The organism is Petrotoga sp. HWHPT.55.6.3, from assembly GCF_002895495.1.
In the GTDB taxonomy this organism is placed as follows: Bacteria; Thermotogota; Thermotogae; order Petrotogales; family Petrotogaceae; genus Petrotoga; species Petrotoga mobilis.
Genome location: NZ_AZRJ01000009.1, coordinates 1 through 57,671, shown reverse-complemented (window position 1 = coordinate 57,671; position 57,671 = coordinate 1). Strand labels below are relative to the sequence as shown.

58 protein-coding genes and 1 riboswitch (1 of these 59 running past the window's edge) are annotated in these 57,671 nt (G+C 34.1%); of the genes, 29 read left to right on the top strand and 29 right to left on the bottom strand.

Annotation, left to right across the window (positions count from 1 at the left end):
- Both X926_RS03510 and fsa read left to right on the top strand, forming a co-directional pair.
- Positions 1–515, top strand: partial view of a Crp/Fnr family transcriptional regulator gene (locus X926_RS03510; protein WP_103065024.1) — the 3' portion only. 148 nt of this gene lie to the left of the window's left edge; 515 of the gene's 663 nt are visible here — the last part of the coding sequence; its start codon lies off the left edge, out of view; the stop codon is at positions 513–515.
- A 50-nt stretch (positions 516–565) separates the two neighbouring features.
- Positions 566–1,231, top strand: coding sequence for a fructose-6-phosphate aldolase (gene fsa / locus X926_RS03505; protein ID WP_012208980.1), 666 nt, complete (start codon positions 566–568; stop codon positions 1,229–1,231).
- A 1-nt stretch (position 1,232) separates the two neighbouring features.
- Here the strand turns inward: fsa and X926_RS03500 are convergent, their stop codons facing one another.
- The 6 genes from X926_RS03500 to X926_RS03475 form a co-directional block, all read right to left on the bottom strand.
- Positions 1,233–1,850, bottom strand: a complete 618-nt coding sequence (locus X926_RS03500; protein WP_012208979.1) for a phosphatase PAP2 family protein — start codon at positions 1,848–1,850, stop codon at positions 1,233–1,235.
- A gap of 21 nt (positions 1,851–1,871) precedes the next feature.
- Positions 1,872–3,050, bottom strand: coding sequence for a DUF401 family protein (locus tag X926_RS03495; RefSeq protein WP_369973672.1), 1,179 nt, complete (start codon positions 3,048–3,050; stop codon positions 1,872–1,874).
- 118 nt (positions 3,051–3,168) lie between these two features.
- Positions 3,169–4,791 (bottom strand): chaperonin GroEL, encoded by a 1,623-nt coding sequence (gene groL / locus X926_RS03490; protein WP_012208977.1) that lies wholly within the window; start codon positions 4,789–4,791, stop codon positions 3,169–3,171.
- A 23-nt stretch (positions 4,792–4,814) separates the two neighbouring features.
- Entirely contained in the window at positions 4,815–5,084 is a 270-nt protein-coding gene (groES, locus tag X926_RS03485) for a co-chaperone GroES (RefSeq protein WP_012208976.1), read from the bottom strand.
- 422 nt (positions 5,085–5,506) lie between these two features.
- Positions 5,507–6,775 carry an RNA-guided endonuclease IscB gene (iscB, locus tag X926_RS03480; protein WP_103065023.1) on the bottom strand — a complete coding sequence of 423 codons (1,269 nt, stop codon included), beginning with the start codon at positions 6,773–6,775 and terminating at the stop codon, positions 5,507–5,509.
- Between the two features lie 255 nt (positions 6,776–7,030).
- Positions 7,031–7,228 (bottom strand): hypothetical protein, encoded by a 198-nt coding sequence (locus X926_RS03475; protein WP_103065022.1) that lies wholly within the window; start codon positions 7,226–7,228, stop codon positions 7,031–7,033.
- A gap of 161 nt (positions 7,229–7,389) precedes the next feature.
- Between X926_RS03475 and X926_RS03470 the strand changes: the two genes are divergently transcribed.
- The 10 genes from X926_RS03470 to X926_RS03425 all read left to right on the top strand — a co-directional run bounded on the left by X926_RS03470 (position 7,390) and on the right by X926_RS03425 (position 18,547).
- On the top strand, positions 7,390–8,325 hold the full coding sequence (locus X926_RS03470) for an aldo/keto reductase (protein ID WP_012208974.1): 936 nt from the start codon (positions 7,390–7,392) through the stop codon (positions 8,323–8,325).
- 10 nt (positions 8,326–8,335) lie between these two features.
- Positions 8,336–9,295 (top strand): carbohydrate kinase, encoded by a 960-nt coding sequence (locus tag X926_RS03465; RefSeq protein ID WP_012208973.1) that lies wholly within the window; start codon positions 8,336–8,338, stop codon positions 9,293–9,295.
- A 427-nt stretch (positions 9,296–9,722) separates the two neighbouring features.
- The gene (locus X926_RS03460) at positions 9,723–11,018 is read left to right on the top strand and encodes a homoserine dehydrogenase (protein WP_103065021.1); all 1,296 of its coding nucleotides are present in this window, start codon (positions 9,723–9,725) and stop codon (positions 11,016–11,018) included.
- Positions 11,005–12,069, top strand: a complete 1,065-nt coding sequence (thrC, locus tag X926_RS03455) for a threonine synthase (protein ID WP_012208971.1) — start codon at positions 11,005–11,007, stop codon at positions 12,067–12,069. The genes X926_RS03460 and thrC overlap by 14 nt, the downstream gene beginning before the upstream one ends.
- Before the next feature lie 565 nt (positions 12,070–12,634).
- Positions 12,635–13,054: an NAD(P)H-dependent oxidoreductase subunit E gene (locus X926_RS03450; protein ID WP_041534079.1), complete on the top strand. Its 420-nt coding sequence runs from the start codon at positions 12,635–12,637 to the stop codon at positions 13,052–13,054.
- 11 nt (positions 13,055–13,065) lie between these two features.
- Positions 13,066–14,280, top strand: coding sequence for an NADH-quinone oxidoreductase subunit F (locus X926_RS03445; protein ID WP_103065020.1), 1,215 nt, complete (start codon positions 13,066–13,068; stop codon positions 14,278–14,280).
- The gene (locus X926_RS03440; RefSeq protein WP_012208968.1) at positions 14,277–15,986 is read left to right on the top strand and encodes an NADH-dependent [FeFe] hydrogenase, group A6; all 1,710 of its coding nucleotides are present in this window, start codon (positions 14,277–14,279) and stop codon (positions 15,984–15,986) included. Before X926_RS03445 ends, X926_RS03440 begins: the two co-directional genes overlap by 4 nt.
- Before the next feature lie 205 nt (positions 15,987–16,191).
- Positions 16,192–17,118: an ABC transporter substrate-binding protein gene (locus X926_RS03435; protein ID WP_103065019.1), complete on the top strand. Its 927-nt coding sequence runs from the start codon at positions 16,192–16,194 to the stop codon at positions 17,116–17,118.
- Positions 17,115–17,849, top strand: coding sequence for an ABC transporter permease (locus X926_RS03430; protein WP_103065018.1), 735 nt, complete (start codon positions 17,115–17,117; stop codon positions 17,847–17,849). Before X926_RS03435 ends, X926_RS03430 begins: the two co-directional genes overlap by 4 nt.
- On the top strand, positions 17,834–18,547 hold the full coding sequence (locus X926_RS03425) for an ABC transporter ATP-binding protein (protein WP_103065017.1): 714 nt from the start codon (positions 17,834–17,836) through the stop codon (positions 18,545–18,547). The genes X926_RS03430 and X926_RS03425 overlap by 16 nt, the downstream gene beginning before the upstream one ends.
- Positions 18,548–18,621: 74 nt before the next feature.
- Here X926_RS03425 and X926_RS03420 read toward each other — a convergent pair whose 3' ends face one another.
- The 6 genes from X926_RS03420 to X926_RS03395 form a co-directional block, all read right to left on the bottom strand.
- Positions 18,622–19,077, bottom strand: a complete 456-nt coding sequence (locus tag X926_RS03420; protein WP_255408797.1) for an RNase H family protein — start codon at positions 19,075–19,077, stop codon at positions 18,622–18,624.
- Between the two features lie 13 nt (positions 19,078–19,090).
- Positions 19,091–19,351 (bottom strand): DUF3783 domain-containing protein, encoded by a 261-nt coding sequence (locus X926_RS03415; protein WP_103065015.1) that lies wholly within the window; start codon positions 19,349–19,351, stop codon positions 19,091–19,093.
- Positions 19,352–19,444: 93 nt separating this feature from the next.
- Positions 19,445–20,962 (bottom strand): hypothetical protein, encoded by a 1,518-nt coding sequence (locus X926_RS03410; RefSeq protein ID WP_103065014.1) that lies wholly within the window; start codon positions 20,960–20,962, stop codon positions 19,445–19,447.
- Positions 20,959–21,936: a glucosyl-3-phosphoglycerate synthase gene (locus X926_RS03405; RefSeq protein WP_103065013.1), complete on the bottom strand. Its 978-nt coding sequence runs from the start codon at positions 21,934–21,936 to the stop codon at positions 20,959–20,961. The genes X926_RS03410 and X926_RS03405 overlap by 4 nt, the downstream gene beginning before the upstream one ends.
- A 19-nt stretch (positions 21,937–21,955) precedes the next feature.
- Positions 21,956–23,098 (bottom strand): hypothetical protein, encoded by a 1,143-nt coding sequence (locus tag X926_RS03400; RefSeq protein WP_103065012.1) that lies wholly within the window; start codon positions 23,096–23,098, stop codon positions 21,956–21,958.
- 217 nt (positions 23,099–23,315) lie between these two features.
- Positions 23,316–24,008, bottom strand: a complete 693-nt coding sequence (locus tag X926_RS03395; protein WP_103065011.1) for a DUF554 domain-containing protein — start codon at positions 24,006–24,008, stop codon at positions 23,316–23,318.
- A gap of 275 nt (positions 24,009–24,283) precedes the next feature.
- On the opposite strand from X926_RS03395, the gene X926_RS03390 reads away from it, so the two are divergent.
- The 5 genes from X926_RS03390 to X926_RS03370 all read left to right on the top strand — a co-directional run bounded on the left by X926_RS03390 (position 24,284) and on the right by X926_RS03370 (position 30,153).
- Positions 24,284–25,828, top strand: coding sequence for an alpha-amylase (locus tag X926_RS03390; RefSeq protein ID WP_103065010.1), 1,545 nt, complete (start codon positions 24,284–24,286; stop codon positions 25,826–25,828).
- Between the two features lie 49 nt (positions 25,829–25,877).
- Entirely contained in the window at positions 25,878–26,660 is a 783-nt protein-coding gene (locus tag X926_RS03385) for a hypothetical protein (protein WP_103065009.1), read from the top strand.
- 68 nt (positions 26,661–26,728) lie between these two features.
- Positions 26,729–27,448, top strand: a complete 720-nt coding sequence (locus X926_RS03380; protein WP_103065008.1) for a hypothetical protein — start codon at positions 26,729–26,731, stop codon at positions 27,446–27,448.
- Between the two features lie 10 nt (positions 27,449–27,458).
- Entirely contained in the window at positions 27,459–28,841 is a 1,383-nt protein-coding gene (locus X926_RS03375) for a hypothetical protein (RefSeq protein WP_103065007.1), read from the top strand.
- Between the two features lie 28 nt (positions 28,842–28,869).
- Positions 28,870–30,153, top strand: a complete 1,284-nt coding sequence (locus X926_RS03370) for a glycogen-binding domain-containing protein (RefSeq protein ID WP_103065006.1) — start codon at positions 28,870–28,872, stop codon at positions 30,151–30,153.
- An 81-nt stretch (positions 30,154–30,234) separates the two neighbouring features.
- Here X926_RS03370 and pgl read toward each other — a convergent pair whose 3' ends face one another.
- Both pgl and zwf read right to left on the bottom strand, forming a co-directional pair.
- The gene (pgl, locus tag X926_RS03365) at positions 30,235–30,933 is read right to left on the bottom strand and encodes a 6-phosphogluconolactonase (protein WP_103065005.1); all 699 of its coding nucleotides are present in this window, start codon (positions 30,931–30,933) and stop codon (positions 30,235–30,237) included.
- Positions 30,914–32,476, bottom strand: a complete 1,563-nt coding sequence (gene zwf / locus X926_RS03360; RefSeq protein WP_103065004.1) for a glucose-6-phosphate dehydrogenase — start codon at positions 32,474–32,476, stop codon at positions 30,914–30,916. Before zwf ends, pgl begins: the two co-directional genes overlap by 20 nt.
- Before the next feature lie 392 nt (positions 32,477–32,868).
- Here zwf and X926_RS03355 point away from each other — a divergent pair, with 392 nt between their 5' ends.
- The 4 genes from X926_RS03355 to X926_RS03340 all read left to right on the top strand — a co-directional run bounded on the left by X926_RS03355 (position 32,869) and on the right by X926_RS03340 (position 36,841).
- Positions 32,869–34,068, top strand: coding sequence for an FprA family A-type flavoprotein (locus X926_RS03355; RefSeq protein WP_103065003.1), 1,200 nt, complete (start codon positions 32,869–32,871; stop codon positions 34,066–34,068).
- Positions 34,069–34,116: 48 nt separating this feature from the next.
- Positions 34,117–34,228, top strand: a riboswitch (SAM riboswitch).
- A gap of 113 nt (positions 34,229–34,341) precedes the next feature.
- Positions 34,342–35,169, top strand: a complete 828-nt coding sequence (locus X926_RS03350) for a MetQ/NlpA family ABC transporter substrate-binding protein (protein ID WP_103065002.1) — start codon at positions 34,342–34,344, stop codon at positions 35,167–35,169.
- A gap of 34 nt (positions 35,170–35,203) precedes the next feature.
- A complete protein-coding gene (locus tag X926_RS03345; protein WP_103065001.1) occupies positions 35,204–36,202 on the top strand; it encodes a methionine ABC transporter ATP-binding protein in 999 nt (332 codons plus the stop codon).
- Positions 36,203–36,841: a methionine ABC transporter permease gene (locus tag X926_RS03340; protein WP_103065000.1), complete on the top strand. Its 639-nt coding sequence runs from the start codon at positions 36,203–36,205 to the stop codon at positions 36,839–36,841.
- Positions 36,842–36,881: 40 nt separating this feature from the next.
- Here X926_RS03340 and X926_RS03335 read toward each other — a convergent pair whose 3' ends face one another.
- The 4 genes from X926_RS03335 to X926_RS03320 are packed head-to-tail and all read right to left on the bottom strand — an operon-like array spanning position 36,882 to position 40,244.
- Positions 36,882–37,775 (bottom strand): glycine betaine ABC transporter substrate-binding protein, encoded by an 894-nt coding sequence (locus X926_RS03335; protein WP_233186674.1) that lies wholly within the window; start codon positions 37,773–37,775, stop codon positions 36,882–36,884.
- A 20-nt stretch (positions 37,776–37,795) separates the two neighbouring features.
- Positions 37,796–38,446, bottom strand: coding sequence for an ABC transporter permease (locus X926_RS03330; protein WP_103064999.1), 651 nt, complete (start codon positions 38,444–38,446; stop codon positions 37,796–37,798).
- Positions 38,447–38,456: 10 nt separating this feature from the next.
- Positions 38,457–39,560, bottom strand: coding sequence for a betaine/proline/choline family ABC transporter ATP-binding protein (locus X926_RS03325; protein ID WP_103064998.1), 1,104 nt, complete (start codon positions 39,558–39,560; stop codon positions 38,457–38,459).
- 27 nt (positions 39,561–39,587) lie between these two features.
- On the bottom strand, positions 39,588–40,244 hold the full coding sequence (locus X926_RS03320; protein WP_103064997.1) for an ABC transporter permease: 657 nt from the start codon (positions 40,242–40,244) through the stop codon (positions 39,588–39,590).
- Positions 40,245–40,535: 291 nt separating this feature from the next.
- Between X926_RS03320 and X926_RS03315 the strand changes: the two genes are divergently transcribed.
- Together X926_RS03315 and X926_RS03310 are read left to right on the top strand one after the other, a co-directional pair.
- A complete protein-coding gene (locus tag X926_RS03315; RefSeq protein WP_158245186.1) occupies positions 40,536–40,853 on the top strand; it encodes a helix-turn-helix domain-containing protein in 318 nt (105 codons plus the stop codon).
- Between the two features lie 67 nt (positions 40,854–40,920).
- Complete coding sequence (locus X926_RS03310) at positions 40,921–41,370, top strand: hypothetical protein (protein ID WP_103064995.1); 450 nt, start codon at positions 40,921–40,923, stop codon at positions 41,368–41,370.
- On the opposite strand, the gene mgsA is transcribed toward X926_RS03310, so the two are convergent.
- From mgsA to minC, 5 genes are all read right to left on the bottom strand, one after another.
- Complete coding sequence (gene mgsA / locus X926_RS03305) at positions 41,367–41,747, bottom strand: methylglyoxal synthase (protein ID WP_012208942.1); 381 nt, start codon at positions 41,745–41,747, stop codon at positions 41,367–41,369. The genes X926_RS03310 and mgsA overlap by 4 nt on opposite strands.
- Positions 41,748–41,779: 32 nt before the next feature.
- Positions 41,780–42,784: a M42 family metallopeptidase gene (locus X926_RS03300; RefSeq protein WP_103064994.1), complete on the bottom strand. Its 1,005-nt coding sequence runs from the start codon at positions 42,782–42,784 to the stop codon at positions 41,780–41,782.
- Positions 42,785–42,801: 17 nt separating this feature from the next.
- Positions 42,802–43,824, bottom strand: a complete 1,023-nt coding sequence (locus tag X926_RS03295; RefSeq protein ID WP_103064993.1) for a M42 family metallopeptidase — start codon at positions 43,822–43,824, stop codon at positions 42,802–42,804.
- Positions 43,821–44,861 carry a M28 family peptidase gene (locus tag X926_RS03290; RefSeq protein WP_103064992.1) on the bottom strand — a complete coding sequence of 347 codons (1,041 nt, stop codon included), beginning with the start codon at positions 44,859–44,861 and terminating at the stop codon, positions 43,821–43,823. The genes X926_RS03295 and X926_RS03290 overlap by 4 nt, the downstream gene beginning before the upstream one ends.
- 89 nt (positions 44,862–44,950) lie before the next feature.
- Entirely contained in the window at positions 44,951–45,553 is a 603-nt protein-coding gene (gene minC / locus X926_RS03285; RefSeq protein WP_012208938.1) for a septum site-determining protein MinC, read from the bottom strand.
- 244 nt (positions 45,554–45,797) lie between these two features.
- Here minC and yajC point away from each other — a divergent pair, with 244 nt between their 5' ends.
- The 3 genes from yajC to secF are packed head-to-tail and all read left to right on the top strand — an operon-like array spanning position 45,798 to position 48,586.
- Complete coding sequence (gene yajC, locus X926_RS03280; RefSeq protein ID WP_103064991.1) at positions 45,798–46,223, top strand: preprotein translocase subunit YajC; 426 nt, start codon at positions 45,798–45,800, stop codon at positions 46,221–46,223.
- Positions 46,224–46,259: 36 nt separating this feature from the next.
- Positions 46,260–47,678, top strand: a complete 1,419-nt coding sequence (gene secD, locus X926_RS03275; RefSeq protein WP_103064990.1) for a protein translocase subunit SecD — start codon at positions 46,260–46,262, stop codon at positions 47,676–47,678.
- On the top strand, positions 47,678–48,586 hold the full coding sequence (gene secF, locus X926_RS03270; RefSeq protein ID WP_012208935.1) for a protein translocase subunit SecF: 909 nt from the start codon (positions 47,678–47,680) through the stop codon (positions 48,584–48,586). The genes secD and secF overlap by 1 nt, the downstream gene beginning before the upstream one ends.
- Positions 48,587–48,632: 46 nt before the next feature.
- On the opposite strand, the gene X926_RS03265 is transcribed toward secF, so the two are convergent.
- Complete coding sequence (locus X926_RS03265; protein ID WP_041534077.1) at positions 48,633–51,023, bottom strand: WD40 repeat domain-containing protein; 2,391 nt, start codon at positions 51,021–51,023, stop codon at positions 48,633–48,635.
- 177 nt (positions 51,024–51,200) lie between these two features.
- Between X926_RS03265 and X926_RS03260 the strand changes: the two genes are divergently transcribed.
- On the top strand, positions 51,201–52,310 hold the full coding sequence (locus tag X926_RS03260; protein WP_103064989.1) for an alanyl-tRNA editing protein: 1,110 nt from the start codon (positions 51,201–51,203) through the stop codon (positions 52,308–52,310).
- A gap of 34 nt (positions 52,311–52,344) precedes the next feature.
- Here X926_RS03260 and X926_RS03255 read toward each other — a convergent pair whose 3' ends face one another.
- Positions 52,345–53,028, bottom strand: a complete 684-nt coding sequence (locus tag X926_RS03255; RefSeq protein ID WP_158245185.1) for a thioredoxin fold domain-containing protein — start codon at positions 53,026–53,028, stop codon at positions 52,345–52,347.
- A 16-nt stretch (positions 53,029–53,044) separates the two neighbouring features.
- Positions 53,045–53,728, bottom strand: a complete 684-nt coding sequence (locus X926_RS03250) for a cytochrome c biogenesis CcdA family protein (RefSeq protein WP_103064987.1) — start codon at positions 53,726–53,728, stop codon at positions 53,045–53,047.
- 366 nt (positions 53,729–54,094) lie between these two features.
- Between X926_RS03250 and X926_RS03245 the strand changes: the two genes are divergently transcribed.
- Positions 54,095–54,337, top strand: coding sequence for an SHOCT domain-containing protein (locus X926_RS03245; protein ID WP_199171167.1), 243 nt, complete (start codon positions 54,095–54,097; stop codon positions 54,335–54,337).
- An 85-nt stretch (positions 54,338–54,422) separates the two neighbouring features.
- Positions 54,423–54,650 (top strand): SHOCT domain-containing protein, encoded by a 228-nt coding sequence (locus tag X926_RS03240; RefSeq protein WP_103064985.1) that lies wholly within the window; start codon positions 54,423–54,425, stop codon positions 54,648–54,650.
- Positions 54,651–54,744: 94 nt separating this feature from the next.
- Here the strand turns inward: X926_RS03240 and X926_RS03235 are convergent, their stop codons facing one another.
- From X926_RS03235 to X926_RS03225, 3 genes are read right to left on the bottom strand one after another with little or no spacing between them, the layout of a single operon-like run.
- Entirely contained in the window at positions 54,745–55,629 is an 885-nt protein-coding gene (locus tag X926_RS03235; protein WP_103064984.1) for a glycosidase, read from the bottom strand.
- Between the two features lie 40 nt (positions 55,630–55,669).
- Positions 55,670–56,500, bottom strand: a complete 831-nt coding sequence (locus X926_RS03230) for a carbohydrate ABC transporter permease (RefSeq protein WP_103064983.1) — start codon at positions 56,498–56,500, stop codon at positions 55,670–55,672.
- The gene (locus tag X926_RS03225; RefSeq protein ID WP_103064982.1) at positions 56,497–57,381 is read right to left on the bottom strand and encodes a carbohydrate ABC transporter permease; all 885 of its coding nucleotides are present in this window, start codon (positions 57,379–57,381) and stop codon (positions 56,497–56,499) included. Before X926_RS03225 ends, X926_RS03230 begins: the two co-directional genes overlap by 4 nt.
- Between the last annotated feature and the right edge of the window lie 290 nt (positions 57,382–57,671).

Sequence of the window (57,671 nt, the reverse complement as noted above, 5' to 3'; positions counted from 1 at the left end):
AAAAATTAATGATCTTAATCGAAGGAGAAGTTATCAAAGAAATGGTTGATTTTAATGGGAAAATTTTAGAAGTAGAAAGGATGAAATCTCCGGATATTTTAGCTTCTGCCTTGTTATTTTCAAAAGATAATTTCCTACCTGTCGATGTTTTAGCGGTTAAAGATGTTGCTATACTTTATATTGAAAAAGAAGATTTAATAAGATTATTTCAAAGTAACAATGTTCTTTTACTTTCATTTCTTGAAGATATAGGCGAAAAGTTTCAGTTCGTAACTGCAAAATTACGGGTAAACTCTTTTCATACAATAAGAGAAAAAATCACAATGTATCTTTTAAACCTTTACAATCAGCAAAATAAATCCAACGAGTTAACTATACCTCTAACTTTAGAAGAGTTAGCCAACTTATTCGGTGTAACAAGGCCTTCTTTATCGAGGGCATTTTCGCAGATGCAAAAAGAAGGTTTATTCGTTAAAAATGGGGACAAAATAATCTTAAGGAAATTGAAGACTTGATTATGCTATAATTGTTATGACAAAAATCATAGTAGGGAGGGAATTTAGAAATGGAGATCTTTTTAGACACCGCAAATATAGAGGAAATTAGAAAAGGTGTAGCTTGGGGAATAGTTGACGGTGTGACAACGAATCCAACGTTGGTTTCAAAAGAGAATGCAGTATTTGAAGAAAGAATCAAGGAAATTTGTGAAACTGTAGAAGGGCCAGTAAGTGCCGAAGTGGTATCCACAGATTACGAAGGAATGGTAAAAGAAGCCAGAGAAATAGCAAATTTAAGTGAATTTGTGGTTGTTAAAATACCTTTGATTCCCGATGGAATAAAAGCGATAAAAACTTTATCCAAAGAAGGTATAAAGACCAACGCGACTTTAGTTTTTAGCCCTTTACAAGCTCTTCTTGCAGCCAAGGCAGGAGCTACATACGTGAGTCCTTTCATCGGTAGAATGGATGACATAGGAAACACTGGAATGGATATAGTAGAAGAAATTGAAGTTATCTTCAGCAATTACGGATATGAAACTAAAATTATCGTGGCTAGTGTTAGACATCCTCAGCATGTTTTAGAAGCAGGTTTGATTGGAGCAGATGTTGTTACTATGCCCTTTGAAGTGCTTGAGAAAATGTTCAAACATCCCATGACGGATATAGGTCTTGAAAGATTTTTGAATGATTGGAAGAAGTATCAGGATTATCTAAAAAGCAAAAATAATTAATTTAAAAATAATAGACGTAAGATGCCGTATAATACCCCAGGAAAGAACCAGCTACTACGTCTGAGAGCCAATGCACATCTTCATAGATGCGAGAAAGCGATATACTTGTTGGTATAATATAAATCCACCAAGTGTACTCTTTCGCATATGGGGTGTATACAGACCAGGCAATGGCGGAATGTCCTGAAGGAAAAGAAGTATAAGTCGCCCCTTGAGTGAGGGGAGCGAATGGCTTAAATGAAAATGAACCATCTTCAGCATATGGCCTTTCTCTACCAACGACAATTTTTGTTAGCAAGGTTATTCCTCCACTAATAACGGAAGATATAATAGCATCTTCAGATACTTTTTTTAGCCTGTAATCGTTTGTAAGATAACCAACTGTGTATCCCACCACTGGTGTTGCAACAAGAAAGTAATAATCATATGTAGTTAAAAAATTGGAAATTATATCTAAATAAGAATTAGTATTATGCTGAACTAGGTTTCTGCTTAAATCATCTAAATTGAGAGTGAACTTAGACGTGGGGGTACTCTGTTTAGTTACAGTATCTTCAGCGGTAATTATGCTTGAAAAAACAAGAATCACTATTAAGAAAAGTATAAAACGTTTTCTCATGTGAATTCCTCCACCCTTTGATTAGAAGATGAAAAATAGCATTACTACAATATAACCCATTATAGCACAAAAAATGGGAATTATTATTTTTTTTATAACACTAAACATATCGACTTCAAAATATTTTGATGTAAGTAAAAGACAGAGATGTACAGGTGATAGAAGAACCCCCAATACAGAGAAAAAATATGTGGTAATTGCAACCGGTACCAAAGAAATAACTCCCGCTTCAACGAACGACAAAGCTATCGGCATTGTAACCGCAAAACCTGCTTGAGTTATTCCAGTTATCAATCCTATAATAATCGGAGAGATCATTATTATCCACCATGGACTTACTCCCCAAGTAGTTAGATTTTCTACAAAATCGTTGGATAAATTTGACACAGTTACAAAATTTTTGTACCAAAAAACGAACAATAGCAACAACACCGTTTCCCATCTTATATTTAGAAGATCTTTGTAGTTTTTATGATAAAAGGTATATATTAAAGATACCGCTAAAACAACAAGCCAACCAGGTAAAGAAGCAATTACCCCGATGATTATAATTAATATGGGAAGAATCGATTCAAAAAGTTCTTTCCATAATTTTTTGTCTTTTTTTAAACTGATTTTACCGTTTTTGAAGTATATCCAACCTCCGATAATTGCAAATAATCCTATAGGAAGTTGTATTAACAATAATTTTGTTAAACTTATCCCCGTAAGAGCGCTTTCTAAAATTAAAGCAGGATACAGTATCCAAAAGAACTCCATACTATGCCTGAACCAATAGTTCATTGCCGTAGCTTCGACCCTATTAATATTGCTTTCTTCGGCTATATCTTTAACCATTGGTGCAGTGAACATTGCCCCTCCTGGCATGGGGAGTAACCCCAGTAACATAGGCATCAATCCGACAGCCTGCCTTGAATTGAATAATGTTCTTATGTTTTTGGCGAATTTTTGTGAGTTTCCACTTGCCTTCATAGTATCTGATAGTAGATATATTCCAAAGATAACAACTATCACTTCGTAAAAATCGCTTTGTGTAATAGTTTCTAGGAAACTACTACCAATATAATTCAAATTCAAAGAAACTAGCGCAGTTACAATTGTTGCAACAAGAATAGCCCAATGGACTTTTTTTATCAATTTTATAGATATCACCATACTAATCAAACCTGATAATATGGAAACTACAGCCAAATTTTTCACCTCGTTTTTTGTTAGTGAAACTTACTATTTTATTATACCATAAAAAAACGTGCCATATTCAATGGCACGCCTATATCCTTGAACCCCTTTCAGGGCGTTTTTTTACTACTGTCTAAATTTAGTACATATCTGGTGTTGCTGGCATTTCTGGACCTTTTTCTTCTTTTGGTTCTTCCGCTACCAAAACTTCCGTTGTTAGAAGCATGGAAGCAATCGATGCAGCATTTTGAAGTGCACTTCTTGTAACCTTAGTTGGATCAATTATTCCAGATTCAAACATATTTACATATCTTTCTTTCAAAACATCATATCCATATTTTGAATCATCTTTTTCAATTATTTTTTCAATAATTATAGCAGGTTCTAAACCGGCATTTCTGATTATCTGTTTTACAGGAGCGTCTAAAGATTTTGCTACTAATTGTGCGCCTATTTTCTCATCTCCTGATAATGTGTTTGCGAATTCCTCAACAGCTTTCTTTGCTCTGAGTAACGTTACTCCTCCACCTGCAACGATCCCTTCTTCTACAGCTGCTCTTGTTGCAGATAAAGCATCTTCTATTCTATGCTTCTTTTCCTTCAACTCAGTTTCTGTAGCCGCTCCAGCTTTAATTACTGCAACTCCACCAGATAATTTTGCTAATCTCTCTTGTAATGTCTCTTTCTCGTAATCAGAACTTGTATTTTCAATTTGAGCTTTTATCTGTGCTATTCTTTCTTTTATTGCTGTAGGTTCACCTTTTCCTCCAACAATGATAGTATCTTCTTTTGCGACTCTTACCAAATCAGCTTGACCAAGATCATTAATGGAAATATCTTCTAAGGTGAGACCAATTTCTTCGGATATTACAGTACCACCGGTTAAAATTGCAATATCTCTTAGCATTTCTTTCCTTCTGTCTCCAAAACCAGGAGCTTTAACAGCTACTGATTCCAATGTTCCTCTTAGCTTGTTGAGAACCAAGGTAGAAAGGGCTTCCCCTTCCACATCTTCAGCAATTATTACCAACGGTTTCCCAGCTTGAGCAACTTTTTCTAAAATTGGAACTATTGATTTTACAGCTGAAATCTTTCTATCTGTAATTAATATATAAGGTTCTTTCATTTCTGCTTCCATTTTTTCTGTATTTGTTACAAAATATGGAGAGATGTATCCTCTATCGAATTGCATTCCTTCTGTGAATTCTACATAAGTTTCAAGAGTTTTAGAGTCTTCGACGGTTATAACTCCATCCTCTCCGACTTTGTCCATAGCTTCTGCAATAATATTTCCAATTTCTTCGTTATTAGCAGATATAGAAGCAACGTGGGCTATGTCTTCTTTGCTCGATAACTTTCTGCTGGCATTCCTTATCTGTTCTACAGCTTTGTCTGTAGCCTTAGCGATACCGTTTCTCATCAATATTGGATTAGCACCGGCTGCAACATTTTTCAATCCCTCTTGAATCATAGCTTGGGCTAAAACTGTAGCGGTAGTTGTTCCATCTCCCGCAACGTCATTTGTTTTGGAAGCTACTTCTTTAACTAACTCTGCTCCAAGTGCTTCAAATTTATCTTTCAATTCAATTTCTTTAGCAATGGAAACACCATCATTTGTGATAGTTGGAGATCCCCAACTCTTTTCTAAAACTACGTTTCTTCCTTTAGGTCCCAAAGTTATTTTAACAGCATCTGCAACTGTATTAACGCCTCTTTCTAAAGCTCTTCTTGCATCTTCATTAAATTTCAACATTTTTGCCATCTTATCTCAACACCTCCTGTTTTTTAGTCTTCTACTTTTGCTAGTACGTCTTCCACATCAATGATGATATAATCCTCATCATCTATCTTGATTTCAGTTCCTGCATATTTAGAAAAGATTACCTTGTCTCCCACTTTTAAATCATAATCTTCATCTAGTTTCCCAACTTCTTTAACTTCTGCCTTTTGAGGTTTTTCTTTTGCTGAATCTGGTAGTACTATACCACCTTCAGTTTTTCTTTCTTCAGTAATGGGTTTAATGAGTAGCCTGTTTCCTAATGGTTTCACTGTCATGTGATGATACCCCCTTTTTTATTTTAATTATTTTATTTCAATTTTTTATTTTTGTTTTTTAGCAATCAAATATTAAGAGTGCTAATTTTCATATGTATCATAACACATATTGGTAAAAGTATCAAGAGTCAAAAAAGACGATTATGGGTGATTAAAGACGATTATCGGAGATTATTTTCGATTAGAAGGCTAAATCTCGTTTTTTCTCGTTTTTTCTCCAAAATGCTCGTTTTTGCTGCTTCTTTAACGTTTGTGTAATTATTTTAATACATATTTTTAAACTTTTCTGCGATCTTGACAAACACTTTTAATACTTCAGGGTCGAATTGCTCTGGAGAAGTTCGGTTGTCTCCTTCTAATAATATTTTCATGAAAAATATTTGCAGGAGACTCACCAGAAAACGGGCTTCCGCCACACAGCCTTACGGCAGATAAGGAAGCGGTGAGAGGAATGCAGAGTTTTCTCTCCTTTCCCATAGTAAAGTTTTAGCTTTATTTACCAGGATTAAATCTTTGCTTTTTGCACTTCTATGAATTACTGTGCCATCAACTTTTCTTATATCAAAATATCCAGTTGAACGTCTTCCAAATATGAAACATTCGATACCGTTGTATCTTATTTTATCAAACAATCTAAAACCATGTACTAGATAAGGTGCTTGGTTAAGTTTTCTTATTCCTCCCTTTAGAATTTTAGCTTTGTGTATTTGTCTATTGTGTCGTCTAACTTCTTTAATGTGATAATAATGCTCTAATTGTTTTGCTTGAGGATGACCACTAATACATAAAGCGTCTATTCTATGTGTTTTAGGTAAACCATTTTGTATTCTTGTATTTTTAGTGATATATCCATAAGTTAGATGAATGTTAGGGTATAGTGTTTTTAATCTATTGTATAAAGTCCATCTCATAATACCCATAAATGTAGCATCTTTAAACTTTTGTCCTCTTTTAAAATTCAATTTAATCTTTCCATCGTGGTAATCCTTATGGCATGTTTCGCACAATGTAATTAAATTATTGGGTGCATTTCCACCTATTTGTCTACTTTCGATGTGGTGAACATTGAGTCTTTTATCTTTGGTTTTGCCTTTGCAGTGTTGACATGTATAGTTATCTCTCCGTAGAACATATTCCCTTACATTCCAAAAATCTAATTGTTCACCTTGTTGGTATTGTTTGCCTTCAATATAAGGATTCTTAATCTTTTGTATATCGAAATTTGCAACTTCTACTACAATTTTTGTAATAGGAAGTATGCTATGAACTAGATCAATCAATTTAATGTGCGATTTTATTTTATGTTCTACCGATGGTGCAAGCCATCCTTTGTTCTTACTGTGAACACGATTTAAAAAACGTGGTTTTCTATATCTTGTTTTTCTGAAACGTCTACCTTTACGATACTGTCGTTTTTGAGATATAAGTTTAGGTATATCGTCCCTTATTTCAACTTCTGCTGCAAAAAGTTCCTTATTTTCAGTAGTAGCAGACAATCCTACAGTTTTACTTCCTGCATCTACTCCCAAAGTAATAGGTTGTTTATAACCGCTACTACCATAGAGCAGTTGAATGGTAAAAGGTTCTTTTCTAACAACCTTGGCTTTTCCCTCTTTAAGTAGCTTTCTTGCCTTTGAAGGTTTACAAGGCATAAGAGGTTTCCCATGTTTGTTTAAAACGTACACTAACATAAAGTGTGCCTCCTTAACGGAGTTATTCTCCTTCCCCAATGTTATATAGGCTTTTTACGTTTAGCTCACTATCCCTACCCCTCAGGATTGTTTAAAGCTAAACAACAGAGCGACGGACTAGGAGAGACATCCGAAGGTGTTATGACCTATATAACGTAGCTCGATGATCTTCCTTAAGAGGCGGAAGCCCGTTTCCTCTAAGGGCGTGAGCCTGTTTCTTTATTCGGCTGAGGGTAGTTAACTAAGGCTTATTCATCACAAGCCCCCGTCTTTAGACGGTGGGTAGTTGACGCTTTCTTCGTGAGAAAAAGATTTTTTATATGGTCTTTCACTTCTGAGTGCATCGTATGAATCTGGGTAATATTCGCCTAAAATGATATTAAGTTTTTCTGAAAAAGCAAAAATAGATGCGCTCATAAAAATTAAAGTAACTATAATCTTTTTGGATTTCAAATTATATGAACTCCCTTTGATTTTTTTATTTTATAATCAATTTTACCATATCTGTGAAACTAATTATCAAACTAACAAATTTTTCTATATGTTATAATAATAACAAGGAATATCTGGAATTTTTTTGATTTAAAAATCAAATTAGAAAAGGAGTGGTTTTCGTGAGGTTCAAAAAGTTTGGAAAGACAGATATGAGCGTATCTGTTGTAGGATACGGAGCCTGGGAATTAGGCGGAAATTGGGGACCTATTGAAAAGGAAAACGGTGTTAAGATATTGAACTTAGCTTACGACAATGGAGTTAACTTTTTTGATACTGCACCTGCATATGGTCGAGGTCAATCGGAAGAAATAGTTGGTGAATTTTTGAAAGGAAAAAAGAGAGAAGATCTTTACATCGCTACTAAATGCGGATTAGAATGGGACCAAAAGGGAAGAATTAGAAATAATTTAAAAAAAGAAAGAGTATTGAAAGAAATAGATGATTCACTGAAAAGACTAAAATGTGATTATGTTGATCTATATCAAATTCATTGGCCCGATCCCAACACTCCATTAGAAGAAACTGCAGAGGCGATACAACAGATTTTAGATAGCAAAAAAGCTAGATACATCGGTGTGTCTAACTTTAGTGCGCAACAAATAGAAACGTTGATAAAGTATGTGGATATTGTTTCCACACAAAATTATTACAACTTATTGGTTAGAGACGTTGAAAAGGAGCTGTTTCCAGTCGTTGATAAGTATGATTTAACGGTGATTCCCTACAGCCCTCTTGCCAAAGGGTTGCTGACAGGAAAGATTTCCAAGGATTATGAACCACCGAAGAAGGATCCTAGAGCTATGGATGAAATATTTAAAAATAGGGAGCTTTTTGTCAAAAGTGTAGAAAAAGTTGAGGAATTAAAGATTTTAGCCAATAAAATTGGAAGGTCCTTGTCTCAAATGGCAATAAATTGGTTATCACATCACAAACAAGTATCGACAGTTATCGCTGGTTCAAAAGATGAAAAACATGTTTTGGAAAATATTGAAGCGGGAAGTTGGGAGCTTAGCGAAGATATTTATCTAAAGATCGAAAAAATAGTTGGTGAATAGGAGGCAATATATGGCTATTCTCTGTGCTGGTGAAATTCTCTTTGATTTTATATCGAAATCTCCAAACAAAGGTCTTGGAGAAAGTGAGCTTTTTGAAAAACGACCAGGAGGATCTCCTTTTAATGTAGCTGTAGGACTTGCAAAATTGGGTGCAGATGTTTCTTTTTTTACGAAGATAGCCCAGGATCAATTTGGTAAATTTCTTTTTGAATACTTGAAAGAAAATGGAGTGAATACTGACTATTCTTTTACGGCTGAGGGGTTGAAAACTTGTTTGGCTTTTGCAGCGGTTGATGCCCAAGGAAAGGCTGAGTATGAGTTTTATCGAGATAATGCAGCGGATACACAGTTAAAATTAAAAGATGTAGAGAATTTGGATTATGAAAAATTTAATATCTTTCACTTTGGTTCTATAGCCCTTATAGATGAACCTACATCGAGTACTTTGATTAGATTGTTTGACAATTTTATCTCTCGAGGTTTATTGACCTCTTTTGATCCTAACGTTAGAAAGTCTTTGTTGAAAAATAGGGAAAGTTACGACAATCTTGTGAAGAGTATAATTAAAAAGGTTGATATATTGAAGATGAGCGATGATGATTTGTTTTATATAACTGAAAAAAAAGATGTTGAAGAAGCTATTAGCACACTTTCTATCAAAGAAGGTTCTATTTTGTTTGTAACTTTAGGAAGTGAGGGTTCCTTGGTTTATAAAGATGGTGTGAGTAGAAAAGTTCCAGGTTATAAAGTAAAAGTTGTTGAAACGGTAGGTTGTGGAGATTCTTTTATGGCAGGTATTCTGTATAAGTTAAAAGATTTTTCTAAAGATGATCTTCAAAGTATTTCTTTAGAAAAACTTGTTGAATATGCAGATTTTGCCAATAAATGTGCTGGTATTGTTGCTACAAGACAAGGGGCTGCGAGTGCTATGCCAACTTTATCTGAAGTTAGTCAGTTTGAATTTTTATAAAGTTGTTTTTATATTTAATTATGTGATAGTAGTGAAGATAGTGTAATGTTGATAGTTCAAAAGTTCTGTTTTTCTTTGTTAATGAGATTTTATTTAAGTTCAAAAGTGCCAAAAATTTTGAACCTCGTTATCAACTTAAATGTTCAAAAAAAATTTTAAAGTATTTTATCGAATTTTATGTTGATAACTTTGATTGTCAACTCTGTTTTCGACTAAGATATCGACAAACTTAGTGGAAAAAAACTTTTGAACATTGAAAGTTGAAAAGTATGTCGATAAAATTGTTGAAAAACCAAATTATTATTGAATTCATTCCATTAAAAACGTTTTAAACAGTCACTTTTATAACTCAAGAAAATAGTTTATAACTTTTTCAACTATCAACATCCGGGGTTAGGTATTATGAGTGAAAAGGGAGGGAGTTACAATGATTAAAGTCGGACTTCTTGGGTACGGTACGGTTGGAGGAGGGGTGTACAATATTCTCACAACCAAGAAAGAAGATATAGAAAGAAAACTAGGTGAGGAAATTCAGATCAAAAAGATCTTGGTGAAAGAAAAGGACAAAATGAGAAAGTACGGTGTGGATGCTTCATTGCTTACTGTAGATTATAAAGAGATCGTAGAAGATCCTGAAATTCAGATCGTGGTGGAGTTAATTGGTGGAGAAACACCGACATTAGATTACATTAAAGAAGCTATCAACCGAAATAAAAATGTTGTAACAGCCAATAAGTTAATATTAGCCAAGTATGGTAGAGAGATATTTCAACTAGCAAAGAACAATAATGTCAAAGTGTATTATGAAGGAAGCGTAGGTGGAGGAATCCCTATAATTAAAACTCTGAAAGAGTCCATGATTGCAAATAAAATTGAAAGAATTTATGGAATTCTAAACGGGACCACAAATTACATTTTGACTCAAATGACAGAAAAATCTATTAATTTTGAAGAGGCTTTAAAAGAAGCGCAAAGTCTAGGTTATGCGGAGAGTGATCCATATTTTGATGTAAGTGGTTTGGATAGTACATATAAAATAAGTATTTTATCTTCACTAGCCTTTGGGAGTTTTATAAATGTTGATTCAATCTATGTAGAGGGGATTGATAGGATAGAAAGGGAAGACATAGAAATAGCTGAAGAATTAGGATATACTATCAAATTGTTGGCTATTGGGAAAAGGTACGAAGACAAGATATTGGATATAAGGGTCCATCCGACTTTTATTTCTAAAAATAGCCCTCTTTCAAAAATCAACGGTGTATACAACGTCGTACAGATTCACGGAGACGCCGTTGGAGATATAATGATTTACGGACAAGGTGCCGGAGAAATGCCAACTGCGAGTGCGGTTGTTGCAGATATTATGGAAGCTGCCAAGAGTATTAAATACCATATTGAAAACGAATATAGTACCGGAAGGTTAAACGGTTTGAAGTTAATTGAAACAGATGAGATTGAAAACTCTTTCTATATAAGATTGAGAGTGAATGACAAACCCGGTGTTTTTGCGAAAATAGCAAAGGTTTTTGGAGATAACGAAGTTAGCATCGCTTCTGTAATTCAAAAGCACAGACTTAATCCTGTTGTGCCAATATTTTTACAGACGCATCTAATCAAAGAGAGAAAACTGAAAAAAGCAATTGATTCGTTGAACGAATTAGAGGATGTGATAGAAATAAAAAATATAATAAGGGTGGAGGATTTTGGTGAGAAATTTTAGTTTTTGGCCGGGTATAATAAATGCTTATAAAGAATACATGCCCGTCGATGAGAAAACAGAGATAATTACGTTGCAAGAAGGGAACACTCCTTTGATATTCGCAGAAAAAATGAGTAATATGTGGGATATTGAGCTTTATCTGAAATATGATGGTGCTAATCCCACGGGATCTTTTAAAGACAGGGGAATGTGTTTAGCCGTAACCAAAGCCCTGCAGAACGGTGATAAAGCAATAATCTGTGCTTCTACCGGTAACACTTCTGCCTCTGCTGCGGCTTATGGAAGTAGAGCAGGATTGAAAACAGCGGTCATAATCCCTGAAGGGAAGATCGCCTTGGGGAAATTATCTCAGGCCTTAATGCATGGGGCTATAGTTATACCGATAAAAGGTAATTTTGACGTTGCCTTAGAGATTACAAGAAAGATCGCTGACAACTATCCTATAACTCTGGTTAACTCACTTAATCCATACAGGATAGAAGGTCAAAAAAGTGCTGCTTTTGAGGTATGTGATCAATTAGGTGGTAAATCTCCTGACATATTGGCAATTCCAGTGGGGAATGCGGGAAACATCACAGCTTACTGGAAAGGGTTCAAAGAATACTTCAAAGATCACAAAACGGATAAGTTACCTAAGATGATTGGTTTTGAAGCGGAAGGATCAGCTGCTATCGTAAAAAATCAGGTTATAAAAAACCCAGAAACCGTAGCAACAGCTATAAGAATAGGTAATCCGGTCAATTGGGAAAAGGCCGTAGAAGCTGCAAAAGAATCTGGAGGATTTATAAATTTTGTTACCGACGAGGAAATCTTGGACACGTATAAAGAATTGGCATCCCTCGAAGGTGTGTTTGCAGAACCTGCTTCTGCAGCTTCGGTAGCGGGCGTTAAAAAAATGATCAAATTGGATAAGATAAAAAAAGGAAGTAAAATTGTTGCGGTACTCACGGGACATGGATTAAAGGATCCCGATACCGCGATAAGTGTGATACCAAAGGTCAATCCAGTAGAACCAGAAATGGAAACTATATTGAAATTGATAGGGCTGTAATTTTCAAGAGGTAATGGTTTAAATAGTACTAAGAGTTTTGGAGGTGATATTTATTCCCATATACAAACATTCAATCTTCATTGTTTCCACAGGACCGGTACTAAGTTCATAGGTAAAGTCGTGTTAGATCATAATTAATTGTCTTTGAAATAGTGTAATGGTTAGATAGTATTTATGTCTTAGAAATTGATTTGCTTTTTGTTAGTTGAATGTTGTATAATTTATCCACGAGGACAGGCTTCCTCCTCTTAAGGATGTTTATTTCCTTGAACCCCTCTGGGGTGTTTCTTCTCTCAATTTTACCATGTTTAAACTTTCATATGTTTCCTTTGGTTGAGATTTAGTTTTTTCGTTAACAATATTGCTTTCAAGCAACTATTGGTATGGAGACTTAGGTTTCTCATATTCTTTTTTTAACAGCGTATATAATATTGATATTATTTTAGCGTTTTTTTCATATAAATATGTTAAAAATGGATCAATTTAGTGAAAATATTAACAATCCAGATTCTGTTAATAAATGCCTCAAAGTTTTTGTATTTCAAAACTAGAAGGAGGAGATGGAATGGAAAAGTATTATGAAAAAGAACTCTTGGAAGAACTCCATGATATTCAAGAAACGTATGGATTCATCTCTGAAGAGGATATCTTGAGAATCGCGCAAAAAAGAGACATCCCTAAAGCTCGTTTGTACGGAGTGATCAGTTTTTATTCTATGTTTCATCTTGAACCAACGGGAAAATACATCGTACGTGTCTGTGACAGTGTCTCATGTAGATTAAACGAGTCCGCAGACTTAGTTAGAGCCTTGAAAGATTATCTCAAAGTGGAAGAGAATGAAACCACAAAAGACAAAAAATTCACCTTAGAAGTAGCTGAATGTTTAGGACATTGCGATGAAGGACCTGTTATGATGGTTAACGATACGTATTACACTCATCTAACCGTTACCAAAGCAATTCAAATACTCGATTCACTGGAATAGGAGGGAAATAAATGGAAAGAATCTTTCTAAAAAAAGACTTGGGCAAAAGTTTGAAAGAATACGACTTTCCAGGCTTGAAGAATGCTTTGAAGTTGGAACCCCAACAAGTTATCAATAAAATAAAAGAAAGTGGTTTAAGAGGAAGAGGCGGAGCCGGTTTTCCTACAGGTATAAAATGGGAAACAGTGTTTTCAATTAAAAATGACACCAAATTTATTATATGTAATGCAGACGAAGGAGAACCTGGAACTTTCAAAGATAGATTTTTGATGGAAAATCTTCCCTTTAAAGTTTTGGAAGGTATAATAATCAGTGGTTATGCCACTGGATCAAAATATGGTTATATTTACATTAGAGGTGAATATGTAGAGGCAATAAAAATCATTAAGAAAGCGATCGAAAAACTTTATGAAAAAAATATATTGGGAGAAAATATTCTAAACTCAGATTTCTCGTTTGATTTGAAGTTGGTGAGAGGTGCAGGCGCCTACGTATGTGGGGACGAAACATCTTTAATCAATTCCATTGAAGGAGACAGAGGAAAATCTCGTATAAAACCTCCCTTACCAGTTTTTGAGGGATTGTATGGTAAACCGACCGTTGTCAATAACGTTGAAACATTGGCCGCGGCAGCAGAAATAATGAGTTACGATAACAACCCTTATTCAGAAATGGGAACAGAAAAAAGTAGAGGCACAAAATTAGTCTCTATCAGTGGTGACGTCAACAAACCGGGCGTTTACGAAGTAGAATTTGGAAAATTAACAGTTAAAGATATCGTACAAGAATTGGCAGGAGGAGTTAAAGGAGAAAAAATTGGTTTTGTTATCCCAGGAGGAATTTCCACTGAAGCATTAACTGAAGAGGAATTAGATGTACCTTACACCTATGAAAATCTTCAAAAAATGGGGAGTAACATCGGATCTGGTGGAATGATCGTAGTTTCTTCACAAAGAAATTATTTGGAAATCGTGAAAAATGTCTCTGACTTTTTCCGAGACGAAACATGTGGAACGTGTTTCCCATGTAGAGAAGGAAACAAGAATATAAACAAAATCGTATCGGATATATATAAAAGAGGATATCCAACTTCAAGGGAAATAGAAATAATCTCTGATATACAGTACGCCGTAAGCTCTGCAGCACGTTGTGGATTTGGAGAGTCTTCTTTAAACCTTATTCTTTCCATATTTGAGAAATTTTACACAAAGAAGGTGGAAATATGAAAGTAAAGATAAATAACAGAGAATATGAATTTGATCATGAAATTAGTATTTTAGATGCCACAAAGAAAGCTCACATAAAAATACCTACACTTTGTTATTCTGAAAAACTTGAACCTTTTGGAAGTTGCAGACTTTGCTCAGTTGAAATAAAAGGTGAAAGAACCTTGAAACCAGCTTGTGTAACAAAAATTACCGATGGTATGGAAATCTTTACTCATTCTCAAAGAGTAAGAAAAACAAGAAAAACTATCATTGAATTGATAATAGCTTCTCATGGGATAAACTGCAACTTAAATTGCCTTACTTGTTCAAAATCCGGCAGCTGTGAGATAAAAGAGGTTGCTGAAGAAATAGGTGTAACTGAAATAAGGGTCCCTCCAATATCTAATGGTTTACCGGAAGATAGAAGCAGTTATTCAGTTGTGAGAGAACCTCAAAAATGTATCGTTTGTAACCGTTGCGTCAGAAAATGCTCAGAGGTCCAGTCGGTTAACATATTAACGATTGCAAACAGAGGGCCAGATACATACGTTACAACTTTCATGGACAAAGGTATGGGGAACGTAGATTGTACAAATTGTGGACAATGTATCTTAGAATGCCCCACAGGAGCCTTACATGAAGTTTATCAAATGGACCAAGTTTGGACTGCTCTCTCTGACGAAAGTAAATATGTAATCGTGCAAACAGCTCCTGCCGTTAGAGTTGCAATAGCCGAAGAATTCGATGCAGAACCAGGGAAAATTGCCACAAAACAAATGGTGGCAGGATTAAGATTGTTAGGATTTGATAAAGTCTTCGATACTAACTTTGCTGCTGACTTAACAATAATGGAAGAAGCGAATGAATTCATTGAAAGATTCAAAAATAATGGGAAGCTTCCTTTATTCACGTCTTGTAGCCCAGGATGGGTTAAATTCTTAGAACATAATTATCCCGAATTTATTGATAACCTCTCATCATGTAAATCACCTCAACAGATGTTTGGAGCTATTGCCAAGACATATTATGCAAACAAATTAGGAATTTCAAAAGAAGATATGGTTGTCGTTTCTGTCATGCCATGTACCGCCAAGAAATTTGAACGGGTTAGACCAGAAATTAAGGGCGATGTCGATTACGTATTAACTACCCGTGAACTGGCAAAAATGTTTAAACTTGCTGGTATAGATTTGCTGAACGTTCCACCGGAGGAGTACGATGAACCCTTAGGTATCTCTTCTGGTGCCGGCGCAATTTTTGGGGCAACGGGTGGTGTTATGGAAGCCGCTTTGAGAACTGCATACGAAGTAATAACCGGTAAGGAATTAGAAAAATTGGACTTTGAAGCTGTTAGAGGCATTGAAGGAATAAAAGAAGCAACGGTAGAAATTGATGGAATAAATTTAAAAGTTGCTGTCGTGAATGGTTTAGGGAACGCCCGAAAGGTTTTAGAAATGATCAAAAGTGGTGAAAAAGAGTATCACTTTGTGGAATTCATGGCATGTCCAGGTGGATGTATTGGTGGCGGTGGTCAACCTATCCCAACAAACAGCGAAATACTTCTAAAAAGGATGCAAGCGATATACGAAGTAGACAGATCCCTGCCAATAAGAAAATCTCATGAAAACCCTGCTATCAAAATTTTATACGAAGAATTTTTAGGAGAACCATTAAGCGAGAAATCTCATGAATTGTTGCACACAACTTATCTTGCAAGGAGTTAATACGGACCTTTGTCCCTTAATTATTTATCAATGGGCAAAAATAAAGAAAACAGAATCCCTTTTCCGACTTCACTATTGTCAATGAAAAGGAAAAGAGTTACAATGATTAAAGTTGGTCTTCCTGGCTGCGAGGTAAAAAGGTCTATATACAAAGTTTAGAGTTTCTAAAGCTATTAAATTAGAGAGATACAGGAGGAAAATAACCATGAAAAAATTAACTTTGTTAATCGTCTCTTTTTTCTTTACACTCTTGATTTTTTCTGTTACAATAACTAATCCTTTAGGTCCAACCGTTGTTCCGGTAACAGGGTTGATGGCGAATACGATAGAAGAAGAGGTAGAAATAAATGTGAGTCTTTGGAAGGATGCCAATGAAGCGGTAGCGTTACTGGTATCCAATCAAGCAGACTTTGCCGTGCTTCCTATAACCGTTGGTGCGAATTTATACGCTCAAGGTTTAGAGTTAATATTGTTAGGCGTTCACGAGTGGAAAGCATTTTATTTGGTAGGAAGTAGCAATGTTGATTTTGAAGATGTAAAAAATTTAAAAGGTCATGAAGTCTATTCTCCTCATGGTCGAGGTCAAACCGTCGACATTTTGATGAGGTATCTTTTGGTGAAAAATGGTTTGGTTCCCGATAAAGATGTAAAATTCAGCTACCTTCCTCCCCAGGAGATAGTTTCTCTGTTTAAAGCAGGTAAGGTAGAATATGCCGCTTTACCAGAACCATTTGCCACATTGGCTGTAACAGGGACCGAAGGAGAAATTGTCTTAGATTTTCAAGATGAATGGAATAAAATCTCAGGTTCAAAGTATGGCCTTCCTATAGCTGGACTTTTTGTTAAAAAGGAGATTTTGGAAAGTGAACCGGATATCGTTTCAAAAGTTGAAAGCGCTTTTTCTGAAAGTGTTGAGTGGGCTAATACAAATTTAGATCAATCATTGAAAATAACCAACGAATATTTAACTATCCCTGTTCCAGTACTTAAAGAAGCGATGAATAGATTGGTTTTTGAATACATTCCGATTGTGGAATGTAAAGAAGAAGTAGATAACTTTTTAAACACGATGCACGAACTTTATCCGGAAGGGTTACCAACTTTACCGACAGAAGGATTTTATTATCGATGAAAACTATTTTTGGAATTGTGTTGATCGTTTTACTTTGGTACTTTTTTTCTTTTGTCATAGGTTCTTCTTTTGTGTTGCCTTTCCCTCATGAAGTTTTAGTCAATTTAATAAATCAGCTAAGTACACCGAGGTTTTATGTGGCATTATGGAACACGGTATGGAAAACTTTGATTGTTTTGTTTCTTTCCTCTTTTATCGGAATAATTTTGGGGTTTTTAATGGGGATGAGCGACACGATATACGAAATTTTTAGGCCCATGCTGATGATGATACAAGCTATTCCGGTGGTTTCTTGGCTTGCTTTTGTCGTATTTCTGTGGGGTGTTGGATGGCGTGGTCCTATTTTAATAAGTACCATGGCTATTTTACCTAACACAGTTTTTACGACAGCATCTGGAATTAAGAATATCGATAGAAAATTGTTAGAGATGGTGCACTTGTACAAAGTATCGAGGTCTAAAATATTTAGGCATGTATACTTAGCTTCGATCGTTCCGTTTGTAATTGCAGCGGTTGAAGTTTCGATAGGGAATGTATGGAAAGTAGTGTTAGTAACAGAGTTTCTAGTTGGTGGAAATGGCTTAGGGGTAGAACTTGCTTGGGCGAGACAGTATGTCGATGTTCCTAGGATCTATGCCATTACTATCATAGCCGTTATATTAGGTATAACCACAGAACGTGTATTTAAAATTATTTCAAGAAGGATGTTAGCAAGATGGGAAATGTACTAAAAGTAGATCGTTTAACTAAAAGGTTTGGAAATCTTCTGGTTATAGATAACTGGAGTCTTGAGTTGCAAGAGGGTGAAAAAATCGTTTTGTTGGGGCCGTCTGGCTGTGGAAAAACTACTTTTTTTAGGATCGTTTCAGGATTAGAAAAGCAAAGTGAAGGGACAGTTGAAACCTTTGTCGATAAGATAGGTTACGTTTTCCAAGAACCTCGATTATTGCCCTGGAGAACGGTTTACGACAACCTAAAAATAATTTTAGACGATGAAAAGAAAATTAAACAAATTATAGGTATGATAGGTTTAGAAGGCTTTGAAAATCTTTTACCCTCCAAATTAAGTGGAGGTATGAAACAAAGGGTGAATATTGCCAGATCTTTATTAGTTGAACCACAGATCTTGCTTATGGACGAACCTTTCACCTCTTTGGATCTAAATATTAAACTATCAATAATAAAAGATATAGAAAAGATGTGGAAGAAAAATTATTTTTCAATATTGATGGTTACCCATGACATAAAAGAGGCATTGATGCTGGGAAATAAAGTAGTTATTTTGTCTCAGCGACCTTCTAGAATATTAAAGGTCTTTAATATAAATCTTTCGAAAGAAGACAAAAATATTTATGATAAAAGCTTTTTAGAGTTAGAAAGCCAGATCACAAAATTTGTAATGAGCCAATCTGAAAATGTATTGGTTTAGGAAGTATAAAGAGGTTTTGAGAATTTCTTTTCTTTCTTTAAAATCAGCATGAAACCTTCTGCTTTTTCAAAAAATTAGGATTTCAAAGAGGTTTTATCGAAATATTTCGTTATTAAATCACGGAAATTTTTGCTTTCTAATGCCTTTTTTGCCAATTGATCTGCCAAGGTGTTGTAATGGTCTCCTGAGTGTCCCCTTACCCAATTGAATTGTATAGTTAAAAATTTACTAAAATAATCATAGCAATTTTTATAGGCTATGGTTATTTTTTTATTCGTTTTCCATTCTCCGTTACACCATTTCTCTAATCCGATGTAATCATGGTGTATTATTATCTTTTCATAACCTTTTTCTTTCGCGTATTCCATTGCGTAAATGGATGCACTTATTTCTCCAGCAACATTTCTGCTAGATGAATATTCTGGGTTATTACCAGAAAAGAAGAAATGTTTTTCTTCATCATCTAGAAATACTATGCCGCTACCGTATATTTTTGTTTCTACGTCATAACTTCCATCGACATAGGCGATGAGAGTTTTATCTTTACTTGCTGTCTTTTTTGTAATTGTCGTATACCCCGTTTTTGAGATTTTCTGTGACTTTTTTCATTTCAATGTCTTCTTGTTTTAGCTCTTTGATCAGTTCTTCGACTGTCCATTGAGAACTCGTAGGAGTAATGGAAGCAAAAATTATATTTTCAGGTAAGTTTTCCATATTTTTTATCGTTTTCATTATTCTGAGTATCTGTTCTTTAGACATACCGTTCATTATAATTGTCGGAATGTTTTTTATATCTTCATACATTGGAATAGCCTCCTAAGTTGTGTTAGCGCCCCTTCGCCCCGCTCCCCACCCTTCTAAGGAAAAGTGTTAATAGGACTTTGACCCACTCTGCACCTAATAAGAAAAGAGTAATCTTATATTGTCTATCGTTAAAAAAGATTTCAGAATATTTTCGTCAATTATTGTATCTTCTATTTCCTTTGTACTTCCTTGAGCCCCTTGCGGGGTGTTTCCTCTAGATTGCAGTTTATCTAATAATAAAAATATTTTACTTTTATACGCCTTCAATGAGAAATCTTCCAAATTTATTCCTTGGTCCCTGTGATTTGTGGAAGTCAACATTTTTATTTTATCAAATATTTCTTTGTTAATTTCTTTCAAATCTTTAAGTTTTGTTTCTTCTTCCATACAAAATTTCTTCTGAAGTTCGACGGGGAGAAATGAAAAATCAATTAAATCTTTGTCAAATTTGTTGGTTAAAACTTGTCTTAAATGATTTTTGTTCTCTTCGGAGATAGGTATCTTGTTAATTTTTTCTTCGTATTCTTCTTTTACTTTTTTAATCTCTTTAGGAGAAAGCCTAACCAAAAATCGATCGTAAAAACTTACTTCTTTTATATTTTTGAAATCTTCTATAACATCTAATTTTCTGGTTAAAAAATTTTTTTCGTTGAATTTTGATTCTAAATATATCATTCCAAATCCTTCTAATACTGAAGAAGAAAAGAAAAGATCAGATATATTCAGAATATATGGAAAAAGTGATGGGTCTTTTGCTGAAATAGCCCAAGCTCCCTTAACCTTTTCAGATTCAAAGGTTTCTTTTACAATTTTTTCGTATGGTCTTTCTTTATCAGAGTTAGCTGGCAATGTGACAAGAAGATTACTCTTTCCATACAAGCGATTTATAAGCACGGCTTCTAAAATATTTTTTCTTCTTATCGTTCTTGTTGGATACAAAATGTTTTTATTTGTTGGATCAACGTTATATCCCAATTTCTTTAGTTTGTTTATGACTTCATCTTTGTCAATGTCATCTGTTTTATCTTTATTTTTAGAGAATTCAACAGCATTTGGAAGATAAAAAGTATTTTCTGAAGGTATACCAGATTTTATAAGTCTATTGTAATCGGATAGATTGATAGTTGCATATTGTATGTTCTTCCTTATGGGATACATGGAAGAATTTATGAATTTTCTTATAAAAGAATAGTTTTCCCATCTTGCACATTCAGGAAAGTCGTGAATTTGAATTATTGTGGGGATATTTTTTGTTGTGATAAATTCTTTAAAAGCCTTTGTGAAGGCGGGGTTTTTGCCTAAGTTATAGTTATGAGCCCAGTATATAGCCTTTTCATGGTGATAATTGTTCAATTTGTTTTTTATCGATTCTTTGAGTTCCACAAAAGTTTTATAATCTGTGCTGTCAGAGTATATGTATCTGAGTTCTGGAAAGTCAATAAAATCTACATTTTTGTAAGATAAGACCTCTTCTATCCCGTCTATACCCATTTTTTTTGAACCAAAGAGAGTAATTTTGTACTCGTTTTTTAGAGATTTTACGATATTTCTGACAACGGTCGAAACTCCGCCTTTTATGTAATGGTAGTGGAAGATGTAAAGGTAGTTCATACCTTTTCCCCTTTTGAAAACTTTTCTTTGTACTCAGGGATGGTGATGATAGGAGGCCTTTCAACACTTGGTATCTCCGTTGGAACTAATATTTTTTCATTTTCTTTTTTTTGAATCATTATATGTTTATCGGTCAATTTGGTTTTTAAATCTAACTTACTATATTTTTCCAATCTTTTTAATACTACCTTTGTGAGTTCAAAAGCCATTTTACTCAGTGAGTGTAAAGGTTGATTGTCGTGTATTCGAAGTTCAAGATCGACTTGAGCTATTATCTCAGTGCCAAATTGTTCAGCTATGTCGATGAGATGAGCAATTTCAACACCGTATCCCACAAAAAACGGGAGCTTTTCTAAAATTTCCCTTCTTCCAGCATATTCGCCACTTAACGGTTGAATTATCGTTGATAACTCTGGGTAAAACAAAGAAAATAAAGGCCTTGCAACCAATTCGGTAACCCTTCCTCCACCCGTTGGTTGCATTCCTGATTTTCCAACAATAGGCCTATCATAAAAGGCTTTAACGTAGCCTATTTCTGGATAATTCAACAAAGCGCCAACTAAACCGTATACAAATTTTGGATGTATGTTCTCTATATCTGAATCCACCCATACGATTATGTCGCCATTAAGTGCGTATAGGCTTTTCCATAAATTTTCTCCTTTTCCTTTGTAAAAACCGTATTCTGGTAAAATATCACTGGAGTAAAAAACTTTTGCACCGTACTCTTTTGCTATAGAAACCGTTTCATCTTCTGAGCCAGAATCAATAACAGCAATTTCATCCAATAATGGATATTTTTCCATAAGTTCTGTTTTCATAATGAGTATCTCTTTGCCAATTGTTTTTTCTTCGTTTAAAGAAGGAAAGGCAAGGGATATCTTGATATCTTGTTTTTCTTTTAATTTAACGAGCTCTTTAATGTTCTCAAACTTCGAATGGTGAAAAGAGCGTTTTAAGACATTATCCTTCATTTATGATCTTCCTTTCTATTTAATCTTTTTCTTCTCCTATAATGTCCTGATCTATCTCTTCTTCAGCAAAGTTTTCTGTTGTTACGTTATCCACTACCATCAAAATTTGATTCAAACCTTTCATTACACCATCTCTTTCGAAGTATTCTATGCCATCTAATATCTCGCCTTTCGCTATACCTAGAGAAACTGCTGGAATACCTGATTTAATTATCAATGCCTCATCTTTGTCTAAAGGAACCAATTTAGTCTTGATTTTTAAATGATTATGAACATCTCTGATCTGTTCGATCAAAGGATGGTCTTTTGGTATGAAAGTGGTCGGTATGTATGAAAGTAGATTCAATTTTATCTTTAAATTGTATCTTTCTGCTAATTCTGTGACGGTGGATCTTAAATTTTCACTTATAGTTTCTAGGTCCTGATCTCCTTCACTTTTTATCTCCAATATTACTTCTGTGTTGTCTTCGAATTTGTCGAGTTTCAAGATACTTGCAGATGTCCCTTCCATATCGGCATTTTCTTTAAGATTGGACGTTATTCTGTACAATATTTCTAGGGTTGAAGGAGATTTAGAAGTCTTATGTATTGAATCTCGGGAATAAAATTTTAATTTGTAGACATATTTTCCCAAAGAACGATGCCCAAGATCTCCTAAATTGATACCATTGACTTTAATAGCGTAGTCCAAGCTTTTCATATTTTCTTGTAAAAACTCTCCTAAACTCAAAAACTTGTTTTTTCTTGCTTGGTTAAGAAAAAGGAAAATAACGTTCTTTCTTAAGTCTACTTTTTCTGAGTGTAAAAACTTTATCATAGTCAAAAGAGCCGCAACGTTAAGTGAAGACGAAACGATCTTTAACCCTTCTATTTTTCCTTTTAATACTCTGGCGAATCTTTCAATAAGGGGATCGCGTATCTCATCTACGGTTGTGAAAATAAGTGCCGTAGAGGAAGTATCATCGTTAACAAAAGAGACGTATACGTTCCCTTCATCATCTTCCCTAATATTTGGTAAGTTCATTTCTTTTAATCTGTTTATTAAAAAATTTTTTTGTTCGTTGGGGTTTTTTAAAGGGAGTTGGTTGTAAAGTATCGTATTAGTTAACAATTCATCCTCGTATTTTTCCAATTTCCATAAGGCATCTTCTAATCTAAGCATTTTGATTCCTCCTTTCAGTCATGTTTTTAACAGGTAATAAAAATAAAGACCTTCCAAAAAAGGTTTTATAATTAGTTTTGTTTAATTGATCAGTATTAGAAACATAGGTAAATATAGTATGAGTATGGGCGGCAAAGATATAAATAGTAGTTTAAATAAGAAGAAAACATTTGTTAGTCTATCTATTAAATATTATAACATATTTTGTAGGAATTTGTCAAAATCTGCCAAAAAAGGTGAGAATAAAATTTATCAAAACAACAATTATCAAAGAAGGAAGGAAGTTTCCTACTTTTATATCTTTTATTTCTAAAAGTCTTATTCCAATGGCAATTATCATTGCCCCTCCAACGGCTGTAAAATCATTTAAATAATAAGGATCCGAAAGGAAAGAAAGCATTCCAGCCAAACTAACTATAGAACCTTGAATCAAGAAAACACTCACAGCAGAGAATGTAACTCCCACACCATAAACCGAGGCTAAGACCATAGAAGAAATTCCATCCAGAACAGATTTTAAGAAAATCACAGAGTTATCTCCCGAAAGACCGGCATTTAGACATCCAATTATCGTCATAGGGCCTATAACAAAAAGAACAGTGGCGGTAATAAATCCCCTTACAAAAGGTGTTTCTCCTTGTGATCTTTCAACGATGTTTGCCAATTTTCCCAGACCTTTTTCAATTCTCAATAACTCTCCAATTACTCCTCCCAGTGCCAAAGATACCAAAACCACTATCAAATTGCTCGCATCTAATCCCATCCCTACTCCGATTAAAAAAGTAGTTAAACCAACACTTTGAAATAAAATCAGTCTCAAATTATCCGGTAATTTATTTCCAATAAATGTCCCCACTGTACCCCCAATTAAAACGGCTACAGTGTTTACAATGACAGCGATGTTGAACACTACTAATTCCCCTCCCTCTTTATGGTATTGAATCCATTAAAAGTTTTTTAATAATTATACCAAAGAATTCACTGTATGGTTAATTACAAAAAACTTACAAAAATGAAGAAATTTTAAGATTTACCTTTCTAATTGTATTTATTTTGCTCTAAACTCTTACAATCGTCCATAATCGTTCTTAATCGGGTTTGTGGAAATGTTTCCATTAGTGCTATAATTGAATGGAATCATTTCCATTTATGACAATTATCTTTAAATGGAAGGAGCTTTAGTTTTTGAAAAAAAGAAAAGTTTTTGTTGGTATATTAATTTTTCTACTGACTTTTGTACTTTTTGGATGTAGTGGTACTTTTCTTGAATTTCCTTTTAATCAAAAAGTTCCCTCAACACGAAACGAAACAATTCTTCAAGCCTTTTACTGGGAGATGGCAACAGGTGATTACTTAGTAAATCATCCTGAAGAAGAAGATTTATGGGTGTTATTGAAAAAGAGAGCCTCTGAGCTATCTGAAAAAGGTTTTACAGCGGTTTGGTTACCCCCTGCCAACAAAGCTCTGTTCGGAACATCAGATGTTGGCTATGCAACATACGATCTGTGGGATTTAGGGGAATTTTATCATCATGGTACGATACGCACAAAGTATGGAACAAAAGAAGAGTTAGAAGATGCGATTTCTTCCCTTCATTCGAACAACGTAAAGGTTTATTACGATGCGGTATTGAATCATAGAATGGGTGCCGATGGGACCGAAGAGGTTAAGTTGAGTGATATTAGCCCTGACAAACCCGGTGAAACTATACGAGCATTCACGGTTTTTGACTTCTCAGGTAGAAACGGCAAATACAGTGATTTTACTTGGAACTGGCAATGTTTTGACGGAGTTGATTATGATGCAAACAAAGATACACATGGCAAGTATTTGTTTGAAGGCAAAAATTGGGATTATACATTTTATTGGGATGATGATTACTTGATGGGAGCAGATGTCGATTATGAAAATGTTGATGTGAAAGAAGATGTTACCAACTGGGGCAAGTGGATTGTAAACGATATAAACTTTGATGGATTTCGCTTAGACGCCGTAAAACATGTAGATTATAGGTTTGTAAATGAATGGATAAATGATGTACAAGGCAGTTCAACAAAAGATTTGTTTTATGTCGGAGAAGCATGGATAGAAGACACAGATGACTTAGCAAAGTTTCTTGACACCGTAGGTAATGAGAGTTTGAAAGTATTCGACTTTCCTTTGAGAAGTTTTTTCGTAGATATGATCGATGGTGCAGATTTAACAAATCTACAATATGTTGGATTGGTGAACAAAGATGGGTATGAGGATAGGGCTGTTACTTTCGTCGATAACCACGACACTAATAGAGACGATGTTGACCCTGGAATCTACAGAAGAAAGTATCAAGCTTATGCCTATATTTTAACAAGAGAATACGGAACACCGGTTGTTTTTTGGAAAGATTACTATATATATGGAATGAAAGAAGGATTAGACAAATTATTAGAAGTTAGAAGGAACTATGCATATGGGCGAGGATATGAAATTGATAACAATGATGAAGATGTGTACGGCTATGTAAGAGAAGGGCTACCTGAGGTAGAAAAAGACGGGCTTGTTTTGTTGATTTCAGATGGAGAAACAAATGAAGTGAGAACCAAACGTATTAACTCACGCCAGCCTAACACAACATTCTACGATTATACAGGTCATATACAAGGTACAGTAACAACAGATGAAAATGGGTATGGAGATTTCAAAGTTATAACGAGTGAAAATGAAGGTTGGTCAGTATGGGTACCTCTGTAATTGAAAGGAAAAAATCAAATACCAAAATCTTAAAAAGGGGGTTATGAGTATGAAGAAAAAGTGGTTAGTAGTTATGTTAGTAAGTTTTTTAAGTATTTTTGTGCTTTTTGGATGTTTACCAACCCAGCAGGAAGAAGAACCAGAGGAGCAACCGGAAGAAACAGTGATGTTAAAAGTGTATCTTCCTACAACAACACCTGAAGCCAGTCCTATTTACTTGATGGGAAGTTACAATGGTTGGGATATTACTTCTGCAGCAACATCTGAAGTAAAAGTAGATGGTGAGCAACTGTATGCAGAATTTGATATTTCGACTTTGTTCGACGATGAGGATTATCCGGTAAAATATAAGTACACTTGCGATGTCCCTTGGGATTTTGTGGAAGTAAATGAAAGCGGTGGTGACATCGGAGATAGAAGACTGGAGGTAGCTCCCCAGAGTGATGTTGAAGATGTCGTACTTAATTGGAAAGGGATGGAACCTATAGATTATAGTGCTTTGCAAGAAGAGATAACGGTTAATTTTGTTGTACATGTACCAGAAGGAACTGAGGGCGATGCAATATATATGAGAGGTTGGAATGGAGATTGGGATAACTCATTAACTTTGAACAAAGACTCTACTACTGGTTATTTTACAACCGAAGCAACAACTACCTCTTATACTGCACAAGGATACAAGTTCTTACGAATGGATAATATGGATGATAATCCTGACGATGATTGGGCTTATGTTGAAAAAGATGCTAATGGTAATAACATTGGTAATAGAACATATGTTTTAACCGATGATGCAACGATTGTAAACTTTGTAGAAAGTTGGGCTCAGTAAAAAAGTATTAAAATACCAAGAAGAAAGTCCTTAGGGGCTTTCTTCTTTCAATAACGGAGGTGAATTTTTTGAAAAAGAAAATTTTCTATGTACTTCTTGGCGTTCTCGTTGTATTTACCTTATCTGGTTGTATGATGAACCTGCTTGATATTACCCTTGATCCAGGTATTTATTTGGGTTACTCCAAAAACAACAATATACCGACTACGGATGATCTTTTAGCCTATGAGGAAAGTTTAGGGCTTTATGCAATCACCATACCCACTTCAGATCTCACATATACAGAAATAGATGAAGAAGGAAAGATATATGAATTAAGCTATTACAAGATCTTCTACGTTAAAAGCGACGGTAATATAGCAACTTCTTCAATACCTATTTGGAAAGATGTAGTAGAAAATAATAATTTGGAGCAAATAACCATCTACGTAGATACAACAAAGATGGAAGAAGGTAAAGCAGTAGGTGTTGGAGATGATACCAAATTATTGCAAGATTGGTATTTGGCAGGAAATTGGGGAGCAAAAACTTGGGATGAGGATGCTATAAAGTTTGAAAGACAGGGGGATGTTTTAGTTGCAACAATCAGCAAAGAGTTCAAAGCGAATGATACAATTGCTTATAAGATAAAACCGAGTTTAGGCTGGCAACCTTGGCATATGATATTTAACGGGGAAGTTTATTCAGACAGTTCTGCCGATGCAGTTTATACTTTAAAAAGCGATACCGACGAACTTACCGTTAGATTTTATCCTAGTATAAGTTACATAGAGTTTGAAGAAAAGTGAGGTGAAATTGGTGAGAAATAAAAAAACTCCATTAGTTTTTTTGATGATTGTGATTGCAACCATATTCTTTGGAAGTATTAATCTCAACGGAAGCGTCGAATTAAATTTAAATTATGATTACTCAGATGAAGAAGACGCCTCGTTCTATGATAATTTCAACAAAGCAGATCTTTATTTTAAATTCTTTGGTGAAGGTTTACGAGGTGAATTCAATTTAAATAAGGATTCAAGCGATCAGTTGTGGGTTTCTTCTTCCGAATTTACATATGAATTAGAGAACTTAGATCTCACTACTTATTGGAACAGAAAAAGTGTTTCAACAGATGATTGGCTGAAAATAATCAACAATGAAAAGATTGGATCTGTGAATGGTCTAAAGTTGTATGCTGATTTAGATAATTTTGGTAATATGAATTTTTACGCAGTGGATAAAAGTGGGTATCTTTTTAATTTGTTACATTATAGGCTTCCCGAGCTTGGCGGAGTAAATTCAAGCGTTTTATATTTGAAAGATTACAAGAACGAGTCTTTAGATTATAATGAGATGATAGGATTTGATTTCAATGTTGGAACTTTTGAAGGTGTAAAACCTTACGGAGAGGTTGTTCTTTCTTATCAGCAAGATGTAGAAACCGCTTCATATAGTATAGAAGATAATTATCTTTTGTATGGTGGGGTAAGAGGAGAATTAGGGGAATTTGAGTATAATTTTAATACAACATACATTTCAGATAATTTTTACAGAGGATATTCTCCGGATAGTTTGATGGAAAACATTTATTTGGAAGGTTCCTATAACGATATTAGATTGACAAATAAATTGGAGTTGGATTTTGGCACCGAAACTTATATAGATAGGCTTAGAACTAATTTATACATCGACAATTTAGAGTTGTATGTTTCCGGAGATTTTGATGGTACATTCTCCGATTTCGTGATGGATGGATCAGAAATGTCAATTACCTATAGTCAGGATCTTTCTATCCCGTTTTTAACTTCCTACAAAGCATCAGTTTACAAGAGAGGATGGGAGGATGATTGGACCGATATCACCTCTTACAAACCCTTTAGATTGTATTTAGAAGGGAATTATGATATTTTTGATTTTAAGGGTAATATTAAATATGCTTTTGGTAATCCGGTTTCTGAAGAATCTTTTCAATCATTAGGAGAACTTTATTACGTAGATATTTCAAGGAATTTTGATCAATTTTCTGCTATGGCAAAAGTTCAATATATACAAGGGATCATCGAGCAATATTTCACCGCATACGGCGAGATCACCTACTATGTACCAAAAGGGAATATCAAATTTTATATAGGCAATGGCGACTTTGATAATGTTTTATCGTTTAAAAAGCAAATAGGTGTTACTACTACTTTCAATTTTTAAAAAATAGGGAGAATATGGAGGTGGAAAGATGAAAAAAATAGTTTTTGTTCTTTTATTTTCTTTGATGGTAGTGGTTTCTTTCTCTAAGGTGTATGTTGAGGATGGCAAAGTAATTTTTGAATACGAAAATGAAACAGCTGATACGGTATTTTTAGCAGGGTCTTTCAACAACTGGAGTACTACAGCTTGGGAAATGGAATACAGTGAAGGAGTTTGGATTTATGTGGCAGATGATTTACAACCTGGTGTTTATGAATACAAATACGTAGTAAATGGCACTGATTGGTACGAGGATCCGGAATCTCCCGATTACGTTCCAGACCCATATGGAGGAAGGAACTCCTCCTTTGAGTTGATTTTAGTAGATGGAGAGTTGCAAATTTCTGCTCCTGCGGCTGAAGCAGCAGCAGCAGAGAGTGCGTCCATTCTTTCAGGAGAATATCAGTTCACTTTAAAAGCTAAATTAGAGGAAGAGACTGGGTTTTTTAGCGATCCAGTCGTTTCCAATGAGGTTATACTGAGTATAAATCCAGATATTGAAAATGCCGATTTAGAATTAAAAATAGGAGCTTCATCTGTCAACTACCAGTTTAAAGTTTACGGTATGAAAGCCTTATGGCTACAGGATATGTATTCTTTTGGTGCATTTTATAAGACAGAAGTAAATTCAAAATATAATTTTGACTATGAAAATCCCGAAGAGAGTCTTGGCGGTTTTGCTGTTTTCTTAAATTGGAACAATTTTGATGTAGGATTAGATCTATTTTCTCAAAACGATAAGTTTAAATGGGGAATCTTTGGTTCATATTCCACTGACAGGTATGCTCTAAGTGCTTTGTTCGATACCGTGGATGCAACTTCTTTGGTTGTTAGGGCTGATGCATTTGGCTTATACGCCGAGGTTGATCTCGAAGATTTAGAATTCGATAGCGTGTCAGTAGGTTACGATAAAGAAGACACTTTCTCTGTTAAGTTGAAATATTCAAATTCAAATAATGGTATAACTGCTGAAGCTATAGCAAATTATCGAAGCTTTGATTTGGACGCAGCTATTTATTATGAAATGGAAGACAGCAATTTTTATGCTCTTAAGGTTGGTGGTGGTTACGAGTTCTTAGAATCTTTGAGAATTGGTGGAGATGTTTACTACAACGCAGATGAGAAGTTCGGATATGACGTTAACTTCAAAGCAGCAAACGAAGAAATGCCAGTAGAGTTAATGCTATTATTTGGAAATATAATAGATTCAACAGATTTAGCAACTTTCGATGAAGATAAGTATCTTTCAATCTCGATGGTTGCAGAATTTTAATTAATCTCTCCCTTCTACATATACAAAAAGAGATCTTTATTTTTGATAATTATCAATTCAATAGGGACTGTTAAACAGTCCCTATATTTTTATGAAAAAATAAGTATTCTTAACTTTAACTTTTGCTGCTGGATATTTTTCTTCTGCTGTTTTGGGGTTGTTTAGGATTTCATCTATTACCTTCTCTTTTCCTTTGTAAGAACTTAGAAAAAGGATATTGTTCGCATTGTTCAGCAATTTATACGTGGCTGTAATTCTAGGTAATTTAGGTGTTCCAGAAGGCGGTGTGACAGTGAAGAGCTTTTTGCTTTCTTTTAAACTGTCACTTGAAGGGAACAAAGATGCTGTGTGGCCATCTTCTCCTATTCCTAGTAATATCAAATCAAAAACGGGATTTTGTACTCCAAAAAAGTTTATTATTTCTTTTTCGTACTCTTGTGACGCTTTTTCTATGGGGAGTTCTGTTTTTATCCTATGTACATTATTTGTTGGAATATTAATCTTGCTTATTAGCAAATCGGAAGCCCATTTGTAATTACTATCGTCACTTTTTTGATCGACGTATCTTTCGTCTCCCCAAAAAATGTGGACCTTCTCCCAATTCATTTTATCTTTGTACTCTGTTGCCAATTTTTCATATAGGGGAAGTGGAGTTCTTCCACCTGAGAGCATTAAGGTGAATAATTTGTTTTTTTCTATGCTTTCTTCATACAAGTTGTAAATTAAATTTACGGCTTCATTGTGGAACTTTTGAGGATCATCAAAAAATTTTGCTTGCATACAAAGCCTCGCTTTCAAAATCTAAGTTACGCCAACTTCTATCGTCTTTTGCTAATAATTCAAAAGATTCTTTTGGTCCCCATGTACCAGCTTTGTATAATCTCAGCCCATTGTGTTTTTCTTCTTCCCATTTTTCTAAAACAGGGGTGAAGATTTTCCAAGAAATTTCCATAGCGTCGCTTCTTACAAAAAGTGTTTGATCACCCAACATGGCGTCCAAAAGAAGTCTTTCATATGCATCAGGACCTTTGAATTTGAAGAATTCATCGTAATTGAAATCCATTGTTAGTGTATTCAAACAAAGTTTGGAACCAGGTTGTTTCGCTTGAATTTTTAGTGAAAATCCCTCGTCTGGTTGGATATTTAGAATGAGAGTGTTTTTCTCTAAGGTTATGTCATTTTTAGCAAATATCGAATGGGGAACGTCTTTAAAGATTATGGCGATTTCTGTAACCTTTCTTTTCAATCTTTTTCCTGCCCTTAAATAGAAAGGCACCCCACTCCATCTCCAATTATCAATTAAAAATTTAGCCGCTACAAATGTTTCTACAAAGGAGTCTGGATTAACATTCTTTTCTTTTGTATAAGCTGGAACTTCTTTACCATTTATCATTCCATCAATGTATTGACCTCTTACAAAGTATTCGTCTATCTTATCTTTTTCAAAAGGCCTTATAGTCTTCAATAGTTTCGTTTTTTCGTCTCTAACGCTTGTATCTTCAAGGGAAGCTGGTGGTTCCATTGCTACTAATGTCAAAAGTTGCATCATATGGTTTTGGAACATATCTCTTAATAAGCCAGCTTGTTCAAAATATCCCGCCCTGTGTTCTACACCCAATGTTTCAGCTACGGTAATCTGAACGTTGTCTATGTATTTATAATTCCAAATAGGTTCAAAAACAATGTTTGCAAATCTAAGCATCATTATATTTTGAACGGTCTCTTTACCAAGATAATGGTCGATTCTGTATATTTGGGTTTCATTTAGATACTTATGAAGTTCTTCATCTAATTCTTTGGATGTGTTAAAATTACTGCCAAAGGGTTTTTCTATAATTATTCTTGAATAAGAATTTTCGCTTTCTTTGGTCAAATTAAATTTCCCCAAACGTTTAATTATTTCTAAATAGACATTTGGAGGGGTTGAAAGATAAAAAAGATGATTTTCTTGGGTGTTGAAGAGTTTATCCAAGTAATTTAATTTATTTTTTAGTTCCAAATAAAGGGTATCATCATCGTAGAAACCCGAAGTATAAAAGACTTTTTCAATAAATTTTGAGATTATATAGTTATCCTCGTTTTCTTGCAATAATCTATTTTTAATTTCTTGACGGTATTCCTCATCTGAGAAATTAGATCTTGCTATTCCTAGCAAGAAAAATTCCTCAGGCAATAGGTTCTTTTTGAACAATGTATATATAGAAGGGATTAATTTTCTAAAAGTCAAATCCCCAGAGGCTCCAAATATAATTAATGAGGAAGCTCCGGGTTTTATTTCTTCACAGATATTTTTTCTTGAAAGATGCTTCACTATTTGTTCCATGTACTAATCTCCACCTCTTTGTATAGAATATTTTATTGTCCTTAAAAACACTAAAAGCTACTTTAATTAGTTAAATCTAGTCTGTTTTAACGCCCCTTCTCCCCGCTCCCCACCCCACAGTTAGCCCACAGGATATTTTATAAATTAATTGTTATTCGTATTATAACACGACAAAAAAGATAGTAATTTACAAAATGATGAATTATTTTAACTTACCATTTTCTATAGCCACAAAACAAATTAGATTATGTGCTATAATATATTTTGAAGGAAAAAGAGGCAAAGAAGCCCACGTTTATTCAATTACACCAAACTTAGAACGACAAAAAATAAGAGCAATTTAGTAAGTTAACCTTAATATAAAACGTAGAAATTCAAAGGAGGAAGAAAGTATGAATGGTTCTATAAAAATTAGTGACAGTATTTACTATGTTGGTGTAAACGACAGAGATACGCAGCTTTTTGAAAGCTTATGGCCTCTTGAGAAAGGGGTTAGCTATAATTCTTATTTAATCTTAGATGAAAAAACAGCTTTAATCGATGGGGTTAAAGAATCGAAGGTAACTGAATTTTTTGACAAAATCAAGAATCTTTTAAACGGTAAACCTCTTGATTATTTAATCATCAACCACATGGAACCTGATCATTCTGGGACTATTCCAGAACTTTTGCAAAAATTTCCTAATTTAAAAATTGTTGGTAATAGAACCACTTTTCAGTTTATAGAAAATCTCTATCAGGTTGAAGATAATTTTCAAGAGATAAAGGATGGTGAATCTCTAAACTTAGGGAAGCGTAATCTAAAGTTTTACCTAACTCCGATGGTTCATTGGCCAGAAACGATGATGACCTACGATGAAACAGATAAAATTTTGTTTTCTGGTGATGCCTTTGGAGGCTTTGGGACCTTAGACGGAGGAATATTCGATGATGAAGTAAAGGTAGAAGTATTCGAAGATGAAATCAGAAGATATTTTTCTAATATAGTTGGAAAGTACTCTCCTATGGTACAAAGGGCGTTAAAAAAATTGAATGAAGCTAATCTAGATATAAAAATAATCGCTTCTACCCACGGACCAATTTGGAGAAAGAATCCTGAAAGAATTTACTCATTGTACGATAAATGGAGTAAATATGAGACTGAAGAAGGCGTTGTAATAGCTTATGGATCGATGTATGGAAATACAGAAGAGATGGCAGACTATGTTGCAAGGAAATTGGCTGAAGAAGGCATTAAAGAGATCAAAATAATGGATGTATCAAAAACGCACATTTCTTATATAATTAACGAGATTTGGAGATACAAAGGAGTAATCTTTGGAAGCTCGACGTATAATCAAGGTCTTTTTCCTTACATGGAGTCACTGGTTCAATGGTTATCCCATACCAACATAAAAAATCATGTTTTAGGTATCTTTGGTACTTATGGCTGGAGCGGAGGTGGAGTATCTACTCTAGTTAAGTACAATGAACAAATGAAATGGCCACTTGTAGCTGAGCCGGTTGAAGCAAGGCTATCTGCAAAAGAAGAAGATTTTAAGAAATTAAGTGAATTGGCAAAAGCAATGGCAAGAGAGGTAAAATTAGCTTGACTTTCAAAAAATAATATGATAATATTAGTTAAATTAATAATTTTTGATTCCTTATCGAGAGTGGCGGAGGGACTGGCCCGAAGAAGCCCGGCAACCTGCATAATTTAACCAAATTATGTAATGGTGCCAAATCCTGCAGAGTAATTCTGGGAGATAAGGAGAGGATAAAAGTTATAAAAATACACCTCTTCCATTCTACCGGAAGAGGTTTTTTGTATATAAAGTTCTAATTTAAAGAGTTTTCAAACATATTTTACGAGGGAGGGATTTAGTATGAAAAAAAGTAAGAGTGTATTCAGGGCTTTGGTTTCATTATTTGTTTTTTTAACATTGTTTTTCGTTGAAGGGTATGCTTTGTTTGGTTTTGGTGGTAATACATTCAAAGTTGGAGCGACTCCAGTTCCCCACGCCGAGATTTTAGAGTTTGTAAAAGATGATTTCAAAGAAAAAACAGGTGTTGAACTTGAAATAGTAATTTTTACAGATTATGTTCAACCTAATTTGGCTTTGGAAGATGGTTCTATAGATGCAAATTATTTTCAACACGAACCATATTTAGAAACTTTTAAAAGGGAACGTAACTTGCCAGACTTGGTGTCTGTTGCTAAGATACACGTTGAACCTATGGGGTTTTATTTGAAAAAAGATTTAAATGACCTTGAAAAAGGTGATTTAATCATAATTCCTAACGATGTTACCAATGAAGGTAGATCTTTGTTGCTTCTTCAAGAATACGGATTAATTAAGCTTAGGGAGAGAGAAGATCCTTTAGTGGCGACTATCAAAGATATCGTGGAAAATCCATACGGTTTGGAATTCAAAGAGCTTGAAGCGCCGTATTTGCCAAGAACTTACAAGGAAGATAAAAATGTTGTTGGTGCAGTTATTAACACAAATTATGCTATAGAAGCTGACCTGAATCCATTGGAAGATGCGGTATTCTACGAAGGAGCCCAATCTCCATATGCAAACATAATAGCGGTAAAGGAAAGTCGTGTCGACGATGAACTAGTAAAAGCTTTGGTTGAAGTACTAACAACCGATAACGTGAGAGAATTTATTTTAGAGAAGTACAATGGTGCTGTAGTACCGGTATTTTGAAGTTTCATAAAATAATGCAAAAGGAGAAACGTAGTTGTTAAAAATACAAAATCTTAATCTCGTATATGATAACAAAAATCATGTCTTAAAAAACATAAATTTTTCAGTTGAAAATGGAGAAATTTTGGGGATTATAGGGTTATCTGGAGCGGGGAAAACGTCTCTTTTGAGAACGTTGAACCTGCTCCAAGCTCCTACTTCCGGGGAGATTTTCTTGGATAAAGTAGATATAACGAAATTAAATACAGATCAGTTGAGAAACGTAAGAAAAAAGATTAGTATCGTATTTCAACATTTCAACTTGTTAAGTTCTAGAACGGTATTTGAAAATGTATCTCTTCCGCTTGAAATTGAAAAGGTAACTAAAAAGGAAATAGAAGTTCGTGTTAATAAGATATTGGAAGATGTGAATCTTCTTCATAAAAAGGATTCTTATCCTTCACAGTTATCGGGAGGAGAGAAGCAAAGAACAGCTATAGCAAGGGCATTAATAAATAATCCTGATATTATTTTGTTTGATGAACCCACATCATCTTTAGATCCAAGTACGACACAAAGAATCTTAGATCTCATATTGGAAATCAATAAGAGTATGAAAAAGTCAATTTTGATTGTTACTCATGAAATGGACGTCATCAAAAAGATTTGCGATAAGGTTGTTTATTTAAAAAATGGAACGGTTGATTTTTTTGGCAAAGTCCACGAATTTTTTATTGAAAAAGAAAATGAACTGAATAAAGAATTTTATCAAGAAATAAACATAGATTGGAAGAGGGTAAAAGAGGTTGTTAAAGGAGAAAACCATAGATTGATAAAGATAGTTTTTTGGGGAGAAAAGACACATGAACCTATCTTACATAATATCACCAAAAAATATGACATCACATTGAATATACTTTACGGTAAGATAGAACATTTGAAAGACAATCCGTATGGGACTTTAATAGTTGAGATTATTTCTACGCAAAGGGAAATGGAAAAGTTTTTAGAAGAGCTCTCTGCCAATGTTTACAAAGTTGAGGTGTTGAAATAAATGATCCAAGATCTATTTATAGCTACTCTTGAAACGCTATACATGACGTTTGTTTCTGGCTTTATAGCTATTTTGTTGGGGATTCCGTTGGGAATTGCGCTCTACATGTTGTCTAAGAGTGATAAGAAAGCAGCAAAAACTTGGTATTCCGTTTTAGATTGGATTGTAAATATATTTAGATCAATCCCCTTTATCATTCTTATTATTTTGATAATTCCTTTAACTAGATTATTAACTGGAACGATAATCGGTTCAACCGCAGCGATTGTGCCATTGTCTATAGCAGCCATTCCGTTTATGGCAAGATTGGCTGAAACTTCTTTTAACAATCTTTCACAAGGATTATTAGACACATCTGTATCTATGGGTATGACCAACAGTCAGTTTATATTTAAAGTACTACTACCTGAGACTGCACCAGAGATGGTTTCAAATATTACTTTGTTGATTATAAACTTAATAACTTATACGGCTATAGCAGGAGCGGTAGGAGCCGGAGGCCTTGGTGCAATGGCCATAAACTACGGATATCAAAGGTTTAGAATGGATGTTCTTCTATATGACGTGGCAATATTAATCTTCTTAACTCAGATAATTCAATTTGTTGGTTCAAGATTGTCGAACTCTTTAAGAAAATAAAAAGCCAGGAGATTCCTGGCTTTTAATGTGATAACTGAGATTATTCTATTAAACCTAAACCTTGTAAATAATCTCTCGCAACAACTTCTGGTTCAACACCATCGACATCTACTCTGTAGTTTAGCCTTATTAAAATGTCTTGGTTTAGGTAAAGTGTGAGAGGTCTCAAAATTTCTTCAATTTCAGGGTATTCATCTAGGACGTCTTTTCTAACTGCGTAAGAGATATGGTAATAAGGCCAGAAGTTTTGGTCGTCTTCTAGTACATGTAGATTGTATCTTAAAATTTTTGGATCGGTAGCAAAAACCATTGCAATATCTATCTTATTATTTGCAATTGCCTCGTAGGTTAATCCATCTTGCATAGTTGACACTTGGGAATCAGGAATATCTAAACCATAGTGGTCAGCAAAGGCAAAAAAGCCATCAGGTCTTTCATAGAATTCATAACCAACTCCTACTACAAAATCTTTTGGATGTTCGTTCCAGTAAGCAACTAAATCAGAGAGGGTTTCGAAACCATATTTTTCGTAATCTTCCTGACGAATAGCAAGTGCATAAGTATTATTAGCGTTTATCCTATCAAGCCAGACAATACCATTTTCAGCATCTAATTCTTTGACTTTTTCGAAAAGATCGTCTGGATCAGTGATCATTTCTTCTTGGCCTAGGTAAGTTGCCCACGCGGTTCCAGTGTAGTCTGGATATAAATCGATCTGTCCTGTTGTCAAAGCTTGTCTAGCGACGAGAGAACTAAGGCCGAACCTTTCAACAACGTTAAAGCCGTTCTCTTCAAGTAGCAGTGCAGCCAAATTTCCAAGGACATACTGTTCTGTGAAGTTTTTTGCACCTACGGTTAAAGTTGCACCAAATAGCGAAGTCAAAGAAAACGCTACAACTAACATAAGTACTGCCAATTTTTTCAACGTTAACACCTCCATTTAAAATTTTTTCACTATTCATTTTGTAACTTAATACCTTCCGAAGTCATTCTGTTTTGTATTATTGCAAGTGCAAAATCAATTAAAACGGCCATTATAGATACTGGAATAGCTCCAGCTAATATCATCTCGAATTTAAAGGTTCCAAGACCTATAAAAATCAGTTCTCCCAATCCTCCAGCACCTATGGCTGATGCGATGGTAGCTGTTCCTAAATTTATTATGGCTGCATTTCTTATTCCTGAAAAAATAGTTGGCATCGCGGTTGGAATTTCTACTTTCCACAAGATTTCTCTGTTAGTCATTCCCATGCCTCTTGCTGCTTCAATCATGCCTTTATCGATGCCAAAAAGTCCAGATGCAGTGTTAAAAGTTATAGGCACTATACTGTATAGAAATAAAGCGAAAATCGCAGGGGCAGGACCTATTCCCATGAATAAAAAAACGAGGGCAATAACAGCAATGCTTGGTACGGCTTGGGCTATTCCTGTTATTGAAAGGGCTATTCTTCCGCTTTTCTCTCTTCCTGGGCGGGTAACATAGATTCCTATTGCCATTCCAACAACGATAGCAATTGCCCAAGAACTTGCGAACAAATAAAGATGTTCCATAGCCTTTATTCCTATATAGCCAAGATTTTCAGCAACGTATGTAAAAAATTCCATATTATCCTCCTCATACCTCTTCTTTATTTGACATTTGTTCAAATATAGCTTTTAAGTTGATCACTCCTATTACCTTTTGCTTATCTGTAACCACAGGGATATTTGTACTTGAAGAACTTAGTATTTTGTTTAATGCTTCATAAAGGCTTGATTTTTCCGTAACGTGATCTTTTTTCAAAGAACTTTTCAATTTAGATGAATCATTAATTCTATTCACTCTTTTAGTTTCTATAAACCCTTTATAGTTGTTATTTTTATCAACAAAAATGGTGATAGGATAATTACTCTGTACTGTATTTTTAATCTTTGAAAGATCCTCATCAATTTTAAAGACTTGAATGTCTTTATACAATCCTTCGCTAACCTTAACAAATTCCAAAGCTTTGAATTGGCTATCTTCCCCCAATATGTCCTTAACAAAATCGTTTTTCGGGTTTTGAACAATATTTTGTGTATCATCGTACTGTACTAATTCACCGTCTTTGAAGATCGCAATTTTATCACCCAATTTAATAGCTTCCCTTATGTCATGTGTGACAAATATAATAGTTTTTTTGATCTTTTCTTGAATTTCAAGAAATGCATCTTGTAATGTTTCTCTATTTATAGGATCAATCGCACCAAATGGTTCATCCATGAGCAATATGTCAGGATCAGCTGCAAGTCCCCTTGCTACTCCCACTCTCTGTCTTTGACCTCCAGATAGTTGTGCTGGAAACTTATAAGCGTTAACGTCTGGATCAAGATTTACTAAATCTAATAGATCGTATACCCGCTTTTTTATTTTTTCTTCAGTCCATTTCAAAAGCCTTGGAACTACAGCGATGTTATCGAATACAGTCATATGAGGGAATAATCCAATTTCTTGTATTACGTAACCTATACTTCTTCTTAATTGTATGGGATTTATATCGTCAATCGATTTTCCATCGAAGAGGATATCGCCTGATGTTCTTTCAATCAAACGATTGATCATCTTTAAGGTAGTTGTTTTTCCACATCCAGACGGACCTATTAGAATAGTTAATTTATTGTCTTCAAATTCGATATTTAAATTATTAACGGCGGTAAAATCACCATACTTTTTTGTGAGATCAACTAATTTTATTGCCATTTTAATGTTCCTCCTATGATTTTTATCTTATTCTTTAATTTTAAGACCCTTTGGAGTAATTAAATCCTCAAATTTTAGTAAAAGATAATTAGCTAAAACACCCAAAATTGAGACCAATATTACCCCTGTTATTACCATTGGATACCGTGACCTGCTTAACCCAGCAAAAATAAAGTATCCTAATCCTCCTGAAGCAACAAAATATCCTAAAGTAGCAACGCCGACTCCCATTACTACAGCATTTCTTACCCCAGACATTATAGTAGGGATCGATAAAGGTAAACGGATCTTGAATAATATTTGAGATTCGGTCATTCCCATTCCTTTAGCAGCCTCTATCATTTGTGGGTCAAGGGCTTGAATAGCTGTTAATGTATTTCTTATAATTGGAAGTAAAGAGTATATAATCAAAGCAATCACGGCAGGTGTAACCCCTAAGCCAGCTCCAAAAGGAGACAAAATTACAACCATAATCCCAAAAAGGGCCAAACTTGGGATAGTCATCAGAATACTGGCAATGTAGATAACTATGTTTGCGGCTTTAGGATGCCTTGATATGAAAATTCCTGTTGGTACTCCGATACCTATAGAAAAAGGTAAAGATAAACCTATGATTTTCAAGTGATTTAGAAATTCTCTAATTATGATATTTGAACTACTAGAAATATATTCGAAAAATTCCACTGTTTCACTCCCTTCTTCTTATTGTAAATTAGTTTGTTCATCATTGCGATAAATATTATAACACATTTTTAATCTTTTTAGAATATAAGTAAGTTACAATTAAGTAAAAATATAAAACTAAAAATCTTTTAAGATATTTTATAATGTGTTTAGTTTGGTAATAAAATAATTTTCAAAATATTGTGGACGAGTGCGTTTAAAAATTTAAAGTTCTAGAAATTCTCTTTAAAATAGGTTTTAGAATTTCTAAAAGCTGTATAATAAAATATAATGAGATTGGAGGTGAAAGCTTTGAATGAAAATGAGAAGAAATGGGAAGCTATAGATAAAAAAGCGTTATTAGAGTTGGTATATGAGATGAAAAAAAGAAGGTTACAAATGGGAATTACACAAAAAGATCTAGCTGAGCGGATGGGGACAACTCAGGCGATAATTTCTAAATTTGAAAAGGGAAACTACAATCCAACATATTTGTTTTTGCAAAGATTGGCAGAAGTGTTGGATGGGAATATCAAATTGTATTTTGAATTTAAAGATAATAAAGAGATAAACACAGATGAGTTTTCTACAAATGATAATTTTGAAAAAATATTTCATCTCAAGTTATAAAAAGCCGTTATATATAAAGTTTTAGAATTTCTAAAGACAATAATTGATAAATTGTGGGAGGAGTTTTATGAAAAATGATGATAAAAAAATAAACCTATTGAAAGATATAATTCTAAAGAATATATTTTTGGAAAGTGAATTTTTGGAGAGAACATCGAAAGAAGTAGTTGAAAAAATTACTGAAATAACGATCGAAAGAGGATATGTATACGAACAAAAAAACAGTGACTTAAACTTAATTGTTACTTACAGAATTTTTTTAGAAGGAGAAAAAAAGAGGATAGCTTACTACGTTCTAACCTTCAGAGAGATTTTCGAAACGGATATGGATTTCGAAAGTTTTTCAAAAAACAAAAGGGCCAAAAAGTATTTCCTTAAAAATTTTGTTGATGATGTTCTTTGGCCCTATATTAGAATTTATTTGAACGAAATTTTAATGAAGTCGGCATTGCCAAATATTGTACTACCGTTAAGTACTGGTAATCAACAAATAGATCTTCAAGATAATAAGTATTAATTATTAAGCTTTTTTTGAATTTCGAGAACTATTGCTTCAGCGGTTGCTAAATTAGTAGCAAGTGGAATATTGTGTACATCGCAAATCCGTAAAACAGCGGATACATCCGGTTCGTGAGGCTGGGCTGTCAACGGATCCCTTAAAAAGATCACAAAATCTATTTTCCCACTGACAGCAAGAGCGCCTATTTGTAAGTCTCCTCCCAATGGTCCAGATTCAAAAGTTTGTATCTCTAATCCAACTTTTTCTTTTAAAATCTTTCCAGTGGTTTTTGTAGCATAAAGTTTGCAATTTTTAAATACATCCTTCCATTCTTTGGCAAAGAGCGCAAGGTCTAACTTCTTTTTATCGTGAGCTATTAACGCTACATTGACCATGATTTTCCTCCTCAAACGTAAAAAATAAGCTTCTAAAAATTCGTTTTACTAAGCGTATTCAACAGTTTCACCGTGTTTTCAACATCGCTATAGGATAACATCTCGTGAGGTGAATGTATGTATCTAGTAGGAATAGAAATAGTACCACTAGGAATTCCAGATTTAGTTCTTTGATAGCCCGCGGCATTTGTTCCTCCGAAGGTTAATACCTCGAACTGATAGGGTATGTTGTTTGCCAAAGCAGCATTTTTTATCCATTCTACAACTTCTCTGTCACTTACAGAAAGATTATCTTTTATTTTAATACAAGGTCCTTTTCCCAAGGCCATGCTCATTCTTTTAAGAGCCTTAGGAGTATCCAAGGAATCCGTGACATCTATAGCTATTGCTCTGTCGACTTCGTAATCATAAGCCGAAACAAAAGATCCGACTAAACCTACTTCTTCTTGGACAGTAAAAGCAAATAAAACTGTGTGTTGATTATCTTTCATATTTTTGATAGTTTCTATTAAAATAGCGCATCCAATCCTGTCATCCATGGCTTTTGACATACAATAATTACCATAATCGACAAAACCTTCGGCAAAGGTTCCAAAAGTGCCAATAGGGGCAATTTTTTCCGCTTCTTCTTTTGAAGATACGCCTATGTCAACAAATATATTGTCTAAAGATAAGTTTTTATAATTATCTTTTAATTCTTTTTCACTTTCTCCCTCAACTCCAACAACCCCTATTCTTCCATTAAAAATCAACCTCGAACCGATCAAATTTACAGGGTTTTGACCGCCGACTTGTTCTACTTTTAAAAAGCCATTGTCTAAAATGTGCGTAACAACAACCCCTATTTCATCCATGTGGGCGTCAAATAATATAGTTTTTCCAGAATTACCTTTTTTTGTGGCGATAAGATTTCCTAGCTTGTCTGTTTTAATATCATCCACATAATCTTTGATCTGTTCTTTAATAAAATCTCTGACTTGATCTTCTCTTCCACTTGGTCCATAAAGCTCCGTAATATTTTTTATTAGCTCTTTCAATTTTTTTGCCACCTCTCTTAAAATGGTGTATTAACGACTAATTGTTTTACCAATTGGTAGGTATTTTCATAATCTTGTAAATTCATTATAGATTGTGGAGAATGTATGTATCGGCATGGAACGGATATTACTCCTGCTGGAATTCCATAAAGTGTCTTTGCGAGCCTAGCCGCATCTGTTCCTCCTGCTGTTCGCATTTTGTATTGAAATTTAATCTCCAATTTTTTTGCAGTATCTACAATCTTTTCAAAGATCTCTTTGTTAAGTACTAAACCGCTATGCATGAATGTTAATACCGGCCCATTTCCGATGTGGGTTGCCCATTTATCCGGAGTATTTTCAGGGTTATCCCCGGCAGTGGTACCTTCTAATACAATAGCGAAATTTGGCTGTATTTTTGAAGCTGCAGTTCCAGTACCTCTCAGCCCTGTTTCTTCCTGAGTAGCAAAATTGAAGTATGTGTCGTAAAGAGGTTTCTCGTTGTTCTCAAAAAAATAGTCAATTATATCCATCATAATAGAACATCCAACCCTATCATCAAAGGCTTTGGATACAGCATAGTTATTTTCCTCATAATAGGTAGTGTCAAATGTAACCATATCCCCCAAATTAACCTTTTTAGATGCTTCCTCCTTGTTGGAAAATCCAGCGTAGACCCTTATACTTTCATACTGTTCAACTTTGTCCGTTTCTTTTTCTAAATGAATAGGTGTCGAATTGACAACAGCTGATATTTTTTCTTCGATTTTTAATCTCTGACTTTTTACTACCCTTGGGTCAACTCCTCCAACGGGAGATATGCCAAAAGTGCCGTCTTCATTTATTCTGGTGATCATAAAGCCAACTTCGTCCATGTGTGCGTCGAGCATTAATTTTTTGGAGGAATCTTTACCTTTAATTAAACAAATCAGGTTTCCCATGTTGTCTTCAGTAATTTCATCGACCTTGTTGGCAACATTTGTTTTGATGTACTCTCTTATTTTTTCTTCTCTTGAAGATATTCCAGCAAGATTGGTTAAGTCTTTTAAATATTTCCTCATAAATTTCGACTTCCTTTCCAAGTTAAACTAATGTTTAAAGCAAAGAGAGATAATAACTTTGCGCTTTCTTCCACATCTTTTAGATCTACAACCTCGTTGGGAGAATGCATGTTAAGGATTGGAACCGAAACAACACCTGTTTTTACTCCCGTAGAAGATATTTGTACTACATCTGCTTCGGTGCCACTACCTCTAGTAAAAGTTTCTATTTGGTATTTGATATTGTTGTTTTTTGCAGTTTTTGTTAGTTCTTCGAAAACACTTCTGGTAACGGTAGTACCTATACCTATAACAGGTCCTTCACCAAGCTTGATGGGCTCAAAATTTTCTGGTAGCTTTTCGCCAAATGTAACATCAACTACTATGGCAAAATCTGGCATTATGTGATGGGCGCTACCTTGTGCTCCAACTAATCCCACTTCCTCACCTTTGTTAAAAGATAAAATCAATTGTCCTTCAAATTTAAGATTTTGTAGGTACTCCAAAGACTTAATTAGTACCGCAGCACCTACTCTGTTGTCTAAAGATTTATTTGATATCTTTCCATTTTCAAGTTCAACAGCCTGGACTTGTATAACGCCCATATCGCCAACGTCGATACTATTGGTTCCCCCCGAAATTGAAAAATCAACGAAGAGCTCATCAAAGGAGGGAGATTTTTCTCTATCTTCTTTTTTTTGTAGGTGAGGGGCTAAAAATCCTATTACACCTATTTTTTCTGAATCTTTTGTTTTAAAAAGAACCCTTTTTCCTACCAAAGTTCTTGGATCGACTCCCCCAACGGGAGAAATGCGAGCGAAGTGTTCATCGATTATTTTTGATATAACTATTCCAATTTCGTCTACATGCGCAAAAAAGGCAATTTTGGGGCTATCATTTCCATAAGTTGCCACTAAATTACCTATTCCTATTTTTTCTAATTTTATATCTGGTGAGATGTTTTTTAATTCTTTTTCAATCAAAGGAAAAGTGTAATTTTCAAAAGAAGACACCCCAAAAGTATTGGATAAATTTTTTAGTAAAGTAGAAGTATCCATTCGTGACCTCCTTTTTGGTTTTAACACAGCATAATTACTGGTCTAAAGATTAAAAAATTGATTTAATATCTTTTTGCGCTACTATCCTTTTACAATTCAACGGGTTCAACTAATGCTTTATTTTCTTCAATTCTTATGGAAACGGGAGACTTCGGCCATTCATAGTTGAAGAAAGGGATACCCGCTATTTCTACTAATGGTGAATTCAATTCGTAGGCTATAATGAAAGCGTTTTTTTTGTTGGTAATTCCTGCTCTTAAGGTTCCAAATACCTTTCCAAATATTATAATACTTCCACCCGCGTTGACTTCTGCGCCTTGGTTTACATTTCCAAAAACTATTATGTCTCCAGGATTTTGTATTACTTGGCCGGATCTTAAATGTTTTCTATAAATTTGGGTACTCGAAAGGGTTAACTCTTTGTTTCCTACTTTCCCTTCGGGAAGCTTTCCAAAATATGCTCCAGCAACGTTCAATTCAAGACTGTTGGCAAATTTTACGATTTTATTTAATAAATTATGCTGAGAGCCGTCTTCAAAATATACGTAAAAACTATCCCCAATGTTAAAAAAACTTTTCATCTTAACAAGTTCTTTTTGAAAATGTTCGAAAAGATCTTTTTGCGTGTTTCCCTTTGAAAAATAAAAGATTATGTCTCCGTCCATAATTTTTGCGTATACGGGTTCATCCATCTAAACCCCCCCTAATACAATTTTAAGTCACCATAAAAAATTTATGACCATATATATAATAACATAAAATATAAGAAATATTACATAAACAAAAATTATTTGACAAGTTGGTTGTAAAGAATTCATTGACCATAAAAGAAAAATATGATACAATCTAACAGTAAGCAATTTTTGCATTAACTTATATTATAACAAAAACGCTTAACGACAAAATTCTTTAAAGAATAATTTTGGAGGTGTATTTATGTTAGAAAGAGTATTAAATTTTATAAACTTTGGCCCAGCAGGCGCTACTGATGCTGCCAACACGGTCGAACAAGCACAAGCGGTCCCGGCAAGTGGTGGTGGACTAAGTGGAATGTTGCTTCTTTTAGTAATAATAATATTGATGTGGGTTTTGTTGTTTCTCCCACAAAGGAGACAAGAGAAAAAGCATAAGGAAATGCTTTCTGCTTTAAAAAAAGGTGATAAAATTGTAACATCATCAGGAATCATAGGGAAGATAATATCTATAACCAACGAAAGAATCAGAATTTCAACGGCAGACAAAACAGAAATCGATATAACAAAGAATGCCATTGCCGGGGTTCTTTCTAAAACTGATAAACCCGAAGCAAAGCCAGAAGAAACCGAAGCTGAAACTGAAGATGAAGATGGAAATGATAAATAGTTCTTTAACATTGATTTTGTTCAGGGGGTGAAATAGTTGAGAAATCGAAGAATACGAATATTATTTACTATAATAGTTTTTGTTTTTGCACTATTAGGATTAATTCTACCTTTATCGGGTAATGTGAATGATATAAGCATACTACGTTTTTTCCCAAATATAAATTTAGGCTTGGATATTCAAGGTGGGGTGCTATTAGAATATAGCTTTGATGTACCTGAAGGTGTCAATACTTCTGAGGTTGTAGATAATGTAATCACAGTTCTAAGGAGAAGAATGGACAATGCGGGTTACACGGAGGCGATAGTTTCCGAAGTTGTTTCCGGGGGAGAAAGCAGAGTTCGCGTTGAGATTCCAGGTATATCAGATACTCAAAGGGCTGAAGAACTTATAGGTAGTAAGGGGAAACTTTACTTTGCAGAAGTATTGGAAGTTGTGGAATCAACAACAACTCCAGAAATTACAAGAAATAGAACTATACAAATAAATGGTGAAGAAATAGAAATGTATAGTTACGTTAAGGATAGTAATAACCCTAACCTTTGGTATAGGGTAAAAAATGTTTTCGAATTTGGAGATGCCCCATTTCAGATTACCGGTTTAGATGTCACTGATGCCGTAGCTTCTCTTAATAGTCAAGGAGCGGGATTTGTAGTTAATTTGAATTTCAATAATGAGGGAAGACAAAAATTTGAATTAGCAACCGCAAATTTAGTAAACGAAAGAATTGCGATCATTTTAGATGATGAGGTTATAATCGCACCTGTTGTTCGAGAAAGAATATCGCAAGGAAGAGCTGAAATCAGCGGAATAGAAAGTATGGAAGAAGCGCAAAACATTGCTGTTTTGATAAAGTCAGGGAATTTACCGGTAGATTTAGTTAAATTTCAAGAAAGAACCCTTGGCCCTACTTTGGGAAGAGATATTGTGACTACGATTATAAACGCTGGAATCATTGGGCTTATAATAGTAATGATTTACATGATTATATTTTATAGATGGATGGGGGTAATTGCAGATATTGCTCTAATATATAATACATTTTTGTTAATGGGAATTTTAAGTTGGACAGGAGCGATATTAACTCTGCCAGGTATTGCCGGTATAATTTTAACTTTTGGTACCACAGTAGATGGAAACATTATTATATACGAAAGAATAAAAGAAGAGCTTAGAGTAGGAAGGCCCCCTTTAACCGCGGTAAAGTTTGGATTTAATAAAGTTTTTTCAACTATTTTTGATGCCAATATAACAACTATTTTAGCAGGATTAGTTTTATTCTTTGTAACAAGTGGAAGTATTAGAGGCTTTGCAGTCACCCTCATAATAGGTGTTTTAGGTGCTATGTTTACTAACTTGGTGGTTAGTAGGTTGCTATTAGAAAGTACTTCCCACTTTTTGAAGCCTGAAAAGTATGTGAAAGGAATTGTTGTGGAAAAAGGGGGGACTAAATAATGCCAAATATAGATTTTGTTGGTAAGAGGAGTTTTTTCATTTATTTATCAATTGCTTTGATACTTTTTTCTGTAATAGTGATTTTTGTAAAAGGATTCAATTTAGGTGTTGATTTTTCTGGTGGTAGTGAAATCATCGTGTCTTTTGATAAAAGTTATACAATTGATGAATTGAGAAACGGTTTACAAACGATAAATCAAGAGTATGCTACCGCTAAGATCATTCAAACTAACCCAGGTGGAGGAGCTTCTGATCAATTCTTTTACATAATTACCGTAAGAGATTCTTTCCCTACGTTGGAAGAAAAACAAATGTTCATAAATAGTTTAGAAGAATCTTTTTCTGATTCGAGCTTAAATATTGAACAATTCAACGATGTTTCAGGTTATGCTGCTAGGGAAATTCGATCGTATGCTTGGTATGCTGTAATTATTTCTCTGATAGTTTTGCTAGCTTATATAACCATCAGGTTTCAATTTTCCTACGGTGTGGGAGCGATTTTAGCTTTAGCTCATGACGTTATAATCACCTTAGGATTTTATTCCCTCTTTGGTATAGAAATGAACTTAACCGCAATAGCCGCATTTCTTACTTTAGCAGGTTATTCCCTAAACGATACTATCGTTGTTTATGATAGAATAAGGGAAAACAGATCTAAAAATCGTGGGATGGATATAGAAAGTATAACAAATAAAAGCATTAACGAAGTTATTGTAAGGTCATTGAACACTTCCTTGACAACATTCCTAGTTGTTTTTATGATGTTCCTTTTGGGAGGTAGGTCAATAGCTTCATTTGCTTTCGGATTAACTGTGGGAGTTATAATTGGGACTTATTCTTCGTTATATATTGCGAGTCCAATTGTCATAGGTATGGTAAAAAGACGTAAGAAAACACAAAAAGCTTAATTAATAAGATAATAAAATTAAAAAGCCCTCATCTTTGAGGGCTTTTTTAAAACACGACAAATGCTTTTTTAATATATCCCTCTTTGTCAATATATTCTACTTTATAAGTATCTCCTAAGACTCCTTTTAATTTTAGGATGTCTCCACGAGTTGCAATCGCTATTATTTCTCCTTCCTCGTTTGTAATTTCTGCTTGATTAGTGAATACTTGAAGATATATATTCTCAAACTTCAAATGAACGTATTTTGTGGATTTATTTCCATCGTTGTCATAAGCAGATATTTCAAGCATATTTGATGTAAGTTTTTCAGGATTTATTTCTAAAGATAGATAGTAAGATTGGCTGTTAACTAAAAAAGTTTGACCTAATATTTCAACTTTTGTAATTAGATTATTATCAAAAACGCTGAGAAGCAAAGAGTTGTTTTTATCTGATATCAAAAATTCTGACGGTACATTTATAACAGGACCCTCTAAGATAGGAATGCTTATAAATTCTTTCCTTTCGAAGGTTACAGCTTCGAAAAGGCTTATAGGATTATTTTTGTAGAAAAATTTGCTTTCTTCTTGTTCAGGGATATTAGTGGTATACTCCCCATTTTTTCTATAGGAAACAGAATAGCCTTTTTCAAAAATAATACTTTGCAAAGGTATATTGTTTTGCTGAAGATCTATAAGGCTCAATAAATTTCCTTTACTCAAGGCATACAAATACCTTTCATCATTACTCCAAGTTAAATCAACAATTTCACCATTCGAAATATTCATAGTTGATTCTAAGTTTCCATTTTTACTGTTCCATATATAGACATTTCCATCAGTTGTTCCAGTGGCTACGTAATTATCATCAGGGCTCCATTCAATTGCCTTTATTGGAGCTGTAATAATCTCAAATCTCTTATAGAATTGATTAAATCTTCCATCCCACAGTCGTAAAGCCCCTTCAAATCCTCCCATAGAAAGAAAATTTGAATTACTAGCCCAATCCAGTGACCAAATAATGTAGGGGAATTCTTCGATGTAAATTGTATTTTCAAAGTCGGGAAAAACTGATATGCTTACTTTTTTATCTAAGCTTGCCACTGCTATCTTAGTTTCGTTGTAATTAATAGAAATATCTTTTATCCAATTGCTATGAAGATTTTCAACTTCCTTATAAACGCTCAAATCAGGTAGGGTAACTACATAAACATTATTTTCCCATCCCCCTGCAATTAAAAACTTTTCCGAAGGGGAAATCTCCAAAGTGGTTAATTTAAAATCACTTATCTTCTTATTTTCTATTAATATACCCTCAGGGTCGTAAAGCGACAGGTATCCAGAATTTTCTGAAAGTATCAAATATCCATTTTTTGTTATTTCAAAGTCAACTACTTCTTCAGAAAAAGAAAAATGAGTCTCAACTACTCCTGAATCAATATTAAAAATACCTATTTCACTGTTGGAAGTTAAGTAATAAATAAGATTATTATTTCTTGTAATTTTTAGAACATCGGGTTTTTTTAATTCCAATAATTTTTCAATTGATTTTGAATAGACATTTAAAGAGTATAGACTAACTCCATCGTTTAGGTAAAGTGTATCGCTTTTGTCATGACTCCATTCAAGAGATTTTATATTAAAATTATCAAGCTTTAGTTCTTGGAGTATTTTTAAAGTTGAAGAATCAAAAAGGATGATCTGATTATTCGTAGTCAAAACAGTAAAATTTTCATTCGATGGTGAAAATGCGACCTCTTTAATTGTTAAACCTAATGAAAAAGAATTTATTATCTTCAAGTCTTTATCCAATACATAAATATTTCCATTCATTGAAAAAGCAAGTGTATTATCATTTACCATCGCTAATTTAATTATTGAATAATTATCAATTTTGATGGATCTTACTTCTTTATTGTTTAAATAATCAATCAAATAAATATTACCTAAATGGTCTGCTACCAATATTGTACCCTCATCGTAAAATTCTGCAACCGTTGGTATAGTTGAAAACCTCCGTTGAAATTCTACCCTTCTTTTGGTAATATTGTATACGTAGACCGTTTTATCTAAGGAAGTAAATACTATTTTATCTCTAAAACTAGATAAAGAGGAAATAGATTCGTCGGTTACGTTTATTTTGTAATTAAGAAGAGAGGTATCGTTGTTAAACACTTCTATTGTCCCATTACTTTCTGCGATTATAGTATATTTATTGTCGAGGATCCATTCTACATGAGTCGGTATAGAAGAAGCTGAGTAATAACGATTAATGCACTTTTCCTTCAAATCATAAGTTTTAAGGTAGTTATTCTCTACAATTGTGGAAATATCGCCAGTGTTTTTATTTACAAAAAAATCAATAATGTCTGAATGTTCAAAATTATTTACTATTAAATTGGAGAAGATGTTAATACTCAAAATAATCAAGAAAAAAATTACGAAGAATTTTCTCAAAGCACTCAACTCTCTCTCAAAGATTTTTGATTCTCTACTAACTATTATATTATATAATAAAATGATCTTAAAAAGAATCCAAGAATAAAAATTAAAGACTTTAAAAAATGAACAGTGCTGGGTGCGGACGGACTGAGCGGGGCCAGGGGCGCTAAGCAAGATAAGGAGGCTTTAAATTTGAGTGAAAAAGTGAAAATAATTAATGTAATAAAACAAGGGGATAACTATTTTGCTACCATAGAGAATAATCCTTTTTATCCTGATGGAAAAGGGGGGCAACTTGGAGATAGGGGTAAAATTGATACTGCTGAAGTTTTAAATACCACAGAAACAGGCGTTGTATTAAGCAAACATTTAAACCCCGGTGAATATTTTTATGAAATAGATGAAAAAAGAAGATACGATATAGCTCAGCAACATACTGCACAACATATATTATCAGCCGCTTTTGAAAGAATAGCTTCATTAAAAACCGTTAGTTTCAAGATGGGTGAAGAATATTCTACTATAGATTTGGCTGAACAAAATATTGGAGAAGAAACGTTAAAAAAAGCAGAAGAACTTTCAAACGATATAATTTCTAAATGTATCAAGGTGGAAGAAATATTTACGGATAAAGAAGGGGCTCAGAAATACAATTTGAGGAAACCTCTAAGTGATAAAGTGAGTGGTCAAGTGAGGTTGATAAAAATCGATGATTTTGACATATCTGCTTGTGGTGGTTTTCATGTAAAAAATACAGGTAACATCAACCTTTTAAAGATAACAAATACAGAAAGAGTAAAAGGGAATTTAACGAGGGTGTATTTTTTAGCAGGACTTAGAGCCATTAATGATTATTCACAAAAAGATTCAATTTTAAAAAATATTTCTTCCATATTAACGTCTGGATTGTATGATTTGGAAAGCAAAGTAGAAAGTTTATTAAATGAAAATAAAGATTATAAGAATCGTATAAAAAAGTTAGCAGAAAAAAATGCATATTATCTTGCAAAAGATTTAATCGAAAAACCGGTGGTTGTGAATAAAAATAAAGTAGTTTACCATAAAAAAGAGGACGAAACAGCGGATTTCTTACACAAATACGTGGATTTAAAAGATTATACACTCATTATTGAAGATGAAAAGAACAAAACCTTTTCTATTTTCTCAAACAATATTAACTGTAAAGAGCTTATAGACAAATTAAAAATGAATAACAACATTAAAGGCGGTGGAAGCGAAGTAAGAGGTAACATAAGCGGAGACATAAAATTCGAAGACATTCTCAAAATATTAGAAAAATAGCCCAATCATGGGCTATTTTTCAGAAATAAATTTTCTAATTCTTAGATTCAAATATTTTCACGTAAAAATTTTCTATATTTTGTTCGTTTGTATTGTTTTGAAGTAAAACTATATTTGTATATGGATCATAATTTTTACCAGGTTCATATACTTTGGAATTTGGATCCATGTCCAATAATTTTTCAATTTCATCTTTTGATAAATAAACAGTTTTTGGAAGAATATCAATATCTTTTCCCAATCCATCTTCAATAAATTTATCAAGACTAATCTCTTCATTTTTTTCATAAGAGACGTATTTTAGGATATCTATAAATATCTCAGCTGGATACCCACCTGTAATTGCTCCAAAAGGATTTTGTTGTTCGTCAAAGAATACAAAGGTTGGTGTATATCTGGCACCAAAGGCATAAAACAACTGGCCATAATTATATTCTTCTCCTTGAAATGTGGCTTTTTCAGTGGTAGGAAAGATTTCAACAAAAACAAATTCTGTGCGTAGCCATTTTTGAATCTCTTCATCCAACAGTGTTGTTTCTTTGAATTGAGTACACGCTGGGCATGTAGGTGATGAAAACATGACTACTACTTTTTTGTTTGTTAATTCGGCAACTTCGAAAGCTTCATTGAAATTTTCAAAAACAAATTCCTCTAAAGGGACAGAAAATATTGTAATTACTGATAGAATAAATAACATTACAACGAAAAATTTCTTCATAAAGTAAACCTCCATTTTATAATACACTTATATTGTTAAAAAGCCCAAATGAAACCATAGTACCCACTACCATAAGCAAAATACCACCAATAATTCTCAGAGATTTTTGCCATTTTGGTTCTCCTAAGGTTACTTTAGATAATATTTTACTGACAATGCCACTAAAGAATAGAAATGGAATGGAAATACCCAGAGAATAAACAAAAAGTAAAAGAGCGCCTCTCATTGCTTCTCCAGTAGTCGTTGCTAAGGTAAGAATCGAAGCCAAAATTGGGCTTGCACACGGGATCCATACTAAAGAAATTAAAATCCCAATTAAAAAGGCGGAGAAAAAGGAATTATTTTTATTGTATTTTCTTAGGTCTATATTCTTTGCAGAAATCAAACTTTTATTCATCAAAAACAGAAATCCAAATAATATTATTAAAACACCAGCAACTATGTTAATAACGCTTTGATACATTGCAAGCATCATACCAATACTACCAGAAATACTGCCTAACAAGGCAAAAAAGAGAGAAAGGCCAAGAAAAAAACCCAAACTCCTTTTGATGACCAAAGGGGTGTTTGAGATATCAGGGATCACCAATGCAAAAAAAACGGGTATTAAAGGGAAAACACATGGGCTAAAAAATGATAATAACCCACCAGAAAACGCAGTTAAAAAACTAACAGAATTTGTTATGGCAAGAGAATTCATCCGATTTACTCCTTTTTCCAAATTATAAAAAGTTAGCCATACCCCGCCACGGTATTTTAATTGTATCACATAAAATAGAGTTTTAGCAACAAAGATTTGTATTTCTATGGCTAACCTAGCAAGAAAGATTTATTTTTTCTTCAATGAATAGAGCCTCATTTTTTGTCCGATGGGTTTACTACTTTGGTAATCAATATTAATTTGAATGTAATAAAAATCGTTTATAATTCTTATACCCTCCCCTTATGGGGTGGATACAAGCAATTTTATGAAACACTAAAAGATTCTTAGAAAACTTAAAACAGTGCGTGGTCAAATTGATGCAGCTATAAAAAGTTACAATAATTTGGAAAGGAGTGATAAATTATGATGGGATTCGGTTTGGGAATGATGTGGGGAGGATTTTCTTTGATTTTCTTGATAATAATTATCATAGCAGCGATTTATTTTATTAATAATAAGAATGACGATAATTCGAGTTCATATCACAGCAATAATAATGACTTTCATTATCAAGTTGATAGAGCTGAAGAGATCGCTAAAGAGCGTTATGCTAGAGGTGAAATAAGCAAGGAAGAATTTGATCAGATAATAAAAGACTTGAAATAGGATTAAAAAAATAAAGGTTGTAGGGACAAAAGGGCTTGACTATGAGGAGCATGAGTAAATAGATTTCTGGAGAGGAGTGTATATTATGGGATATTGTTATCTGTGGGGTGCTTATGGTCAGAGTATACTAGGTGGATATTGGTGGATTATACCTTTGCTTTTCTGGGGATTGCTTGTAACGGTGATTGTGCTGTTATTTGGAGCAAACAAAAAACGCAGCAGTTATCATGCTCTGGACATTCTCAAACAAGAATATGCTCTGGGGCGGATTTCCAGAGAAGAGTATTTGACCAGGAAAAAAGATTTAAAGTAATATTTAAGTAATATTTAAATAATAAAAGTCGGGAGATCGAATCTACCGACTTTTATTATGAAGAGCTGCTATAAAAAACCCTGCCTAAAAAAGTTCACTCCTTTATCCAATCGAAAACTTCTTTTTTTGAAATAGTTGCCAAAGCTATGTAGTTATCCGCTCCACCGTAGTAAACATAGTATTGATCACCATATTCAACCAATGCATCTGAGAATACAACGTTTGGAACTCCTCCGAAAATCTCCCAGTTTTCCTGAGGCTCTAAAATTGGTTCTTCTGTTCTTTTTAAGACTTTTGTTGGATCTTTTAAATCTAAGAGCATAAAACCTAACCTGTAGATAGGCCTGATATCTTCTTGAACACCATGATACAAAAACAGCCAACCATAAGGGGTTTTTAAAGGTGGACCACCTGCTCCGATCTTTAAGTTATCCCAATAGTCCTTCCTTGGTGAAGCAATTTTTACATAATTGTCCCAATGTATTAAATCATCAGAATATGCAAACCAAATATCTGGTTCCAGCCTATGAATTAAGATATATTTTCCATTAACCTTTTCAGGAAACAAGGCAGCATCTTTATTAGGACTTTCAGGCAAAATAGTTCCATATCTTTCCCAAGTAAAGAAATTCTCTGTTGAGGCTAAAGATACTTTAACATTTTTCGGAGAATAAGCTGTGTAACACATATAATATTTTCCATCTATATACGTTACTCTTGGGTCTTCGACACCGTATAATTCCGATAAATCTGAGGGTTCAAATACAGGTTTTTCCATTCTATTAAAGTGTAGACCATCCACACTCACAGCATAGCCTATCCGAGAAACCATATCTTCTCCTTGGGCGCGGTACAACATATGGAAGACTTTCCCGTCATAAACTACTGCAGGATTAAAAACAAACCTAGATTCCCACAAATACATTGGATTTGGACCAAACAATGGGTTTGACAAATGCCTTTTCAACTTCAAATTCAATATATATCCCTTCCTTATAACTACAGTTTTTTAATTGTGATTATTTCAAAGACATTGAAATTCCATGCAAAAATGCCTTTCTGAAGATTATGAAAATGAGCACCATTGGTAAAGTTTGAATCACCGAACCTGCCATTACTGGTCCAATATACGCACCGTACTCGTGATTAAAGCTTGCAAGTAAGACAGAAAGAGGCATTTTATAATAATCCTGAATAACTATGAGTGGCCACATGAAATTATCCCATACTCCGATAAATGTGAATAGCCCAACAATGGCCATAACGGAATTGTTTAAAGGTAACATAATTCTAAAAATGATGAATAGATCAGAGGCTCCATCCATTTTTGCTGCTTCGATGTAGTCGTTTGGTGTCCCTCTAAAGCTTTGAGTCATCATAAAAATGCCCCAACCGCTCATAATAAAAGGAACGATTAAAGCTGCCAGCGAATTCAAGAGATGCATGTTTCGCATTAGAATGTATAAAGGTATGGTAAACATGAATCCAGGGAACACCATTTGGAAAATAATAAAATTAAATATCCCCTCTCTTGCCTTAAATCTATACTTTGATAAGGCAAAAGAAATGATGGCTGATGTTATTATAACACATACTGTAACGGTGACAGACACGAATAAACTTATAAAAAATGCCCTTATAAACGGTCTATTCATTCTTTCGGCGCTTTCTAGTATAAATCTAAAATGCTCTAAAGTGAACCTCGTTGGTAGAAATCTGGTATAGATTTCAGCAGAGGGTTTTACCGATGCCAAGAACAGCCAGGCATAAGGGTACAACCAGATTAGAGATAAAAAGAACATCACAATATGAAGAATTACATTTCCAGCCTTTATTTTTTTATTTATCATACTAAATCAACTTCTCTCTCCATAGTTTTTCTTACTACCCAAATCATTCCAAAGCTTATCATAGCTACAAACACTGCCATTGTTGCAGCGTAAGTTGGGTCCATTCTTTGGAATGCTGTAGTAATCATATGCATCATCGGGGTTAAAGTACTTCTCATTGGACCACCCCCAGTTATCATATAAGGTTCTGTGAATATTCCAAAAGCCAAAGTAATAGCCAACACCAAGACCATTATTATAGAAGGATTTAATAGTGGCAATGTAATTCTAAAAAACTTTGTAAGACTTCCTGCACCGTCCAACTCTGCTGCTTCATATAAAGATTTTGGTATAGCGGTTAAGCCGGCATATAGTATTAAGCCATAGTAGCCAATAAATTTCCAAATAACAATCAATGCAATGGAAAACATCGCCCATTGTGGGCTTGTAAACCAAGGAATAGTGATACCAAAAAGACTATTTAGGGCTTTATTTACTGGTCCATTGACAGAAAAAAGGTTTGAAAACATAATTGAATAAGCAACTCCTGATGAAACATTGGCTACCAAAAAAGAAAGGGCTATAAAGGTTTTTCCATATTTTATTTTGTTCAGGGCAATGGCAAAGAGTAAAGCTCCTATTAACACAAGAGGAATATAGTACATCATAAAACGAAAAACATTGATTACTGTTTTCCAAAAAAGAGGGTCGGTTAAGACCCTCGTAATATTGCGAAAGCCAACGAATTGAGGTGACCCCACAAACCTCCATTTAGAAAAAAGAAGTATAAATAACCATACAAAAGGATAACCCCAAAATATTGCCGCATAAATTAAATATATTGAAGAAATACCAAAGCCTTTCCTTGCTTCTTTTTTTGCTAACCCTATTTTTTTACTCATTGTTTTAACCTTCCCTTACCAGAGGATTCTGTTTATAGCCTTAATTGCATCATCCAAAGCTTCTTCCTGAGTTTGACAGTTACAAAAACGTAAGAATTCTAAAACAGGCATGAATAATTGCAAAAAAGCGTTTTTTGCTTTCTCTGTTTTTCAAAAGTGTCACTACATGCCTTTCTTTTCCTTTATTTATCAGTGTTTTAGACTTACGCTTTTGCTTTGCTCCTTTCTAATCCTTTATTTTCCTCATTTTGGCCCTGTAGTTTCAGTTTCTCTATGAATTCCTCATATGG

What these genes read in the sequence shown, in the direction of transcription:
- X926_RS03400 (WP_103065012.1), bottom strand. Translation starts at nt 23,098, where the DNA reads ATGCTTAGATTAGAAGATGCCTTATGGAAATTGGAAAAATACGAGGAT.
- X926_RS03435 (WP_103065019.1), top strand. Translation starts at nt 16,192, where the DNA reads ATGAAAAAATTAACTTTGTTAATCGTCTCTTTTTTCTTTACACTCTTG.
- secF (WP_012208935.1), top strand. Translation starts at nt 47,678, where the DNA reads ATGCCAAATATAGATTTTGTTGGTAAGAGGAGTTTTTTCATTTATTTA.
- X926_RS03445 (WP_103065020.1), top strand. Translation starts at nt 13,066, where the DNA reads ATGGAAAGAATCTTTCTAAAAAAAGACTTGGGCAAAAGTTTGAAAGAA.
- X926_RS03230 (WP_103064983.1), bottom strand. Translation starts at nt 56,500, where the DNA reads ATGATAAATAAAAAAATAAAGGCTGGAAATGTAATTCTTCATATTGTG.
- X926_RS03310 (WP_103064995.1), top strand. Translation starts at nt 40,921, where the DNA reads ATGAAAAATGATGATAAAAAAATAAACCTATTGAAAGATATAATTCTA.
- iscB (WP_103065023.1), bottom strand. Translation starts at nt 6,775, where the DNA reads ATGTTAGTGTACGTTTTAAACAAACATGGGAAACCTCTTATGCCTTGT.
- X926_RS03385 (WP_103065009.1), top strand. Translation starts at nt 25,878, where the DNA reads ATGAAGAAAAAGTGGTTAGTAGTTATGTTAGTAAGTTTTTTAAGTATT.
- X926_RS03415 (WP_103065015.1), bottom strand. Translation starts at nt 19,351, where the DNA reads ATGTATGAAGATATAAAAAACATTCCGACAATTATAATGAACGGTATG.
- X926_RS03245 (WP_199171167.1), top strand. Translation starts at nt 54,095, where the DNA reads ATGATGGGATTCGGTTTGGGAATGATGTGGGGAGGATTTTCTTTGATT.
- X926_RS03295 (WP_103064993.1), bottom strand. Translation starts at nt 43,824, where the DNA reads ATGAGGAAATATTTAAAAGACTTAACCAATCTTGCTGGAATATCTTCA.
- zwf (WP_103065004.1), bottom strand. Translation starts at nt 32,476, where the DNA reads ATGGAACAAATAGTGAAGCATCTTTCAAGAAAAAATATCTGTGAAGAA.
- X926_RS03255 (WP_158245185.1), bottom strand. Translation starts at nt 53,028, where the DNA reads ATGAAGAAATTTTTCGTTGTAATGTTATTTATTCTATCAGTAATTACA.
- groL (WP_012208977.1), bottom strand. Translation starts at nt 4,791, where the DNA reads ATGGCAAAAATGTTGAAATTTAATGAAGATGCAAGAAGAGCTTTAGAA.
- X926_RS03250 (WP_103064987.1), bottom strand. Translation starts at nt 53,728, where the DNA reads ATGAATTCTCTTGCCATAACAAATTCTGTTAGTTTTTTAACTGCGTTT.
- fsa (WP_012208980.1), top strand. Translation starts at nt 566, where the DNA reads ATGGAGATCTTTTTAGACACCGCAAATATAGAGGAAATTAGAAAAGGT.
- yajC (WP_103064991.1), top strand. Translation starts at nt 45,798, where the DNA reads ATGTTAGAAAGAGTATTAAATTTTATAAACTTTGGCCCAGCAGGCGCT.
- X926_RS03410 (WP_103065014.1), bottom strand. Translation starts at nt 20,962, where the DNA reads ATGAACTACCTTTACATCTTCCACTACCATTACATAAAAGGCGGAGTT.
- X926_RS03405 (WP_103065013.1), bottom strand. Translation starts at nt 21,936, where the DNA reads ATGAAGGATAATGTCTTAAAACGCTCTTTTCACCATTCGAAGTTTGAG.
- X926_RS03340 (WP_103065000.1), top strand. Translation starts at nt 36,203, where the DNA reads ATGATCCAAGATCTATTTATAGCTACTCTTGAAACGCTATACATGACG.
- X926_RS03350 (WP_103065002.1), top strand. Translation starts at nt 34,342, where the DNA reads ATGAAAAAAAGTAAGAGTGTATTCAGGGCTTTGGTTTCATTATTTGTT.
- X926_RS03225 (WP_103064982.1), bottom strand. Translation starts at nt 57,381, where the DNA reads ATGAGTAAAAAAATAGGGTTAGCAAAAAAAGAAGCAAGGAAAGGCTTT.
- pgl (WP_103065005.1), bottom strand. Translation starts at nt 30,933, where the DNA reads ATGCAAGCAAAATTTTTTGATGATCCTCAAAAGTTCCACAATGAAGCC.
- minC (WP_012208938.1), bottom strand. Translation starts at nt 45,553, where the DNA reads ATGGATGAACCCGTATACGCAAAAATTATGGACGGAGACATAATCTTT.
- X926_RS03430 (WP_103065018.1), top strand. Translation starts at nt 17,115, where the DNA reads ATGAAAACTATTTTTGGAATTGTGTTGATCGTTTTACTTTGGTACTTT.
- X926_RS03290 (WP_103064992.1), bottom strand. Translation starts at nt 44,861, where the DNA reads ATGGATACTTCTACTTTACTAAAAAATTTATCCAATACTTTTGGGGTG.
- X926_RS03460 (WP_103065021.1), top strand. Translation starts at nt 9,723, where the DNA reads ATGATTAAAGTCGGACTTCTTGGGTACGGTACGGTTGGAGGAGGGGTG.
- X926_RS03425 (WP_103065017.1), top strand. Translation starts at nt 17,834, where the DNA reads ATGGGAAATGTACTAAAAGTAGATCGTTTAACTAAAAGGTTTGGAAAT.
- X926_RS03330 (WP_103064999.1), bottom strand. Translation starts at nt 38,446, where the DNA reads ATGGAATTTTTTACATACGTTGCTGAAAATCTTGGCTATATAGGAATA.
- mgsA (WP_012208942.1), bottom strand. Translation starts at nt 41,747, where the DNA reads ATGGTCAATGTAGCGTTAATAGCTCACGATAAAAAGAAGTTAGACCTT.
- X926_RS03240 (WP_103064985.1), top strand. Translation starts at nt 54,423, where the DNA reads ATGGGATATTGTTATCTGTGGGGTGCTTATGGTCAGAGTATACTAGGT.
- X926_RS03325 (WP_103064998.1), bottom strand. Translation starts at nt 39,560, where the DNA reads ATGGCAATAAAATTAGTTGATCTCACAAAAAAGTATGGTGATTTTACC.
- groES (WP_012208976.1), bottom strand. Translation starts at nt 5,084, where the DNA reads ATGACAGTGAAACCATTAGGAAACAGGCTACTCATTAAACCCATTACT.
- X926_RS03440 (WP_012208968.1), top strand. Translation starts at nt 14,277, where the DNA reads ATGAAAGTAAAGATAAATAACAGAGAATATGAATTTGATCATGAAATT.
- X926_RS03465 (WP_012208973.1), top strand. Translation starts at nt 8,336, where the DNA reads ATGGCTATTCTCTGTGCTGGTGAAATTCTCTTTGATTTTATATCGAAA.
- X926_RS03500 (WP_012208979.1), bottom strand. Translation starts at nt 1,850, where the DNA reads ATGAGAAAACGTTTTATACTTTTCTTAATAGTGATTCTTGTTTTTTCA.
- X926_RS03355 (WP_103065003.1), top strand. Translation starts at nt 32,869, where the DNA reads ATGAATGGTTCTATAAAAATTAGTGACAGTATTTACTATGTTGGTGTA.
- X926_RS03450 (WP_041534079.1), top strand. Translation starts at nt 12,635, where the DNA reads ATGGAAAAGTATTATGAAAAAGAACTCTTGGAAGAACTCCATGATATT.
- X926_RS03370 (WP_103065006.1), top strand. Translation starts at nt 28,870, where the DNA reads ATGAAAAAAATAGTTTTTGTTCTTTTATTTTCTTTGATGGTAGTGGTT.